Genomic DNA, 56859 nt, shown 5'->3' on the forward strand with positions numbered 1-56859 from the left:
CAAGCTCTTTGATTCTCTGCTCGGGAGTTAAGGGCAAAGTGGGCTCGTCCATCGGTCGGTTCCTTTGGGAACGAATGGAGGCGCCTTGGCTCCAGTCTTGCCGACCATGCTTGCGTAACCAAACCAACACCGTCGACCGACCCTGAATTCCGTAGCGCCGTTGAGCCTCTTTATAACTCAACTCGCCTTTTTCGACTTGGTCGACAACCGACAATTTAAAAGTCAGCGTGTAATCGCGTTGACTGCGTTTTGCGCCCGAATCCATTGCACCCTCCTGATAAGAAGCCAGAAGGTGTAAACCTTATTCAGGACGAGACAACTACTACAAAAAAGCCCTGTCTTTGTGACAGGGCTTTTTTGTTTCACTGTTCACCGGGAAGTCATCACTTTCTTCCCGGCAAAGCTTGGACATTCCAGTAGTTTTGTACGATGCATTTGGAGAATGATTGCATCATCCAAACCACAATCGACATCCACTCACATTAACGAATGGCATACTTAAGGATATAAGAATAAAGACCATTCACCGCAGGCTCTGCAAACTTATGATCAACTTCCAGAGCACCCGACAGGATTGAGTGACATTCAAACACCATCTTCTCCCGACCAAATCGATAAAATATCGCACCGTCTGCAATGTCGGCAAACGCTTTGTAAACACTGGCTACCGCAGCACCGCCCTTATATTCGATACTCACTTTGTTCGACGCAGCGGGTAATGAAACACCACCAATGACGACTGCTTGAGGCACCAGTTCCCCGGTATCTACACAAAGACTACGGCATATCATCTTGCTATTTTTGTCAGTACCGAAACTACGTTCGTACAAGGCTATCTCCGACCCCTTCACCTTGGAGCAGGCTTCCTCGAACGCCGTCAAAACAGCTTTGGCATTCGCCATTCCCGCGTCCAGGTCTCGTAGAGAAACGAAACGCTCCAGTTTGTTGTTCTTTGCGCTGTCCAGCGCTCGTGAAATGGTCGACACATGCGCAAAATCCTTTTTACAAGCGATGACATGAACCTCATATTCATAGCGGCTGGCGTGTTCCCCCTTTTGAAATTCTGCAAACTCGTAAGTTTCAAGGCCAACCTCCATTATGATGCTGTACTTCTCTCGCAGCGCTTTCTCAAAAATCATGCCCCCCAAATCCCTGACAAACTGATCGGTCTTATTGTAGGCAAAGCCCACGCCATGTTTCACGATCTCTTGGTATTGCGGATGAAGGGTCCGGAAATGTGGCTCGTACAGCGGGACATAATTTGAATAGCGACAAGTGTCGAGCAACTCATTGAGCAGATGTGTTTTGCCGGCACCCTCTATGCCGGCAACCACAAGCATTTTTGGCGAAGATCCCTCATCTGAAACTGCCATTCTTTCGTCGAATAACTTCTTTTGCAGTCCAAGAAAAGCGTTTTTTACGTCCTGTTGCGTATAAGAAAATTTGCCAGTCATATTATTAAGTTCCTTCTCAATTGAAATAAGTCCTTTTAAAAATCCGCGCTGAAAATCGACAACTACTATTGACAATCGCCAAGCCAATTCAAAAGACAACCAAAGCTAAAACCATTAAATAAAATGAATCAATCCAGAAAACACAACAATATATTTCAGAAAAAAATCGATAAACGTTCAGGGCGACATCCTACAAAACAAGCAGTGATGGACTACTGGGCGGACACTAATACGCTACTTATATAACAAGAAATATCCGCGCTTATTCAACGAACCGCCCTATGCTTGATTTAAGGTTTCATTTCTATAAACACCCTGTTTCCTATAAACCAGTCATGCTGCCCCTACTGAAAGAACTACCCGGCTCAAGTATGCAGGGTGTCAGTAGTCGGCCTGTTCCTTCGGATTCCCACGACACCAACCTGTTCAGCGTGATGTACGATCATTGAAGATGAATAGTTAGCCTGCTTTCTTTTATCTCGGCGCCACGCCATGATGCGGACTCTCCCACCGCCGCCCGCGAACGAGTCCTCATGTCTGCGCAGCAACAGCCACCGCAAAGCTCCCTAGCGATCACCCTGCAGATCGTCTCCATCGTTTTCTATACCTTTATTGCCTTCCTCTGCATCGGCCTGCCGATAGCGGTACTGCCCGGCTACGTGCATGAACAGCTGGGTTTCAGCGCCGTGATCGCAGGGCTTGTGATCGGCTCGCAATACTTGGCCACCCTGCTCAGCCGGCCGATGGCCGGGCGCATGTCGGACACCGTCGGCACCAAGCGGGCGATTGTGTATGGCTTGTCGGGGATCGTGCTCAGCGGTGTGCTGACGCTGGTTTCGACGCTGTTACAGAGCTTGCCGCTGTTGAGCCTGTCGATCCTGATTGTCGGTCGCCTGTTGCTGGGGATTGCCCAGGGCTTGATCGGCGTCGGCACCATCAGTTGGTGCATGGGCCAGGTCGGTGCCGAACACACCGCGCGCTCGATTTCGTGGAACGGCATCGCGTCCTACGGTGCGATTGCCATCGGCGCGCCGTTGGGCGTGGTAATGGTCGCCGATTATGGTTTCGAGAGCCTTGGCATTGCGTTGTCGCTACTCGCGGCCGGCGCCTTGCTGCTGATCCGCAATAAGCCTTCAGTGCCTGTGGTGCGCGGTGAACGCCTGCCGTTCTGGGCGGTGTTCGGACGGATTGCGCCGTTCGGCGCCAGTCTGAGCCTGGCGTCGATTGGCTATGGCACGCTGACCACCTTCATCACCCTGTATTACCTCAATCGCGGCTGGAGCGGCGCTGCGTATTGCCTGACGGTGTTCGGTGTGTGTTTCATCCTTTCGCGGCTGCTCTTCATTTCCGCCATCGGCCGTTTTGGCGGATTCACCTCGGCGATTGCCTGCATGACCATCGAAACTGTTGGCCTGGTCATGCTGTGGCTGGCGCCCTCGACCGCGTATGCCTTGGTCGGCGCCGGTCTGGCCGGGTTCGGCCTGTCGCTGGTATACCCCGCGCTGGGCGTCGAAGCGATCAAGCAGGTGCCCAACTCCAGTCGCGGCGCCGGGTTGAGTGCTTACGCGGTGTTTTTCGATCTGGCGCTGGCGATTGCCGGCCCGTTGATGGGTGCGGTGGCGTTGAACCTGGGCTATTCGTGGATTTTCTTCAGTGCGGCCGTGCTTTCCGTGACCGGACTGGCGTTGACCTTGCTGCTCAAGCGCCGGGCCATGGCGTAAACGCTCACTGATCCGCCGTCTGCATCCCCGCGCGGGTCGGCCGGCCCAAGGCATGGGAGAAGAACCGCCCGGCCTCGGAAATCAGGTTGCGGTGGATGTCTTCGCGATCCACGCCATCGGCATCGGTGCACAAGGCGGGCATCGCACGAATCTGCTCTTCATTGCATGGCGCCATGAACACGAAGTGCCCTGCCCCGGCCAGCAATTTGAAGTCGGGTGCGGTCGGCAGCTTGCGCGCCAGGGCGGCAGCGTTTTTATCGAAGGCCACCAGCTTGTCACCGTCACCGCTGTAGAGCAGCACCGGCACGTGCACACCGGCCAGGGTGTGACGACCAAACTTGAGACTCAGCGGCGCCATCAGCAGCAACGCGTGCACGCGCGGATCGGCCACCGGTTGCAGATCGTCGCGGTCGACAATCAACTCACCCTGAGTGTTGCAGGCGTCGCGGTCGTCCGGGCGCTCCTGGCAGTAACGGCGCAGGCGATCCAGATCCGGCTGCGCGCCGGACAGAATCAACGCCGTTTCGCCGCCCGCCGAATAGCCGATCACGCCAACCTGCTCGGCGTTCACGTACGGCGCGAGCATGCGGTCGCCCAGCGTGGCGGTAATGGCTTCGGAAATCTGGATCGGCCGGCCGTAGAGATTGCTCATCGTGCCGAGGCGGCTGTGATCCCTGGAGTTGTCGCCAGGGTGAATCACCGCCACCACCACGAACCCCTTGCGTGCCAGTGACGTAGCCAGGTCGTGCAGCGCCAGCGGCGTGCCGGTGTTGCCGTGAGAGAGCATCAGCATGGGGAAACGGCCAATGGCAACTTTGGTGTCTTCGCCGGCCTCGACCGAATAGCCTTCGAGCAGGCTCAGGTGTTCGCGGTCGCTGGAGGGATAGAACGCGATGGCGCGCATCGGTTGCAGGTCGAGCGGGTCGAGGAACGTCATCTCGTGATAACCGACGCTCCAGCGCGGGTGCTGCCCGGGCGCAGCGTGCACTGAATTCAGGCTGCCAAGCAGGCAAATCAGTAACGCTGCACAAAGACGCATCATGGGATGCCCCACCCTGTTGTTACTCAATCGAAAGATCCGTTGTGTTCGACGCCCGAAATTCGGTACTCCGGCGCGGCGTTGCACTCAGACGTTGATCATCAGACTGCATAACCCGGGCCAGATTATGTAACAGTCAGAAACAAAAAACTCCATATCTGGCCCTTGCGGAACCAGAATACAGAGTTTTTGGGGATTTGCCTGAACAGGAGCTGTTCTTTACGCAAGCCTTACGCGGCGGCGAACAGTTGCTCGCTGATCTTCGCCTGAGCAGCGCTCATGGCGTTGTTGCGCACTTCTTCGCCGTAGGCCAGGCCTTCAGCACGCACAACTTCGATGTCGGTGATGCCAAGGAAGCCAAAGACCAGTTTCAGGTAGTCTTCGTGCGCCACGCCCGAAGCTTGACCGGCGTGGATGCCGCCAGCGGTGGAGACGATCACGACTTTCTTGCCACCGCACAGGCCTTCAGGGCCGGCTTCGGTGTAACGGAAGGTCTGGCCGGCGACGGCGATGCGGTCGATCCAGGCTTTGAGCTGGGTCGGCACGGTGAAGTTGTACATCGGGGCAGCGACGACGATGGCGTCAGCGGCGATGAATTCGGCCAGGGTGGTGGCGCTCAGTTCGGCTTCGTGCTGTTGTGCGGCGTTGCGCAGTTCAGCGGTGGTGCCGGCGGCAACCAGGGTGGTCGACGAGAAGTGGCTGATGGCGTCAGCGGCCAGATCGCGGTAGGTCACGACAGCGCTTGGCTCGGCGACTTGCCAGGCTTTAGTGACTTGACTGCTCAGCTGACGGGAAGCGGAGTTGTCGCCCAGAATGCTCGAATCGATGTGCAGCAGTTTCATGTGGAATCTCCTGGAATGAATCGCCGGTGGCGACGGAATGGAGACAATCCTACCGACGAAACCAATAGCTGATTAGACGGCAACAATGCGATAGTTTGTCCCACTGATAGAACAGTCGGGTTTCTCCATGCAAGACCTCAACGATCTCTACTATTTCGCCAAAGTGGTCGAGGCAGGCGGTTTCGCCGCCGCCGGCCGCTTGCTCGGCATTCCCAAGTCACGGCTCTCGCGGCGCATCGCCGAGCTGGAAGAACGCCTCGGTGCACGTTTGCTGCAGCGCACCACTCGCCAACTGAAGCTGACGGCGGTCGGCGAACGCTATTTGCGTCACTGTCAGGCCATGCTGCTGGAAGCGGAAATGGCCGACGAAACAGTGGCCAGCATGTCCAGCGAGCCTCGCGGACGCTTGCGGGTTTCCAGTCCCACGGGGCTGGCCCATGAAATGCTCCCGGTGGTGATCAGCAATTTCCTTGGCAAATACCCTCAGGTGCAGCTGGAAGTCACCCTGATCAATCGACGGGTCGACCTGATCACCGAAGGCATCGACGTGGCCCTGCGCGTGCGCGAACACGGCGATGAAGAACCGATGCTGGTGACCCGCCGCCTGCGTCAGGCGCAGATGGTGGTGGTCGCAAGCCCTTCCTTTATGCAGGGCGTGGAAATCAATCATCCGCAGGACCTGAAGAACCTGCCGGTGCTGGGCGCCCTGGAGGCCGATCGCATGGTGCATGTGCGCCTGCTCGATCAGCACGGCAAGAGTTGCGATCTGGCGCTGGAAGCCCGGCTTGGCATCGACGATTTCATCGTGCGCAAGGCCTGTGTGCTGGCCGGCCAGGGTTTCACCCTGCTGCCGATGATGTATTGCGAAACGGAACTGAACAACGGCACGCTGGTGCAGTTGTTGCCGGATTGGTCACTGCCCGGCGGCTGGTTGCAAGCGGTGTATCCGCATCGGCGCGGGGTGATGCCGGCGGTGCGCGCGTGGATCGATCATCTGGTCGAATCGTTCAATGCCTGTGGAGAACGGCTGTTATGAAACAAGGAAAGATGAGCGAACAGGATGTCGCGGACTTCTGCCTGGCCCTGCCCGATGCCAGGGAAGACTACAAATGGGGTGGCGTGCGAGTGTTTTCGATTGCCGGCAACAAGATGTTCGCCTTGCAGGGGCTGCGCGGTGATTCGCTGGCGTTCAAGGTCGACAAGGACCTGTTTCTCGGTCATTGCGACCGCCCAGGCATTCATCCGGCGCCGTATCTGGCCCGGGCGCAATGGATCATCATGCACCCGCCCTACCCGCTGGGCGCCGAGGAACTGCAAGGCTTGCTGCAGCGTTCCCACCAACTGGTGGTCAGCAAGCTGCCCAAGCGCGTGCAGGTCGGACTGCTGCTTTAGAACAACGCCAGGAGGTTCGAACCGAGAAACAACTGATCGATCCAGAACACCTGATGCAAAGCCACAATCATCCAGAACAACACCTGAAACGACACCTTGCGCGTCTTGTGCCGGAAGACCTGCTGGGCGATCAACGCGCCCGGCCAGCCACCGGCCAGTTCCACCGCGTGCAGGATGTTCTCCGGCGTACGCCAGGCGTCGGCGCGGGCCTTGCGCTTGTCCGCCCAGTACAGGAAAAACGCCAGCACGCTGACCAGCCCGTAGGCCGTCAGCGGCACCAGGGAAATCCCGCGCAGCCACATCGACAATGAGCCGAACAGTGGCAACGCGCAGACGATCAGCAGCACCACCAGTTTCAATTTCAAGTGCTGGATATTGCCACCGGAAGGACCGCGATCCGGGCGGCGTGCGCGGGAGTCGCTCATGGCTTGGCTGCCGTCCAGTCGACCCAGCCGAACTGCCACGTTGCCAGAATCACCAGACCGAAGACGATCCGGTACCAGGCAAACGCCGCGTAGCTATGGCTGCCGATGAACTTGAGCAGGCCGCGCACCGCGATCATGGCGAAGATAAACGCGGTGACGAAACCGATGGCGAATACCGGGAAGTCCGCCGGTACGAACAGGTCGCGATACTTGTAGCCCGAATACACCGCCGCACCGACCATGGTCGGCATCGCCAGGAAGAACGAGAACTCGGTGGCGGTCTTGCGCGACAGGCCGAACAACAGGCCGCCGATGATGGTCGAGCCGGAGCGCGAAGTGCCGGGGATCATCGCCAGGCACTGGGCGAAGCCGATCTTCAGCGCATCCGTCCAGCGAATCTCGTCGACCGTTTCGGCGTGCACTTCATGCTGACGCTGCTCGGCCCACAACATCACGATGCCGCCCACCACCAGCGCGGCGGCCACGGTGATCGGATTGAACAGGTAGTGGTGAATCAAGTCGGCGAAGACCACTCCCAGCACCACGGCGGGCAGGAAGGCGATCAGCAGGTTGGCGGTGAAACGCCGCGCACTTGGCTGGGTCGGCAGGCCAATGACCACGTCGAGAATCTTGCGTCGGAATTCCCAGACCACCGCGAGAATCGCACCAAGCTGGATGATGATGTTGAACGCCATGGCCCGCTCGCCTCCGAAATCGAGCAAGTCGGCAACAATGATCTGGTGTCCGGTACTGGAAATGGGCAAAAACTCCGTCAGCCCTTCTACAACTCCTAGAATCAGTGCCTGCAAGGCCGTCCAAAGATCCATCAATCCCCCAGAGAGCGATGCACAGAGGCATGCCCCGATAGTATTTTTTACGTTCACTGCGTTCAGCGTAGCTGGTTAAAGCTGTACCGATTCCGCGCGCACAGGATCCACACGAAACAGTCAAAATTCCGTGAAAAATCAATTTCGATTCAGGTTTTCACGCGCGGGGCCGAAATCCTAACAGACAAGCCGTAATAGCGCTGCCGCGTTCTACGACTTGGGTCGCGTATGCCCGGTCACCGAAACGTGGTTGGATGCTGGCGGTGGTTTATTACAAGAAAAAGAATCCGGAGTGACAGCGTTATGAACAGCTTGCGCAGTGTGTCGATCAGCCGACGCTTGTGGCTCATCTTGATTGTGGCCGTGGTCATGCTGTTGACGTTGGGCGTGTTGATGCTCAAGCAGATCCATGATGACCTCTACCACGCCAAGGCCCAGAAAACCCAGCATGTGGTGCAGACCGCCAGCGGTTTGCTGACGTACTACCAGGGCCTCGAAACCGCAGGAACCCTGACCCGCGATGTGGCACAGAAACAGGCGCTGACCGCGATCCGTGGCCTGCGCTATGACCAGAATGACTATTTCTGGATCAACGACCTCACGCCCGTGATGGTCATGCACCCGACCAATCCCAAGCTCGAAGGCCAGAACCTCTCGGCGATCCGCGACCCGGACGGCTTTGCGGTGTTCAATGAAATGGTCGCCATCGCCAAGGCCAAGGGCGCCGGCATGGTCAACTATCGCTGGCCCAAGCCCGGTGCCAGTGAACCGGTGGCCAAGACCTCTTACGTGAAACTGTTCGAGCCATGGGGCTGGGTCATCGGTTCGGGCGTGTACGTCGACGACGTGCAGGCGGAGTTCCAGGACCAGGTGATCAAGGCATCCGTGGTCGGACTGGTCATCGCGGTGATCATGGCGCTGCTGGTGATTCTGATTGCCCGCAGCATCGTTCGTCCGTTGCAGGAAACCGTGAACGCCATGGCCAACATCGCCAGCGGCGAAAGCGATCTGACCCGCAGCCTCGACACCCACGGCCAGGACGAAGTCACTCAGTTGGCCCAGCACTTCAACGCCTTTACCGCCAAGCTGCGTCGGGTGATCGGTGAATTGCAGCTGTCCGCCAGTGCATTGGGCCAATCGTCCAGCGAGCTGGGCAACGATGCTGCGCAGGCCCAGCAACGCAGCCAGCAGCAGTCGCAGCAGATGGAGCTGGTTGCCACTGCCGTCAACGAAGTGACCTACGGCGTACAGGACGTAGCGAAGAACGCCGAACACGCCGCCAGCGAAATGCGTGACGCCGAAGCCCAGGCCCAGCAGGGCCAGATCAACATCGACGGCAGCCTGCAACAGATCGACAAGCTCTCCGGCACCATCGATCAAGCGGTGGAAGTCATCCGCACGCTGGCGACTGAAAGCACGCAGATCGGCAGCGTGCTGGAGGTGATCCGCTCGATCGCCGAGCAGACCAACCTGCTGGCCCTCAACGCCGCCATTGAAGCGGCTCGGGCCGGCGAACAGGGTCGCGGGTTTGCAGTGGTGGCCGACGAAGTGCGTTTGCTGGCGCAGCGCACGCAGAAGTCCACGGCGGAAATCCAGACGATGATCGAACGCCTGCAAAACCACTCCGAAGCCGCGGTGAAGGTGATCGGCGACAGCAGCAAGGCTTCGCAACTGACCATCGAACAGGCCGGCCTGGCCAGTGCGAGTCTGAATGCCATCGGCCAGGCCCTGCGCAACCTCAATGGTCTGAACGCCTCGATTGCCAGCGCAACGCTGCAACAGGCACACGTGGTCGAAGACATCAACCAGAACGTTACCCAGGCGGCGGGTTTGTCTCACAGCACGGCACTGGCGGCCGAGCAGTCGAGCGTGGCGAGTGTGAAACTCGGCCAGCTCAGCGAACAACTGAACGGGCTGCTGCGCCAGTTCCGCGTCTGATCCCTGCAACAGGTGGGAACTCGTTTCCCACCTGTTTTTCGGTACAATCCGCTCCCTCTTTTATTCCCCCAAGGATCCTGCATGTCCGGGCTTGAACTGTTTGCGGCCGCCCTCGGCGTGATCGCCGTGTGGCTCACGGTCAAACAGAATCCGTGGTGCTGGCCGATCGGACTGGTCATGGTGTCGCTCTACACCTGGGTGTTCTTCGAGGTGAAGCTGTATTCGGACATGCTGCTGCAGGTGGTTTATGCCGGGCTGCAAATCTATGGCTGGTGGCAATGGACGCGGGCCGGGACGATGCATGACGGGCGCGAAGTCAGCCGGCTGGACAGCCGCTCGCTGGTGCAGGGGCTGGTCATCGGTGCGTTGGGCAGTCTGTTGCTGGGCGCGGCCATGGCCCACTGGACCGACGCTGCACAACCGTGGCTCGACGCCGCGCTGACCGGCTTCAGCCTGGTCGCGCAGTTCTGGATGGCCCACAAACGCCTGCAATGCTGGGCACTGTGGTTCGTGCTGGATGTGATCTTCGTTGGCCTCTTCCTCTATAAAGGGCTGTACCTCACGGCGGCGCTGTATGCCCTGTTCACCCTGATCGCGGTGCAAGGCTGGCGCGAATGGCGTGCCGACCCGGCGTTGCAACGATGAAAGTGATTGTCCTGACCGGTCCCGAGTCCACGGGCAAGAGCTGGCTGGCGGCCGGAATTCAACAGCAGTTCGGCGGTTTGCGGGTGGACGAGTATGTGCGCTGGTTCATCGAGCAGAAAGCTCGGGATACCTGCCTGGCCGACGTCCCCGAGATCGCGCGCGGCCAGTTGCAATGGGAAGACGCAGCACGCGCGCAGCAGCCGCGCCTGTTGATTCTCGACACGCATTTGCTGAGCAACATGCTGTGGAGCCGGACGTTATTCGGCGAGTGCCCGCCCTGGCTGGAAACCGAGTTGCTGGCCCGTCATTACGACCTGCACCTGCTCCTGTCCCCGGAGCAGATCGAATGGACGGACGACGGTCAGCGCTGCCAGCCCGACTTGAGCGAACGACTCGCGTTCTATCAGGCGACGCGGACGTGGCTGGAAAGCCATCGCCAACCCTTGCAGATCATCAAGGGCAACTGGGCCCAACGCCAGCAGAGGGCCTTCGATGCGGTGCACAGCCTGCTCGCGGACTGACCCGATTTGCGGGGCGTTTGACCCGCTGTATCCCCCTGCTTTGGGGGAAAAGTGTCCATTCCTGAAACACTCCTTCAGGTGCAAAGTGCCCGTCTCAAGGCCCTTCATCCCTTTGTCATCCGACTTGTTACGCCACTGAAACACCTGCGCGCAAACCCTTGGTCCAGAGCTTTGCGATGACTTTTGCAGGTTACGCGGCCAGTGATCTGTTTCATCGATGAAACAGCTGTTGTGTCAGGCATGGGCTCAATTCGCTCAATACATTGAAATTCAAAGACATTTCAAAAGCGGCACAGCTTTCGCTCTCTCCTTCACAACGCTGAACAGGCTCAGCCCACTGAAGAAGGAATTGCCGCCGTGGGAAATATCAAAAAAGCCTTTACCTGCCTTCTGCTGATCGGATCAGCCGCCAGCCCCTTTCTCAGTTTCAACGTTCAGGCCGAAGGCAATGGCGTGATCGTGCTCAATCGTGATGTCCAGCCGATCCCGATCGGTCGCAGCGGTGGCAAAGACCCCTATCCCACCACCGTCAATGCCAACCCGTCTGCCCGCATCAATTCGACACTCAGCAATACCGAACTCAGTGATGGTGACTTTGCCCGTGTAGCCAGCGGCTCTTCCATCCGCGGCAACATCAACACCCCCAGCTCGAACCTGCCCGGCATGAACAACCTGACCAACCAGAACGGCCTGCCCGGCATGAGAGGCGGTCATGGCGGCGGTGCCGGCAGCTCGATTTCCAATACCGTAAACCGCGCGATGAGTTCCGGTCTCGCTCCGTTGACCCGCATGGCTGGAGGCCAGTGACATGAATCGTTCCCTGCTCCTGCTTGCCCTGCTCGGCTGCTCCAGCGTGATGGCCGATCCCAGCGCTGTGAACAACGCGAACATTCAAGACTCCGGTGCTCAGTACCGCGGCAACTTCAACGTCAACCAAGCCGCTGGCGATCAGATGCAGCAGGCCAACGTCAAGGCAATTGCCATTGGCACCGAGTCCCACGCCAGGACCAGCGTGCAGCAGAAAATCGACACCCCCGCCGACCGCTCGATCAACGCGAGCGCCAACATCGGCGGCACCTCTTTCAGTAACGGCAACGGGATCCTTGGCGTGAACCAAGGCGCCGGGGCCAACAACCAGATGGCCAACGTCACGCGCGTCAGCATCAGTGCTGGCCCGCAGGCCGTTGACGATAGCGCCCTTTCCCAACAGAACGTGGCGTTGTTACCGAGCTCAGGAGCAACTGGCACCTCACCCGGCAGTCGCCAGGTCACGACAAGTGATCAGGCCTTCACCGGCAGCCGAGGGGTAATCCAGGTGAACCAGAGTGCCGGGGTGGGGAACCGAATGGCTAACACCCTGAGCATCCGGGTCGCTGACTGACCCAAACAACAAAAGCAGTGCAATTAGAAAGTACCAACACTTAACCAACTAATAAGCACGGAGAAACACCATGAAACCTACAATGGCCCTCAAACCACTGGTTTTCGCACTTGCAGCAGTGATGGCAATCGCAGCACAGGCAGGCGGTCGCGACGATGATCGCGGTCATGGTAACGGGCACGGCAACGGTCATGGCAACCATGGTCCGAAAGGCCCAACCCTGGAACAACTGCTGCAAATCACCGCCGGCGCCGGCGCTGCAGTGCTCGATGCACAAAACAGCGATGGCAACGTGGTGAAAAACCAGGGCACCGTCAACAATGCCAACGCCAGTGACTCGCTCAATGGCTCCAACGGCAACATGGGCGCCAACGTTGCAGCCGGTGACGGCAACCAACAAGACAACGCCGCCGCCCTGGCCACCGCCGACGAAAGCTTCATCTTCGGCACCGCTGTTGCTGCCTCGAGTGCCACTCAAGTCAACAACAACAACTATGTGAAAAACTCGTCCACCTTCAATAACGCCACGCTTAACAATGCAGGCAACAATGGTTCCGGCAACATCGGTATTAACGTGACTGCCGGCAACTTCAACCAACAGAAAAACAACCTGGCAATCGCCGTATCGGGTGGTCGTGTAGCCACTGCCGCTGCTGCTGCCAACCAGTCCTCCACTGGCCTGGTCGTCGACAACAAAGGCGTGCAGACCTACAAAAAAGACACCCTTACCGGTACCTTCGCAGCCGCTGGCGTGTTCAAGGCCAAAGGCACTGCGACCATCGAAGACGATGACCACCACGGTGGTTATGGCAATCGTGGCGGCGGCCACGGCGGCAACGATGACCAGAAAGCCAAGTTCGAAGCCGTGGGTACCTTTGGCCTCGCTGGCGTCACCACTCAGCAAGTGCTGACCAAAGATGGCTGGAAAGCACCTGTTGTGAACAATGCCAACATGACCAACTCGATGAACAACTTCTCCGGCAACGGCGGAGCCAACGTCTCGGCGGGTGTGGGCAACCAACAAAGCAACTCGCTGTCCATCGCCGCAGGTTGCAAAGCCTGCATGTAATCGCGATCGAAACGAAAGCCCCGGAAACGGGGCTTTTCCTCAGTCCGCAAAGGCGTATCGATCATGCGTAAAACTGCTCTCTTCGCTCTGCTTTGTGTCTGTGGCCTGACTCAGGCCGGTCAGATGCCCGTCGCTGCCCTGCCTGGCGGCACGCTCGTCTACAAGAACGTGCAAAGCATTCGTGAGCGCAAGTTTGCCGACATCGTCGAACAGAAAACCGACTTCAGCTGCGGCGCCGCCGCACTGGCAACGGTATTGCGCCAGGCTTATTGGCTCGACGTCGATGAGGAGCACATCATCAAAGGCATGCTGGTCAACGCTGACCAGGACCTTGTTCGTACTCAAGGTTTCTCCATGCTCGACATGAAGCGCTACATAGAAAGCATCGGCATGCGCGCCAGGGGCTACAAGATCCCACCGGAAAAACTCGACGCAGTGACGATCCCGGTGGTGGTACTGATGGAAATTCGCGGCTACAAGCATTTCGTGGTGATGCAGCGGGCGGACAAGGATTGGGTTTACATCGGAGACCCGGTTTTAGGACACAAACGCTACTCCCATGATGACTTTGTCAAAGGTTGGAACGGCATTGTCTTTGCCATCGTCGGCCCCGGATACGACAAGACCAATGCATTGCGCAGTCCTCCGGTACCGCTGACAGCCAAAAACACGCTGGATGCTTTCAACCCGGTCAAAGATGCTGAATTGATGGACTTCGGGTTCATACAGAGCGACTTCTTTTAATCGCCGATTACAAGAGTGGGGCTGGATGTCCCGGGAGCAGCAGATGAAAACCTCATACTGGCTGGCCGCCGCCTGCCTGGCAGCGAGCGTGTCAGGCTATGCCAATGCAGGATTCAAACCCATTGAAATCAAGGACCAGGAGCTCGCGGAGCTACGCGGTCGCTATGTCATGCCGGGCCGGATCATCAGCTTCGGCGTCGTCATGAGCAGTACCTGGCGCAATGCCAGTGGAGATCTGATCGGGGCCTCGGCCACCATGCAATTGCAGGCCGCTTCGGTTAAACCTGAATTCTACGTCTCGACCATCAAGGAACACGGCAATGGCAGTACCCCGGAACTGGGGACTGGCTCGGTCGTGGGTGGCGCGGGACTCAACTCCAGCCAGGGCGTGACGCAGAGTGTGCGCGCCGCTGGCGACGGCAACTCCGCCTACAACAACGTTGCGATCAACGTCAAAGAAGCCAGCCAGGCACCTGCACTGATGCCTGCACAAGGCCAGGCCTTGATGGCCGGCCAGACCATTTCCGGCAGCAACGGTGCCGGCAGTGTCGCGGTTTCGGCTACAGGGGGCGGTGTTCAAATGGCCATTCAGGCCTCCGGCAATCAGGGGACAGCCTTGCAACAGGTCGCCCAGGGCGGACTGCTGCAAAACACCCGTTTGCTCGGTAACGCAAACGTAGTCAACAACCTGACACAACTCAACGTTGTCCTGAACAATAACGGCATGACTGCCGGCGCACTGGACTGCAACCTGACTCAACTCAGGGCACTACGCAACATCGGATATTGAACTACGCTGAGTCTCGATCATTGGGCTTAAAGGGACGGCTTATTCATGTATCGATCAGTATCACTGCGTGCTGCTGTATGTTTGAGTACTCTTCTACCCGCGGCAATGTTGCAAGCTGCACCCGACGCCGATGTAGAAGCCCTGAAACAGGAACTTCTGGAGCTTAAGCAACGATACGAAGTACAACAAAAAGCCCTGGCGGTGCTCGAACAACGGGTCCGCCAGGTCGAAGAGCAACCCGCCTCCCCGCCCCCAAAACGCCTGGCCAAATCGCCTTCGGACATGAAAGGCAACCGGGTAGCCACTGGCACCGGGGCTGCAGCAGCGTCGGGGGGCGCCGCCGGGGGCAGCGGTGCATCCTATGGCCAGTCGCTGGCCGACGATTCGCAACCGGCACAGAGCGTGTCCAACCTGTACGACGAAGCCAGCGGTTTCTTCGGCGGCGGCAAGTTCAGCTTTGAAACCGGCGTGACCTATTCGCGCTACGACACCCGCCAGCTGATTCTCAACGGTTTCCTCGCCCTGGACTCGATTTTCCTCGGCAACATCAACCTCGACCGGATCAAGGCCGACACCTGGACACTAGACCTGACGGGGCGCTACAACTTCGACAACCGCTGGCAGTTCGACCTGAACGTGCCGGTGGTCTACCGAGAGTCGACCTATCAGTCCGGTGGCGGCAACGGCGGCGCCTCCAACGTCACCACCGAACAGGACGTCAGCCGCGACCCGACTCTCGGCGACGTTAACTTCGGCATTGCGTACAAGTTCCTGGACGAGTCGGTCAACACCCCGGACGCCGTGGTTTCCTTACGGGTCAAGGCGCCTACGGGCAAGGACCCGTTCGGGATCAAGCTGCGCCAGACCGATGCCAACTCTAACCTGTTCGTGCCTGACACCTTGCCTACCGGCAACGGCGTCTGGTCGATCACCCCGGGCATCTCGCTGGTCAAGACGTTTGACCCGGCCGTGCTGTTCGGCAGCCTGTCCTACACCCATAACTTCGAGGAATCGTTCGACGACATCAGTTCGACCGTCAACCAGAAAAACCCGGGCAAGGTCCGCATCGGCGACAGCTTCCAGATTGGCGCGGGTGTTGCCTTCGCACTGAACGAGAAGATGAGTATGTCGTTCTCCGTCTCGGATCTTGTGCAACGCAAGAGCAAGCTGAAACAGGATGGCGGAGATTGGGAATCGGTGGTGTCCAGCGACGCCAACGCCGGTTACTTCAACGTCGGCATGACCATTGCGGCCACCGACAACCTGACCATCGTGCCCAACCTGTCCATCGGCATGACGGACGATGCCCCGGACTTCTCCTTCAGCCTGAAATTCCCGTACTACTTCTAACCGCAATACCATAAAAAGACCCGCTGCGATGAAAGTCGCAGCGGGTCTTTTCAGCTTCCCTGGACAGGAAGCACCGCGCCCTAGCGGATCTGGTGCTTGTGCAGCAAACGGTAGAAGGTCGGCCGAGAGACTCCCAGCACCTTGGCGGCGACACTGAGGTTGTCACTGTGGCGGTTCAATACATCGCACAGGGCCTGGCGTTCGGCGCGGGTCTTGTAGTCTTCAAGGGTGCCCATCGGCGCTGCGATCGACTGTTGGCTGATCAGCCCCAGGTCACGGGCCTCGATCTGCCGTCCTTCGGCCAGCACCAGCCCCCGACGCACGCGGTTGGCCAGTTCGCGGACATTGCCCGGCCAGTCGTGCTTGCCCATGGCAATCAGCGCATCTTCACTGAAGCTGCGCGGACGACGGCCGGTTTCGTGACTGTAGAAATGGGAAAAATGGTTGGCCAGCATCGACAGGTCGCCGTGGCGCTCGCGTAACGGCGCGGTCACCACTTGCAGCACATTGAGCCGGTAGTACAAATCCTCACGAAAGCGCTTCTTCTCGATGGCGGCTTCGAGATCGACGTGTGTCGCCGCCAACACCCGCACATCAACCGGGATCGGTTGACTGCCGCCGACCCGTTCAATGTGTTTTTCCTGAAGAAAGCGCAACAGATTGGCTTGCAGTTCCAGCGGCAGATCGCCGATTTCATCGAGAAACAAGGTGCCGCCGTTGGCTGCTTCGATACGTCCGACCTTGCGCTGATGGGCGCCGGTAAACGCGCCTTTCTCGTGGCCGAACAGCTCGGACTGGATCAAATGTTCGGGAATTGCCCCGCAGTTGATCGCCACAAACGGTTTGCTGTGACGTTGCGACTGCCGGTGCAGGGTCCGGGCGACGAGTTCTTTACCGGTCCCGCTTTCTCCGCGAATAAGCACTGGCGACTCGGTGGGGGCCAGTTTACTCAGCAGTTTGCGCAGCTCGCGGATCGGTTTGCTGTCGCCCAACAGCTCGTGCTCCGGCTGATCGACGTGAATCGTGCCCTGGCCACGCAGGCGCGCCATGCCGAACGCACGACCGAGGGTGACCTGCACCCGGGAGACGTCGAACGGCAAGGTATGGAAATCGAAAAACCATTCGCAGACGAAGTCGCCGACGTTCTGCAAGCGCAGCACTTCCTGATTCAACACGGCGATCCATTCGGTGCCGCTGCGGCTGATCAGTTCTTTGACGGCTTCGGGACGTTCCAGGTGGAAAGGCTGTAAACGCAGCAAGCCGACATCGCAACTTCGGTCGGCGGCATTTTCCAGGCTGCAACTGTCGACGTCCCAACCCACGGCACGCAAACCCGGCAACAATCGGTGACAGTCGTCGCACGGGTCGACGACCAGTAAACGTCGTAATGCAGGCGCTTCGTTCATGACTGTTCCTTGGCGCCAAATTTTAGGAAATGATCGTAAAAACAGTCATTTGGCAAACCTGACTGTTACATTAGCAAGAATTTGACGGGGCCTTGTATCGATTGCTTATAGGTGTACAAGTGAAGCAGTTATAAGAAACCGCTTTATTAGTTAGCTATCGACTTGATTCTTTCGCCAGGCTTTCAAAAAACAGGTCGGAATATTGGGGGTATGAAAGAAATTCGAAATTTCTTCAAATCCGGTGTGACCTGCCAACGGGTTGCGTGCATCAGTACAAGTAACTCGCCGAACGGTAAGCCCAACCGACGGCACATCACTTGATTGGGCACTTAAAGAGAGAAGACCCCATGACCGCCCCGCTCCGTATCAACGAAGCTCTTTTGATTGCCAACCGCGCATTTGAACCGTTTCAATGCGTCGCCTGGGCCCCACAAGATGGCAATGGCGAACTTTGCCTCACCGTGATCGACCGCACCAACTCCCACATCGGTCGTACCCAGATCCCAAGCAGTGCCTACTCTGATCCGGCGCAACTTGAACACCTGCTGCAGCAGGCCCGCGCCGAACTGAGCGAAGAAGGCTATGCATTGCAGTCCTGGTCGATGCCACACTGATAGTTGCGGGTAATGCGGATGACGCTCAAGTCATCCGCCCTCTTCTGTTAGTTGCGAATCTTTTTCCAACTTCAGTCTTTTTGTACAACTTTCCTCAATACTTTCGCGCCTGAATACTTGGCAGGCTTGCGACTGGTTCAAAAAGACACTGTTCTGGCACAGTGCGACTCTCCACCTGTTAGTTCTGTCAGTTGTACTTGCGCGTATTCAAGGATTGAATGTCTCGCTCATGCAGTTACCCGTTCCGCCTCCCGGAAATCGGTCGACTCGCAAGGAGAAGCATGCATGTCAACCCAGACCGCCATCGCGTTGCCGACGCTTGCGAATAACGCCGGACAACTCGACAAAACCTTTTCCAGTAACGGTGTGGCGCAGGTTTACTTCGCCGGCAGTACGTCCAGCCTGACCCAGAGCGTGGCACTTGATGCGCAAGGTCGGATTCTGGTCGCCGCCAAAGTCGGCACGGCTCAGGGCAACTGCTTCGGTCTGGCCCGCTTGCTCGGGGACGGATCGGCGGACCTTGGCTTCGGCAATCAAGGCAGCGTGATCGGACGGTTCGCCAGCGGATTCGAAGCGACGGGCAGCAAAGTTCAGGTCTTGCCCGACGGGCGGATTCTGCTGGCAGGCCTGCACTATGAATCGGAACACTGCACCCTTCCCGCCCTGGCTCTGTTCGACGCCCAAGGCCGGCCTGACCCGGACTTCGGCGACAACGGCCGACAAATCGTTCGCTTGCCCGGCGACCTGTCCATGGGCACCCGCGACGCTTGGTTGCCGCCGGGCGTTCCGGGCGCCGAAGCCTGTGATTTTGCGGTGCAACCGGACGGGCATATTCTGCTGATCGCCAACCATCACTTCGAGCTGGCCGATCACGTCGGCATGCTGATCCGCCTCACACCCGATGGCAGCCTCGACCCCTCCTTCAACGGTCGCGGTTTCGTCATGGTTCGCCACTTGCTGCTCAATACCTGGCTCGGCAGCGTGCTGCTGCAAGGAGACGGAAGAATCGTGGTGGCCGGCTCCATCGACTTTCCTCAAGAAGGTCTGCTCGCCCGCTACCTGCCGGACGGCAGGCTCGATGAACGTTTTGCGGTAGACGGCTTCATGGCCTTCAAAGTCCAGGGGCACAGTGCACTGGTCAATCAGGTCATCGAATCGGCGGAGCATTTGCATTGTTTTGGCAGCAGCCGCGATCCGATCCGATGCATGGCGCAATCTGTCCATGGCAACGGCAGACCCGATCTGCACTGCAACAGAGGTCAACCGCATCTGCTGGAGATCGGGCCCAGCGGCTGCCAGTGGAGCGCAGCGCAGGCGATGCCGGACGGTCGCATCATCGCGGTCGGCGCAACCATCGGCGGCGTTGAAGCCGACTTTATTGTCGCCCGCTATCTGGCCAACGGCTGCCTTGACCGAAGCTTCGGTTCCGGTAATGGCTGGTTGCGCACGCGACTGGGGCGCAGCCTCGATACCGCCACTTCAGTGGCGATACAGCCTGACGGAGGAATTCTGGTGGGCGGCTATTCGCTGGATGGCAACTACCGTGCAATGGTGGCGCGGTATCTGAATCACTGATGCGAATCCAACTGCACTTGATCTTGCCCATCGCTTACGGCAACTTGCGCGCTTCTTAATACAAGGAGCAACCAATGTCCGGTTCGATGGCCCAGGCGTTCGCGCACAACTTTCTCGGGCATTCACCCCGCTGGTACAAGGCGTGCATCGTCGGGTTTCTGCTGCTCAATGCGCTGGTGCTGTGGGCCGCAGGTCCCGTCGCCGCCGGCTGGTTGCTGGTGATCGAGTTCATTTTCACCCTGGCCATGGCGCTCAAGTGCTACCCGCTGATGCCCGGCGGCTTGCTGTTGATCGAAGCGCTGCTGCTGAAGATGACCACGCCCCAGGCGCTGTACGAAGAGCTGCAGCACAATTTCCCGGTGATTCTGCTGCTGATGTTCATGGTCGCCGGCATCTACTTCATGAAAGACCTGCTGCTGTTCCTGTTCTCACGTCTTTTGCTGGGCGTGCGTTCGAAGGCGCTGCTGGCCTTGATGTTCTGCTTTCTGTCGGCGTTTCTCTCGGCGTTTCTCGACGCACTGACCGTGACCGCAGTGATCATCAGCGCCGCCGTGGGCTTCTATTCGGTTTATCACCGGGTGGCCTCTGGCAACGACCCGCGCCAGGACAGCGAATTCAGCGATGACCAGCATCTGCACCAGTTGCATCATGAGGATCTGGAACAGTTTCGCGCTTTCCTGCGCAGCCTGTTGATGCACGGTGCTGTCGGCACCGCACTGGGCGGCGTCTGCACGTTGGTCGGTGAACCGCAGAATCTGTTGATCGGCCACGAAATGGGTTGGCACTTCGCCGAGTTTTTCCAGAAGGTCGCGCCGGTGTCGCTGCCGGTGCTGGTCGCAGGACTGGTGACCTGCCTGTTGCTGGAGAAACTGCGCTGGTTCGGCTACGGCACGTTGCTGCCGGACAACGTACGCGCCGTGCTCGCCAACTACGCCGCCGAAGACAACGCCGAACGTACGCCACGCCAATGCGCCGCCCTGCTGGTGCAAGGCTGCGCTGCGCTGATCCTGATTGCCGGGCTGGCGTTCCATATTGCGGAAGTCGGCTTGATCGGCCTGATGGTGATCGTGCTGATTACCGCCTTCACCGGCATCACCGACGAGCACCGTCTGGGCAGCGCATTCAAGGACGCCATGCCGTTCACCGCGCTGCTGGTGGTGTTCTTCGCCGTGGTGGCGGTGATTCACGACCAGCAACTGTTCGCGCCGCTGATCCAGTGGGTGCTGGCACTGCCGGCCGAGCAGCAACCGGGGATGCTGTTCATCGCCAACGGATTGCTGTCGGCGATCAGTGACAACGTGTTCGTCGCCACGATCTACATCACCGAAGTGAAGCAGGCGTTCCTGTCCGGACACATGAGCCGCGAACATTTCGAGACGCTGGCGATTGCGATCAACACCGGCACCAACCTGCCGAGCGTGGCGACACCCAATGGTCAGGCGGCATTTCTGTTCCTGCTGACGTCGGCGATTGCGCCGCTGGTGCGGTTGTCGTACGGGCGGATGGTGTGGATGGCGTTGCCTTACACCGTGGTGATGGGATTGCTGGGCTGGTACGCCGTGAGTTACTGGCTGTAGAAACAACAACGGGAGCCCTGGGGCTCCCGTTTTTTTTTACGTAAATCAGCGCGGCAAGATGTACTTCTCGATGGCTTGCGCCACGCCATCCTCGGTGTTCGGCCCGGTCACCACATCGGCCTGACGCTTCACCGCGTCCTCGGCCTGGCCCATGGCGATCGACAGACCGGCAACATGGAACATTGCCGGATCATTGCCGCCATCGCCAATCGCAGCCGTCTGCGCCAGCGGCACACCGAGGTGTTCAGCCAGCGTGACCAGCGCCGAGCCCTTGTTCGCCTCGACTGCCGTCACGTCCAGGTACACCGGTTGCGAGCGCGACACCTGCGCGAGGCCCTCGACCTTCGGCAGCAAACGCGCCTCCAGCTCGATCAGCAGTTCGGTGTTGTTGCTGGTGGCCACGATCTTGTCGATGCGCTCCAGATACGGCTCGAAACTCTCCACCACCACCGGCGGATAACCCAGCCCGTGCTGCTCGCGCGGCACCATCGGCCCGTGCGGATCCTTGAGCAGCCAGTCGCCACCGCTGAACACCCAGATTTCGACATCCGGCTGATCGGCAAACAGCGCCAGCGCCGTCAGCGCGGCCGTGGCCGGCAGGTAATGCGCGACCAGAATGCTGCCATCCGGGTTGACGATCGTGCCGCCGTTGAACGCAGCGGTCGGCAGATCGACGCCCAGGGCTTCGATTTGATGCAGCATGGCTTTGGGCGGCCGCCCCGTGGCGAGACTGAACAGCACGCCCGCTTCGCGCAGCGAACGAACCGCGTCAATCGTGCGCTGACTCAGGCTGTGATCGGGCAGCAACAGCGTGCCGTCCATGTCACTCAACAGAAAACGGATCGGCTCGCTCATCCGAGACCATGCCAGACGCGACCATCGCGAGTCAGCAGGTCATCGGCGGCTTTCGGCCCGTCTTCGCCGGCGGCATAGGTTTGTACACTGGCGTCCTGTTGCCAGGCATCAAGGAACGGCTGTACCGCGCGCCAGCCGTTCTCGATGTTGTCGGCGCGCTGGAACAGCGTCTGGTCACCGGTCAGGCAGTCGTAGATCAGGGTTTCATAGCCGGTGGACGGCTGCATTTCGAAGAAGTCCTTGTAGGCGAAGCCCAGCTCGATGTTGGCCATGTTCAGCGCCGGCCCCGGACGTTTGGCCAGCAGGTCGAACCACATGCCTTCGTTGGGCTGGATCTGGATACGCAAGTAGGTCGGTTGCAATTCGTCGACCTCGGTATCGCGGAACTGCGCATACGGCGCCGGTTTGAAGCAGATGACGATCTCGGTGTCGCGCACGCTCATGCGCTTGCCGGTACGCAGGTAGAACGGCACGCCGACCCAGCGCCAGTTGTCGATCATCACTTTCAGCGCCACGTAGGTTTCCGTGGTGCTGTCGGGGGAGACGTTGTTTTCATCGCGATAACCGGACACCGGTTTGCCAGCGACTTCACCGGCGCTGTATTGGCCGCGTACCGAGTTTTCTCGCGCCTCTTCGGTGGTCCAGGGGCGGATTGCGCCGACTACCTTGGCTTTTTCGCCCCGCACCGCATCGGCGCCGAACGCGGCCGGCGGCTCCATCGCGACCATGGCCAGCAACTGGAACAGGTGGTTGGGCACCATGTCCCGAAGGGCGCCGGTGTGTTCATAAAAACTGCCACGGGTTTCGACGCCGACGGTTTCGGCGGCGGTGATTTGCACGTGGTCGATGTAGTGGTTGTTCCAGAACGCTTCGAACAGGCTGTTGGAGAACCGGCTGACCAGAATGTTCTGCACGGTTTCCTTGCCCAGATAGTGATCGATCCGGTAGATCTGCTTTTCCGACATGACCTTGAGCAGGCAGGCGTTCAACGCCTCGGCGGTTTGCAGGTCGGAGCCGAACGGTTTTTCGATCACCACCCTTCTGAAGGCTTCCGGGGTTTCTTCGAGCAATCCGGCGCTGCCGAGACGGCGCACCACTTCGCTGAAGAAACGTGGCGCGGTGGCCAGGTAGAACACCGCATTGCCAGTGCCGCTGTCGGCGATTTTCGCCGCCAGGGCTGAATAAGTGCTGTCGTCCAGGAAATCGCCCTGGACGTAGCTGATACCTTTGGCGAGTTTGGCCCACAAGGCCGGATCAAGCATCTGATCGCCCTTGCCGACCTTGGCTGCCACCTCGGTGCGGATGAAGTCTTCAAGCTTTTGCGCGAAGGCTTCATCGGTAATGGCGTTATGGTCAACGCCAACGATCCGCAGGCCATCATCCAGCAGGCCGTCGCGACTCAGGTTGTACAGCGCCGGCATGAGCAGGCGCTTGACCAGATCACCGTGGGCGCCGAACAGAAACAGCGTGGTCGGTGGCGCGGGTTCTGCCTTGGATTTCCTGCGGATCGTATGGGTCATTTCTTCGCAGTCTCCACATGGCCGCCGAAGCCGAAGCGCTGGGCCGAAAGAATCTTGTCGCCGAAAGTGCCCTGGCCGCGCGAGCGGTAGCGCGAGAACAGCGAGTTGGACAGCACCGGTACCGGCACCTTCTGTTCCATGGCCGCTTCGATGGTCCACTGACCTTCGCCGCTGTCAGCCACGGAGCCGGAGAAACCGTCGAGTTTCGGGTCGACCGCCAGGGCATCGGCGGTCAGGTCGAGCAGCCAGGACGACACCACGCTGCCACGACGCCAGACTTCGGCGATGTCGGCCACGTTCAGGTCGAAACGCTGGTCCTCCGGCAAAAACTCGCTGGACTTGGTCTTGAGGATGTCGAAGCCTTCGGCGAAGGCCGCCATCATCCCGTACTCGATCCCGTTGTGGATCATCTTCACGAAGTGACCGGCACCGGCGGGACCGGCGTGGATGTAGCCGTGCTCGGCACGGTGGTCATCGGACTTGCGGTCCCTGGTGCGCGGGATGTCGCCCATGCCCGGCGCCAGCGCGGCGAACAGCGGATCCAGACGCTTAACGGTCTCGGCATCGCCGCCGATCATCATGCAGTAGCCGCGCTCCAGGCCCCAGACGCCGCCGGAGGTGCCGACGTCGATGTAGTGCAGGCCCTTCTCGGCCAGGGTTTTGGCCCGGCGGATGTCATCCTTATAGTTGGTGTTGCCGCCATCGATGATGGTGTCGCCCGCCTCGAGCAGATTGCTCAGGGTTTCGATGGTGTCTTCAGTCGGTGCGCCGGCCGGCAGCATGACCCACACTGCACGCGGCTTGGCCAGGCCTGCGACCAGTGCAGGCAGATCGGCGACGCCGGTAGAGCCCTCGGCGGCCAGGGTGTCGACAAAGGCGGTATTGCGGTCGTAAACAACGGTGGTGTGACCGTTGAGCATCAGACGTCGCGCAATATTGCCGCCCATGCGGCCCAGTCCAATAATCCCGAGTTGCATGTGCTGATGCTCCTTACTACAAATAAAAGTGTGTCAAAGGTTATAGCCCAACGTGAATCATGGAGCTTAGTCCAGAGCGTCGGTGTGAAGTTTCCGGGCATTGTGCCCGATCCAGACTGATAACGTCGGGAAACGTGCCGAAGACACAACGACCATGAAAAATAAAAAAGTTCCATTCACGAGCAAAAGAAATCAAAATCGGCGCCGATAGTATGTCAGCAACCGAATTCGGGGCTGAACTACAGTTGAGACACGCCATTTGCGAGGTGAGCAATGGGCACAGTACACACAGCAATGCCGCCACAAACCCTGTACGTCACCATCCGTCGTGATGAATTGCGTCAGTTGAAAGATGAACGCGACCAGCTCAAGCAGGAACTCGCGCAATTGCGCCTGCTGACCCAAGGCGCCGAGCCGCAGCCCTTGCCACGCGTACAGCGCTCGCCCCACGCCTGATCCCCGCCCGCTTCGGGAGCAGCCATTGCTGTTCCCGACATGCTGCACCTCCTGCCCTTTTCGGCAACTAACAAAGTTTTCACATTCGCTTGTTGATACTCCCGCGCATTCTGGCCGTGCGTCTGTGCGCATGGCCTCCGTTCGTCGGGCTCATGCGTCCTTTGCATGAAACGCCCGGTGGTGGATGTAACGACTGAGCTGGAGTGCTGAATGGCGGTGTTCAAACGCAGCAATACGACTGCGACAGGTTTCGACTGGGCCGGTTTTATCTGGCTGTTCGTGTTCTTCTGGTACTTCTCCGGTATCACCCAACTGCTGATCCAGTTGACGGGCACCTCAGGGTTCACCGGGTTCCGCCAGGCCTTCGTGATGAGCGCCGTGTGGCTGGCGCCGATGCTGCTGTTCCCAAAACGCACCCGCCTGCTCGCCGCGCTGATCGGCGTGGTGTTGTGGGCCTGCTCGATGGCCAGCCTGGGTTATTTCTTCATCTACCAGCAGGAATTCTCCCAGAGCGTGATCTTCATCATGTTCGAGTCGAACGTGTCCGAAGCTGGCGAGTACATGACCCAGTACTTTGCCTGGTGGATGGTCCCGGCGTTCCTCGCGCACACCGCGTTCGCGTATTTCCTGTGGACCCGCTTGCGTCCGGTGTACCTGCCCCGTGGCCGGGCATTCGTCGCCGCCATGGCAATCCTGGTGGCCGTGATCGGTTATCCGCTGGTCAAGCAGACAATGCGTACCGGCAGCTTCGAGCAAGGCTTCGAGAAATTCGAAACCCGTATCGAGCCGGCCGTGCCGTGGCAGATGGCCGTGGCTTATCACCGTTATCAGGAAACCCTGGCCGACATGCAGGGCATGCTGCACAGCGCGAGCAAGATCCCGCCGCTGAAAAACCTCAAGGACCCGGGCGCCAATCAGCCGGCGACCCTGGTGCTGGTGATCGGCGAGTCCACCAATCGCCAGCGCATGAGCCTCTACGGTTACCCGCGCAAAACCACGCCGGAACTGGACAAGCTCAAGGATCAGCTGACGGTTTTCGACAACGTCATCACCCCGCGCCCGTACACCATCGAGGCGCTGCAACAGGTGCTGACCTTCGCCGACGAAGAAAACCCGGACCTGTACCTGTCCACGCCGTCGCTGGTCAGCATGATGAAACAGGCCGGCTACAAGACGTTCTGGATCACCAACCAGCAGACCATGACCAAACGCAACACCATGCTCACGACCTTCTCCGAACAGGCCGACGAGCAGGTGTACCTGAACAACAACCGCAACCAGAACGCCGCGCAGTACGACGGCGACGTGATCGAGCCGTTCAACAAGGCTCTGGCCGACGCGGCGCCGCGCAAGTTGATCGTCGTGCACCTGCTCGGTACGCACATGAGCTACCAGTACCGTTATCCGCCGAGCTTCGACAAGTTCCAGGATCGCAACGGCGTTCCGCCCGGTGTGCGTGACGATCAGGTGCCGACCTACAACAGCTACGACAATGCCGTGCTGTACAACGATTTCGTGGTCTCGAGCCTGATCAAGGATTACGCCAAATCCGATCCGAACGGCTTCCTGCTCTACCTCTCCGATCACGGTGAAGACGTGTTCGACTCGGTGGGCCACAGCACGCTGGGTCGCAACGAAAACAAGCCGACGGCGCCGATGTACACCATTCCGTTCATGGCCTGGGCGTCGCCAAAATGGCGTGAAACCCACGACTGGAGCTTCGCCGGGGACCTGAGCCGGCCGTACAGCAGCTCGCACTTGATCCACACCTGGGCGGATCTGGCCGGTTTGAGTTTCGATGAGCTGGATCGCACCAAAAGTCTGGTCAGCGACAGCTTCAAGCCGCGTCCGCTGTTGATCGGCAACCCTTACGAACGCGAACAGCGGGCCCTGATCGACTTCAGCCTGATGAAGCCGAAAAAACCCGCGGCCACCACTACGGAAGTGGTGCTGCAGGAGTAACAGAAAGGGTCGGAACCGGCCCTTTTCAACATTTACAATCGTACTGCCCCTTCCCTTGCAACCTGCACGCGTCATTCACGCGTGCAGCGTTCGTCCGATACGCCGTGGAAATACCCTGTAAAACCTAGACTGAACGAGCGTTAACCTCTTGTTAATGCCCTCGACGGACACTGCCCCTCGAGGCTTTGATTCATGGATGAACGGCTCCGACATTTTTCGTAGGAGGCACCATGAAAACCACGACTGCAATCCTTGCCGGTCTACTCACCCTGGCATCCGCCAGCGCATTCGCCGAAGGCGGCGCCGAGCGCATGAGACATTACTGGGCCAACTTCCCGGTCCATTCCGCACAAAGTCAGCAGGCTGACGCGAAGACCAATGAACTCAAGGTCCCGGAAGACCAGACCGCCCAGGTCACCGAGTCCTATCGCCCTTGAGCGAACGCTTTACCGATGGACCTGCGATGGCTCGCTCTGGCTTCGCAGATGACAGTTGGGCGCCCTTTCCGGGCGCCTTTTTTTTACGCCTGCAAATCCTTGATCCAGAACAGCATGCGCCCGTGATTCGGGTCGAACATGCCTGGCGCGAAGCCGAATTTGGCATAGGAATTTTGCGCTATGGCGTTACCTTCGAGTACCTCCAGAGTGATCTTGCAGCAACCACGCTGACGGGCGATGTCCTCGACCTTGCGCAGCATTTTCTGACTCAGCCCCAGACCGCGAAACTTGGTCACCACGGACACGTCGTGCACATTGACCAGCGGCTTGCAGGCAAACGTGGAAAACCCTTCAAAGCAGTTCACCAGCCCTGCCGGCTCGCCACCGACAAACGCCAGGACGCTGAACGCGTGGGGCCGTTTGGCCAGTTCGGCGGGCAGTTGCTGCAACAGTTCAGGGGCAATCGGATGACCGCCGCCCATCGGGTCCTCGGCGTAATGATTGAGTACGACACCGATGGCTTCGGCATGCACCGGATTGGTGTAACTGGCTTGAAGCACAAGAATTTCTGCGGAATCCATTTCCTTCCTCGATCGCACGGGGCCCCGGCGCGTTTGATACGCGCTGATAGGCTCGGCGACCTTAGCGCGAGGCAGGTCCCGGCGACAACCCGACGTTTTCAGTGCCCCCAGATAAGCTCTTCGGTCCAACCCAGCTCGGCAAAATCCTCGGCTCGCAAACCGGACTCGCCGGCACAGAAAAACTCGTCCAGTTGCGGCGGCTTCACCGAAGTGCCGCTAAGCATGGCGTGAACCTGGCCGCGATGGTGGATCTGATGTTCGAACAGGTGCGAGATCATCCGCAGACGGCTGTCGTGCTGTGGCGTGTCGCGGGCGATGGTGACAATGCGCCCCAGATCGGCATCGCGCAGTTGCTCGCAGTAGGCGATCAGCCTGCGGTCGACATGGGCCTGTTCCCGGCGCAAGGCCTGTGACTCGGTGAAGGGTTCGTCAGCGTTGAAGAACACGTAGCAATCGGGATGCGGTTCGTCACCGCGCAACTCCCGCTCCAGCGCGTCGACGTAGAACCAGTCGCAGGTGAGGATATGGTTGAGGGTCAGGCGGATGCTCGGGAAGAAACTGACCCGTGGCGCCGCCAGCTCCGTGTCGTCGAGCTGGCTCCAGGCCTTGGCCAGTCGATGGTTGGCCCAGGCATTCTGATAAGCCATGGTCAGCAAATGGTGGGACAGGGGCTGAGTCATGTGGCGCCTCCGTGTTTCAGGTCTCGGCGAAGCGTTGCAGCTGCATCTCCTGCAAGCGGCTGAGGGTCCGGCGGAACGGGAATTCCAGATAGCCCTCGGTATAAAGCGCGTCCATCGGCACTTCGGCCTCGATGTACAGCGGCACCTTGCGGTCGTAGCACTCGTCGACCAGCGCGATGAAGCGGCGCACGCCGTCGTCGTGCACCGACAACTGCGGCAATTCACGATCGCCGGCCACCACCCGCTCCGCGCCATCCTCGGTGCCACGGGCGATCCGCCCCTCGCGTTTTTTCGCGCTGAGGTTCGGCACCTCGCTCAACAGGATAGCCCGGTAGGTGTCACACAGCGCGATGAAATCCATGGCGGCGAACGGTTGGTCGCACAGATCGGCGTAACGGCACCACAGCACCGAATCGCTGGCCTGCACCACGTTCAAGGCACGGTAACCGACCGGCACCGGTTCGCCACTGACGGTTTGCCCGGCCGCCAAGGCGTCGAACACCTGGCTTAGCGCGCTAGCCTGCTCCGGCTGAGTGACCCAGTAACGCTGCTCGATGGCACCGGGATGCAATCGATGATCTTCGGCGCCATTCACCGCGACCACTTGCATGTGCTGCTTGATCGCGGTGATCGCCGGCAAAAAGCGGTCGCGGTTGAAGCCGTCGGCATACAGCTGATCCGGTGGCAGGTTGGAAGTGCAGACCACCACCACGCCCTCATCGAACATCACTTGAAACAAGCGCCCGAGAATGATCGCGTCGCCGATGTCATTGACGAACAGCTCGTCGAAACACAGCACTCGCACTTCAGCCGCCAGCTCACGGGCCAGGGCCCGCAACGGATCGGCGATCCCGGTCAACTGAAAGGAGCGCTGGTGCACCCAGCCCATGAAGTGGTGAAAGTGCTGCCGCCGCGCCGGCACCCGCAGGCTCTGATGAAACTGGTCCATCAGCCAGGTCTTGCCGCGCCCGACCGGGCCCCACAGGTAAACGCCGGTAACCGAACGGGCACCGGCGTGCAGGGCTTCATGGCATTTTTGCAAGGCCCAGACCGCGTGTTCCTGGGCTTCATCCTGGATGAAGCCCTTGTGGTCGACGGCGTATTGCCAAGCGCTCAGAGGGGAGTCGAAAGTCATGCGCGGCAGTATGCCACGACGGCTACAGGGAAATATCCAGCCGAGCGATTTTGCCCTGTTCGTTAAGGCGGAACGTGTAGCGCAGCTCCAGCGGGCTGCCGGGAAACGTTCCGGAGATCAGCCCTTGCACCAGCACTTTGCCGGTGCGCTGCTGGACGCCGAGCACTTCGACCCGCGGCTGATAGCGCTGGGCGGTGTCCTGCATCCAATTGGCGATGGCCTGCGGGCCGACCTGATGATGGCCTTCATCGAACACGTGGGCATCCTCGGCAAAAAAACTGCCGACCCGGGAGGTATCGCGAGCATTGGCAGCATTGATGTACTCAACGATGGCCGGGGCGAGTATCGAGGTGGGATGGAACATGAGTGCAGCTCCTTTTTTCGGGTTCTGTCGCCATCCTAGAACAGCCCTGCGTCAATTCCTGTCAGGAGTGAAGCGGCCGTTTTCGTCCAGTTGCATCAGCCGCTGCCAAGTGCGCAACAGCTCGCTGCGCCGCCCCGGATAGCGCTCGCCCTGCAGGCTGGCGGCGGCAATCCGGTCGGTGCGAAACGTACGATAGGCGCCGCGCAATTCGCACCACGCGACGATGATCCGCACCTCGTTGAGAAAACCCAGCGCCAGCGGCCAGATCAACCGCTGGCTCTGCACCTGCTGCGCATCGGCGTAATCGATGTGCAGCTTGGCCTGATCGCGGATGGCGTGGCGGAACACGTTCAACGGCACGGCGTTTTGCGGAAAACCGTAACCCGGCGGCCCGGGCATGACAGTCGGATTGCGCAGCGCTTCCTGGGCCTGCGGGTCCAGCACCGCAGCGATTTTCGCCAGTGCATCCGCAGCCGCTTTGCTCAGCACCTCGTCGCCGCGCTGATCGACATAACGCAGGCCCAGCACGATGGCTTCGGTCTCGTCGGCGTTGAGCATCAGCGGCGGCAGAAACAGACCGCTGCGCAGCACATACCCGATGCCCGCCTCGCCATGGATCGGCGCGCCGAGGGCGGTCAGTTCGGCGATATCGCGATAGAGGGTGCGTTCGGAGATTTCCAGCTCGGAGGCCAGCGTCGCGGCGGTCACCGGGCGCTTCTTGCCACGCAGCACTTGCAACAGGGTCAACAGTCGAGTGGTTCGCGACACGGTGTGAGGCTCTGGGCAGAAATTTGCCGGAGCTTAGCAGAGCCTGGTGTCAGAAATTGTCAGGAGCTTTCACCAGGCTCGGAGGGGATCACGCGTCGACTTTATGCCTGGCCGCGTACAGGCAAAGCATCTCCATGGCCAGGGTTGCCGCCGCCAGCGACGTCACGTCCGCGTGGTCATAAGCCGGGGCGACTTCCACAACATCCATTCCGACCAGATTGATCCCGCGCAGACCGCCAAGGATTTCCAGAGCCTGTACCGTGCTCAACCCGCCGCATACCGGCGTACCAGTGCCCGGGGCAAAGGCAGGATCCAGACAATCGATGTCGAACGTCAGGTACACCGGGTTATCGCCGACCCGCGCGCGAATCGCTTCGACAATGGCTTCGCAACCACGGCGATGCACTTGCCGCGCATCGAGCACCTGAAAACCCTGATGATCGTCATTGGTGGTGCGCAAGCCGATCTGCACCGAACGCGCCGGATCCACCAGCCCTTCTCGCGCCGCGTGCCAGAACATGGTGCCGTGATCGACCCGCTTGCCCGCCTCATCCGGCCAGGTGTCGCTGTGCGCATCGAAGTGGATCAGCGACAACGTGCCGTGCTTGCGCGCATGGGCCTTGAGCAGCGGATAGCTGATGAAGTGATCGCCGCCGAAGGTGAGCATCGCGCTGCCGGAGCTGAGAATGTGCTCGGCGTGGGCCTCGATACTTTCCGGGATGGTGTGCGGCGAGCCGTAATCGAAGTCGCAATCGCCGTAATCGATCACCGCCAGATGATCGAACGGGTCGACCGCCCACGGCCAGTGCCGTTCCCAGGCAATCCCGGTGGACGCCGCGCGAATCCCGCGCGGCCCGAAACGTGCGCCGGGACGGTTGCTGGTGGCGGTGTCGAACGGCACACCGCTGACCGCCACGTCCACGCCGCGCAGGTCGCGGCTGTAGCGCCGGCGCATGAAACTGGTAATCCCGGCGTAGGTACTTTCGGCAGCGGTGCCGTAGAGGCTGTCACGGGTCAGGGCCTGATCGTTTTGCACTGGCACGTCCATCGGTGTGCTCCTGTTGTTATGAAAGGCTATTGGCGGCTACGGAAAGTGGTCCACAGGCGTGTGCGCTGGCGCATGTCCTTGAGGCTCATGCTGTGGTCGGCGTACAGCCGCTCGCGCACTTCGGATTTCGGGTAAATGTCCGGATCGTTGCGCACCGCCTCATCCACCAGCGGCGTGGCGGCCTGGTTGGCGGTGGCAAAGAACAGCGTATTGGTCAGCGCCGCCACGGATTCGGGGCGCAACATGAACTCGATGAAGGTGCGAGCAGCTTCCGGGTGCGGCGCGTCTTTGGGGATGGCGAGGTTGTCCTGCCACACCAGCGTGCCTTCCTTGGGGATCCGGTAAGCCACTTCAAACGGCTTGTTGGCCTTGCGCGCCTGATCGGCGGCCATGCTCGCGTCACCGTTGTAGGTCAGCGCCAGGCAGACGCTGCCGTTGGCCAGATCATTGATCTGCCGCCCGGTGGCGACGTACAGCACCGAGGGCTGCAACTGCTGCAACAAGGCTTCGGCGGCGACCAGATCTTTCTTGTCGGTGCTGTAGGGATCTTTCCCGAGATAGTGCAGCGCCAGACCGATCACTTCCTGCGGCGAATCGAGAATCGCGATCCCGCAATCCTTGAGTTTGCTGGCGTATGCGGGCTTGAACAGCAGATCGAGGCTGTTGAGCGGCACGTCGGGCAGCCGCTGCTTCACGGCTTCGACGTTCATGCCCAGCCCGAGCGTGCCCCAGGTGTAAGGCACGCCGTAACGGTTACCGGGATCGACCGCCGCCAGTTTTTCCAGCAGATCCGGATCGAGATTGGCGTAACCCTTGAGCCCTTCGTGAGGGATTTCCTTCAACGCGCCGGCGGCCAACCCACGGGCCAGCACGCTGGACGACGGCACCACCACGTCATAACCGCTGCCGCCGGTGAGCAGTTTGGTTTCCAGCACCTCGGACGTATCGAAGGTGTCGTAGCGCACGTGGATGCCGGTTTCCTTTTCGAAGCGCTGCAAGGTTTCCGGCGCCACGTAATCGGCCCAGCTGTAGAGGTTGAGCGTTTTCTCTTCGGCCTGGGAGGCGATGGAGACGGTAAGCAACAACGCGGGCAAACACAGCTTGACGACGGGAGCCATGACGAACACCTGACCGAAGAAAGTGGTGGCAGGATGCGCCGTCGGATACATTCGAGAAATATCAAGTTTGTTAACCTGACTTTATCCAGGAGTAATGTGATGCTCGGTCAGCTCCACGATGTCGATCTTCAGCTTCTGCGGCTGTTTCTCGGCGTGGTCGAATCCAATGGTTTCAGCGCAGCCCAGGGTGAACTGGGGCTGAGCCAGTCGAGCATCAGCCAGCAAATGGCCAAGCTTGAGACGCGTCTCGGCTATCGGGTGTGCAACCGGGGCAAGGGCGGTTTCAGCCTGACGCCCAAGGGCGAGCAACTGTTGATTGCCGCGCGGGCGCTGTTCGATTCGATCGAAACCTTCCGCCATCAATCCAACGGCGTCGCCGGGCGCTTGATCGGTGAAGTGCGCTTGGGTCTGTCGGAAGCGGTCGATCAGTCGGTGCTGCAACGGGTGGCGGATGCGATCCGGCGCTTTCGCGAGCGGGACGAATCGGTGCGCATCGAGCTGATCAGCGCCATGCCCGGCGAAATGGAGCGTCTGCTGCTGCAACAGCGGCTGGACCTGGCCATCGGTTACTTCTCCCAGGTGCAGAGCGCGTTCGACTACCGCGAGCTGTTCAGCGAAACCCAGCATCTGTATTGCGCGCCCGGCCACCCGCTGTTTTCCGACGATGCGCCCGATGATGCGGCGTTGCAGGCCTGTGACCGGGTCGATCACCCGTACAGGTTTCTGCGCAGTGACGAGCCGTTCCAGGGCAAGGTCTGCTCGGCACGCTCGGAGCAGGTCGAAGGCACCCTCGCCTTTATTCTGTCCGGCAAGCACGTCGGTTATCTGCCCAACCATTACGCGCGCCAATGGCAGGACAAGGGCCTGCTGCGACCGGTGCGCGAAGGCGAATTGAGCTTTGACGTGGCGTTCCATCTGGCCCGCCATCGGGCGCAGGTGCCTGGCGATGCACAGAAGGCTTTTGAAGAAGATCTGCTGTCAGCCTTTGGTCGAACCTGAGCATTTTTTGGAACGCGGAGCGTCCCCGGCTGCATTCCCGAGCAGAGCGTGGGAACGATCATGCGTTGCCCTCGCCCCTCGCTTACGGCATCCTGCGCACCCATTTTCCGACCCGGCCCCGCATTGCGGCACGCAAACCACCATGACCGTCTCTGAAAAAGCCCCGCGCAACAACGATCTGATCTACGGCCTCAACGACCGTCCGCACTTCACCGCAACGGTGTTTGCCGCCCTGCAACACGTACTGGCCAGCTTCGTCGGCATCATCACCCCGACCCTGATCATGGGCGGCGCCCTCGGCCTGCAAAGTGAAATCCCGTACCTGATCAGCATGGCGCTGTTCGTCTCGGGCCTCGGCACCTTCGTTCAGGCCAAGCGCTTCGGCCCGGTCGGTTCGGGGCTGCTGTGCCTGCAAGGCACCAGTTTTTCCTTTATCAGCGTGATTCTCAGCGCCGGCTTCATGGTCAAGGCCCGGGGCGGTGGCACCGATGAAATCCTGTCGACGATCTTCGGTGTGTGTTTCTTTGCCGCGTTTATCGAAGTGGTGCTGAGCCAGTTCATCGGCAAGTTGCGCATGCTGATCACCCCGGTGGTGACCGGCACCATCATCACCCTGATGGGCCTGTCGCTGATCAAAGTGGCGATGACCGACATTGCCGGTGGCTTCGGCGCGGCGGATCTGGGCGCGGCGAGCCATGTGTTTCTGGCGGCGCTGGTGCTGGGCACCATTGTGGTGTTGAACCGGGTTGACGTGCCGTTCCTGCGGTTGGGCGCGATCGTCATCGGCCTGACCCTCGGCTACGTGGTGGCGTGGCTGATGGGCACCGTGGATTTCGCCAACCTGCCGCAAGTGCCGGTGGTCAGCGTGCCGGTGCCGTTCAAGTACGGTTTCAACTTTGATTGGGTGGCGTTCGTGCCGGTGGCGGTGATTTTCCTGGTGTCGCCGCTGGAGGCTGCCGGTGACCTGACCGCCAACTCGATGATCTCGCGGCAACCGGTCAAAGGCCCGCTGTACATCCGCCGGATCAAGTCCGGCCTGCTCGCCGACGGCCTCAACTCGGCCATGGCGGCGGTGTTCAACAGCATGCCGATGGTGACCTTCGCCCAGAACAACGGGGTGATTCAGCTCACTGGCGTAGCCAGCCGCTACGTGGCGTTCTTCATTGCCGGGCTGTTGGTGCTGCTGGGGCTGTTCCCGATGATCGGCGCGGTGCTGCAACTGATGCCGAAGCCGGTGCTCGGCGGCGCAGAGCTGGTGATGTTCGGCACTGTGGCGGTGGCCGGGATCAAGATCCTCGCCGAGGCCGGCCTGCATCGGCGCAACATGCTGATCGTGGCGATTTCCGTCGGCATGGGCCTGGGCATCGCCGCCGTGCCGGAAGTGCTGCGCGAGCTGCCGCAGGCGCTGCGCAACATTTTCGAGTCGCCGATCACCGTTGGCGCGCTGTGTGCGATCGTGCTGAATATCTTCCTGCCGGAAGAATTCATCGAACTGGAAGAAGATGACTTCGATCCGGAAGCCTCTATCCTTCAGGTCATGGAAAACCCCGACCTGCCGGCCAAAGCTGAACCCGCCGCGCCGGCCGCTGTCGCACAGTTGAACCGCTGATCCTGTCCGCTCCATCAAAAAGGGCTGATACCGGCAACGGTTCAGCCCTTTTTCAATGAGAGAGCATCAATGCGCCGCCTCCAAGCCGTCATCCTGTCCCTGCTTCTGCTCTCCCTCAGCGCCTGCGCGCTGTTCCCCAACCGCGACCCGGTGAACATCAACGTGGTCGGCCTCGAACCGCTGCCGAGCCAGGATCTGGAAGTCCGTTTCGCGATCAAGCTGCGGGTGCAGAACCCCAACGAAACGCCCATCGACTACAACGGCATCGCGCTGGATCTGGAGGTCAACGGCCATTCGCTGGCGTCGGGTGTGAGCGATCAGACCGGCTCGATCCCACGGTTCTCCGAAACCATCGTCAGCGTCCCGGTGAGCATTTCCGCGTTCTCGGTGCTGCGCCAGACCCTCGGCCTGAGCCAGACCCAAACCCTCGACAACCTGCCCTATGTGCTACGCGGCAAACTGGCGGGCGGGCTGTTTGGCACGATGCGCTTTGTCGATACCGGCAAGCTCAGTCTGCCCAGGGCAAGTGCTGCCACCTGGTAGGTTTCATAACTTTCAAACTGTTCACAAATCCTTATGGGAGCTGGCTTGCCAGCGATAGCGGAGTGTCAGCCACGGTGACGGTGACTGATACGGCCCCATCGCTGGCAAGCCAGCTCCCACAGTTTTTGTATTGACAGTCAGATCATGCGGTGAAACGCACACCCGGTTTCGCCCGCTCATCGACGCTCAACTCGAACACATCCGGTCGCGCATAGTGGCCGACCACGTCGTAGTCATAGCGGGCACGCACCAGTTCGGCGGTGTCGATCTCGGCGGTAAGCAGTCCGGCCTCGCCGCGCAACGGTCCGGCCAGCACATCGCCCATCGGCCCGACGATCACGCTGCCGCCGGCGATCAGCGGTCTATCCCCCGGCCAGTTGGCAACTTCCACGCCCAACTCATTCGGCGAGGCCTGTACCTGACAGGCGCTGACCACAAAACAGCGCCCTTCGTGGGCGATGTGGCGCATGCTGACCTGCCACATCTCGCGCTCATCCACAGTCGGCGCACACCAGACCTCGATGCCCTTGGCGTACATCGCCGTGCGCATCAGCGGCATCATGTTTTCCCAGCAGATCACGGCGCCGAGTTTGCCGACCTGAGTGTCGAGCACCGGCAGCGTCGAACCGTCGCCCTTGCCCCAGATCAGCCGTTCGGTGCCGGTTGGCATCAGTTTGCGGTGTTTGGCCACCAGGCCGGCCTGCGGGTCGAAATACAGCGCGGTGCAATGCAAGGTGCTGCCGGCCCGTTCGATCACGCCGATTACCAGATTGGCGCCAGTGCGCGCCGACAGCCCGGCCAGCGCTTCGGTTTCCGCACCCGGCACGTCGATGGCGTTGGCAAAATAACGGGCGTAGGCCTCACGGCCTTCCGGCAAGCGATAACCCAACTGCGTGCCGAAGCCCTCGCCTTTCGGGTAGCCGCCGAGCAACGCTTCGGGCATCACCACCAGCGCGGCGCCGGATTCGATGATCGCGGTTTCCCAGCTCAGGATCTGTTCCAGGGTTTCAGCCTTGCCACCGGGCAAGGCGCCGATCTGCAGGGCGGCAACGATTGATTTGGGCATGACGGTCACTCCGTGAAGTTCAGGTGTTGCTCATTCTCCGGCGCCACGGGATCATGAATAAAGACCGATCCACTGCTGAATGATATGAACCAGATGAATATCGCAACCGTCGACCTCAACCTGCTGAAAGTCTTTGAAGCCCTGCATGAAGAATCCAGTGCCAGCCGCGCGGCGTTGCGTCTGGGCGTAACCCAATCGGCGGTCAGCGCGGCCTTGCGCCGGTTGCGCGAAGTGTATGGCGATCAATTGTTCGTGCGCACCGGCCGCGGCCTGGCGCCGACGCTCAAGGCCAACCAATTGAAACCGGTAGTCAGCGATGCGCTGAACAAGTGTCGGCAAAGCCTGGCCATGGTCGACCCGACTGCCAATCATTACGAAGGACGCTCGGTCACTGTGGGCCTTTCGGACGATTTCGAGATCGCTTACGGCCGTCGCCTGATCGAGGAAATCGCCCGTCGCGCACCGAAACTGCGCCTGATTTTCCGCCAGACCCACAGCCAGATCGTCGCCCGGGCGCTGATGGAGCGCAGCATCGATCTGGCGATCACCGCCGGCGGATTTGCCGAGCGGCTGCTCAGCCGTCAGGTGTTGGGTGAAGGGGGTTACGCGTGTCTGGTGGATCCGGCGAGTCTGGCGCCGGGCCAGCAGCAGATCGATCTGGAAGAATTCGTCACCCGCGAGCACCTTCTGGTGTCGTCGGGCGGTTTTATCGGGATCACCGATGAAGGGCTGGCGGCGCTGGGCCGGACTCGCCGGGTCTGCGCCTCGACCACGCATTTCGCGGCGTTGCCGCATCTGCTCAAGGGCAGCGAGGCGGTGGCGACCATTCCGACCCACGCCGCGCAGGCCATTGCCTCACTGAGCGGGCTGGTGCTGCTGCCCTGCCCGCTGGCGCTGCCGCGCTACCCGATCGAACTGGGCTGGCGCACCAGCACCCAGATCGATCCGGTGGTGCTGACGGTGCGCGAAGCGATAGGCGCCAGTTTCAGGGCCGAGTGATTACTTGTTGGCCGCCATCAGGCGATTGACTTCACTGCGCACCATGTTGGCGAATTCCGGCGGCGACATGCCGTCCAGTTCGGCGCGCACGAACTCGGCCCATTTGCCCTTGCGCTTGGAGCGCTCGCCGAACAACCGCGCGGCTTCGCCCTTGGCTTTGCCCAGATTGTTCTGCCAGAGTTCGAACAGTCGGGATTTCTCATCTTCCAGCGCGGCGCGCTCTGCGAGGGATTTGTCGGCCAGATTGAAACTCATCGGGAATTACCTGCTGCATGAAATGGCGACATCTTACACGCTGGACGGAAACCTCTGACGCTGGTTTTTGTTCCGGATGGAAAATCCCTGCAACTTTTCAAGGCGCGCCACACTCCATTGTTCACTGTCCATTCACCTGCAAGGAGTCACCCAATGGCCCGGAAAACCGCCGTTCAAGCCGCCGAAGACCAAATCAAGGACCAGGCCTTCAGCGAACTTCAGGCGCTGATCGAAGAGTCGGAAAAACTGCTCAAGAGCAGTGCATCCCTGGTCGGCGAGGAAGCGGAGACCCTGCGCGGGCAAATCGCCCAGAAATTGCAGCAGGCGCTGGATTCGGTCACCAGCGTGCGTGACCGCACCAAACCGGCGGTGGACGCCACCGAGAGCTACATCGGCGGGCACCCGTGGCAGACCGTGGCGATTTCCGCCGGGTTCGGCCTGGTAGTCGGATTGTTGCTCGGTCGCCGCTGAGCGCGAACAAAAAAGGCGAGCCCCTCGGGCTCGCCTTTTTCATGCCAGGCACAAACTCATTCGCCGGCCAGTTCACGCAGCTGCGACAGGGTCTGTTGATCCAGTTCGATCCCTTTGGCCAGTGACTTAGCCCGCTGCAAATGCCGCCGATCCCCCGGCAAACGCTTGAGCCCTACCCCGTGCATCTGCCGCACCAGTTCCTGACTGCGTTCGGCAAAGCTTTGCCCAGCGGTCTTGCTTGGATCTATCACGATCAGCAACTGACCGGTCCACGGGGTCTTGGCGCCGGGATGGTTCTTCCAGTCGAACTCGAACGAGAAATTGCCACCGGTCAGCGCGGCGGCCAGCAGCTCGACCATCATCGACAGCGCCGAGCCTTTGTGTCCGCCAAACGGCAGCAATGCACCGCCTTCCAGAATCGCCTTTGGGTCGCAGGTCGGCTGGCCTAGGCTGTCGACCCCCATGCCCGCCGGCAGTTTCTCGCCTTTGCGCGCTGCGATCTGCACGTCGCCATGGGCGATGGCGCTGGTGGCCAGGTCGAACACGATCGGTGCACCGTCAGCCCGGGGTGCGGCGAAGGCGATCGGGTTGGTGCCGAACAATGGCCGGTCGGCACCGTGGGGTACCACGCAGGTCATGCTGTTGACCACGCTCAACGCCACCAGACCTTCATCGGCGAAAGGCTCGACGTCCGGCCACAGCGCGGCGAAGTGATGGGAATTACGGATCGCCAACACCGCGATCCCGGCACTGCGGGCCTTTTCCACCAGCAGCGCACGTGCCGCCGACAGCGCAGGCTGGGCAAAACCGTTGCCGGCATCGACGCTGACGAACCCTGAAGCCACGTCCTCGACTTTCGGTACAGCCTGGCCGTTGACCCAGCCGCTGTTGAGCGTCGAGACATAACCGGGGATCCGGAATACGCCGTGACTGTGCGCACCGTCCCGCTCGGCGTTGGCGCAATTGGCGGCCAGCGTTCTGGCGACTTCGGCCGAGGTGCCGTGACGGGTGAAAATCTTTTCCAGCAGTTGAGTCAGCTCGTCCAGGGACACCGTGGACGAGAGCGAATGATCGTGTGGCGCAGACATCTGAAGCTCCAGAGTAATTATTGGAGGGAACAACAGCGAACGGACAACCCGCAACGGCGATTAACCACATGCAGCCGACAACCTGTCAACCCTGGCATGCGCATCGACCCGGGCGCGATATGTATTTACCACCGGCACCAGACACGATTTTTTTAGCCTCGGGTTTCGATCAATCCACGCGTGCAAACGCCCTTATCGAGACTCGAGATGTCAGCCCCCACTCCACCGTTGTTATTCCCCGAAACCTTTGACTCACCGGGTCTGTGGCCCAAACTGGGCAAGGCCCATGGCTTGAGTGAAAAGGATTTCCGATGGCTCGCCCATGCCAGGCTGACGTCCGACGCCCTGCGCCGCCAGCAAGACCCGCCGATGGTGATAGAGCGTCTTCTGCTTCACGCTGCCGAAGTGCAGCCGTTGCCGTTGGCTGGCGCGTTTGTCATCGGTGAAACGCCGGACGACAAGGGGCTGATCCTCTATACCCCACAGGCGGGCATCCAGAAGTTCCCCAACCGTACCGATTTGAAAGAGCGGCTCGAACAACGGCTCAACGACGTCGATGAGCAAGACAGACTGCTGCCATTTCTGGCCCTGCCACTGCGCCAGCGGTTGCAGGATGCGAAGCGTATTTCAATAACGTTCACCAACCTCAAAGGCGATGCCTTCGCCGAGCAATCGGCGGACTTTCAACAGTGCCTGCTGCTGAACGCCGAAATGATGTGCGAAGAGCTGAAAAAACTTCCGACACTCAGACAGCTTCTGGATGCGGTGCTGGATGAGCTGCTCAAGCCTCATTTCAGGTCACTGTCGCAAAGCCGCACCCAGGTCAGCTTCGATCGAACCGCTGGAGACCGTGACGAAAGACAACGCATGAGCGACGGTCATTGGTTCGACTTCATGAGTCTGAGTGATGCGGTACTGACCTATTACCGCCACCAGAACTGGCCAACCGCGCAACCACCGCGCTTTTCCAATCCGGGCAGGACCCCGGCGACCGGTGATCAGGCACAGTGGGAAAACGCTGTGAAACAGGCCGCAAACAAACTGCCTGCGCTGTTGTTCCGGCACCTGGAGCGTTATTGGGATGCGCCATCCGCTCTCGGAATGTCGCGACGTACCCTCTTTGGCCAGGCGCTGGGAGATCAGGCACATAACGAATGGATGTCCAGGCGCGAAAGCGGTGTCATCGATGCCGGTCAATTCAACACGCTGCAGCAATTGATTCGACCGGTCACTCAGGCCGTTCACTTTCCAGTCGTGGAAAACGTACGTTTCTGGGAGCGCGAAGCCAATTTTGTAGAACTGGCGGGCTCACTGATGATCAGTGAGCCTCATGCCTTCCTCTACACGCCCGCTCAAGGGTTGCAATTGCTCAAGGATTACAGGGACCTCAAGGATACGCTGAAGGCAAAATTCCTCGCCAAGGGCCACGAAGACGAACTCTATGGGCTGCTGAGCCTGGAAGAACGCAATCGTTTTCTCGGCTTCGGACAACCGCAGGTGTCCGGCGAGCGGCTTGTCGGTGACATTTTCAGAATTCTGTTCGAGTCAATCATCACCAAACAACGGCAGAACATCGAATATGCGCTGCAAGTCTTTCGCCACAGCGACGGGGCCGTGAACCTGCATGCGCTGTTCGACAAGAGCCTGGACATCCGCTCGATGATCCACGCTCAGTTGCAGAAAATCGATACAGGGGGACGGTGGAGCACGCACCCGGTGATCTCCGGCAACCAGCAACCTTCCATGGTGCTGGCGGACAAGGCGCTTGCAGCGATCAAGACATTCGATTCGGTGGCTGCGCCCATCCTCAAGCAACTGAGGGCTCAACCGATGGCGAATCTGGCGATCCAGCGCTACTGGCTCGAGCGCCTGAAACCGGATCTGGCACAGGCATGGTTTCTGGGGGTCAACGGCGAGGCCCGACTCAGATTGCTCAATGGGTCCCTGAATGCCTCGATGCAGGCCATAGTCAGCAATGTCATCAATGCCGATCAGCCGAGTCGTGCACAGCGCTCCGCCCTCAATGGCTTCCGCCCGGATGCCTACACGTTGACGCTCGAGTGTTCCGCCCATCCGACGCCGGTGCCCTTGGCCCATTGCGTCTTCATCACCGAGCGGGGCGGGCTCGATGAACAGCACTCGGGCCGCGCCGTGTTGTGGACGCCCGCCCTCGGGCTGGAAGTTTTCGATACCGTAGCCATTGCCCGGCAGGTATTGAAACGGCGCCTGAACGACGGCGACCAACGCCTCTTACTGCTGGAAAACATCGTGCCTTCGCAATACCTGCCTCATCAACGGTACAGCCTTGGCCCATTTCAATATATCCATGGCAATGTGTTGCAGGAGTGCATGCAGTCCACCATCGGCCACTATCTGGATCGCTGCCAACAAGTGCGTGAACGGGTCAAGGACACCAAACGCCGTGACAAGGCGCTGGAAAAACTGCGTGATGTTTGCCTGGCCGACAATCTGTCCTTGGCCAGCGCGCACGCCCGGGCGATTGCCACTCAGCAGACACTTCCCGCCTGGCTGGGGATGGCCCCGGTCCAGGAGCAAAAACGGCATGTGGAGATACTGGAACAGTGGTATCGAAGCGTCACTGACGACGAGGATTACCTGTCCGGCATACCCTCACTGGTCAGTCATGTCGAGCAGACACTGAAATCGATGCTCGACAGCCGGTTTCCAGACAGTCGTCTGGACCCGCATGAGATTGAAATCACCCCCAGCCTGGCATTGGCCGGCCCCGCGCGATCACTGGTCGAATTTGCCCTGAATCACATCAACGTCGCCCAAGGCACCCGTTTCAGTATCACCTCGAAAAACGCCACCACCTTGCCCACCACACTGGACCACAGCGCCGTGACGCAAATGCTGCTGTCACTGGAGATACCCACCACCTATGCCCGCAAAGTGGTCAGCGCGTTGTCGGCGAGCGACCCCGGAAGCCATAAACGCAAGCAACGTTTTTTCCGTCAGTTGCCTTGGCAGCTGCTGCAACACGCCCACGCAGCAAAACTGCAGCAACATCTGTCAGGCAGTGCCTTTGGTCTGATTCAGCAGGTACTGGACATGCCCGATGCCCTTGCCCGAGCAGCGGTGCAAGACGCACATGCCATCGCTTGCCCGCTGGCGCTGATCAAGACTGCCGGAGCCACCGCCGTATCCGTGCAGGGGATATACGTTTTTACTCCAGGCGGCGGGCACAAGGGTCCCCTGGTGCTCTATGCGCCGTATGCCGAGCAGATCTTCCAGGAGTTCGAAGACGAAAAAAAACTGATTGCAGCCCTCAACATGCCGGGGCTGCTACAAAACCTGCTGCTGCGGCGACTGCCTGACAGCGAGCGCGCGATATTTCGCAACCTGCTGGCGTCTTCCATGGGTCAAACCAGCGAGATGAAGCTCGCCATCAAGGCAATTGAAGGGAATCTGCTGGAACACTTCTACAACGACAACCTCATGCTTCTGGAACAGCATTTGAACGCCCAGAAAAAAACGGACTCGGCGTTCGATTGGGAGACGGCGAAGACCCTGTTCAGCCAGCAGATCAGACGGCTCAGCGGTGTATTGCCGGGCAAACTTGGCTTCATTCCCATTCTCTGGAAAGCCTATGACGCGTTCAAGGATTCCGCCGAGGCCCTGCAGAATCACCGTTGGAAACGGGCACTCAAATCATTTGTCCAGGGCGCAGCACAAATGGTGCAAGTGGGTCTGCTTCCGCAAATATCGGGCGAAACCACAACGGTAGCAGGACAGGTAAAAGAAACCGTCGTATCAGGCCTGGCCGACATCGATCTGACTTCGCCCGGACGCACATCGTTGCAATCGTTCGAGGTGACAGACATCGCACTCAAGGATCTGAAGCTCAGCCCGAACCAGGGCACTTACCTGCAGGTATCGCGCAACCGCGATTTTGCTGCGGTTGATGGCAAGGTTTATCAGGTCGTCAAAAACGGTAACGCCTGGCGTTTGGCAAACGCTGGGGCCAAGGGGCCGCTGTTCCAGAAGACCGGCCCTCGCATGGTGCGAATCGCTGATGACCAGATCGTCCACTACGGCCAGGCGTTCGGCAGAATGATCGAACGCAATAGCCTCGCGAACCTGCGCCGCATCATGCTGAATATCGAGGCGCAGGGAATGGATGAAATCCGAGTCAGGTTTCCTCTGAAAGCCCGGGCGCTGGTGAATGCAATCGACCTGGCCCGACGCTACGCCTTCTATTGTCTGCATAACCTGGTCCCGCTCGCCAACGGCGCCATCCATTCGCGGGTGAACAGCTTCCTGAAGGACTTCTTCAATGTGCCAAAGATCACACCCGCAATTCTCACAAGGATCAGCGAGGCGATTGTGCCCATCTGCAATGCGCTGGTGGACCCAGCCGATGAGTTACTCAATACCGACCGGTTCGTTGTCGGCTCGAACAAATTGCTGCATGACGTCATCGCATTTGTACTGGAAGGCGATACAGAAAAACGCGTGCATTTCACCGAGCACTTTTTCCAACAGCAGCTGGATCATTACAAACTCTTCATGCTTGAGCAGTTCGATGTAGATGGCCATGCGCAGGCGTCGACGTTGATACACGAGTTTTCCCATCAATTCAGCAAGGCGCTGGATATCGCTACCCTCAGGGCGCGGGAACCGTTCATAGAGTTGATATCAACGATTACGACCGAGGGTAAGAAGCTGTACAACGAACTTGACTCCGAGCAGCGTTCAGCCTTGTCGCTCAGCACGCCCCGCTCACAATTGTTCGCGCAATGGAACACCGTTCTAAAGACTTGGGTCGATGTCGACAAAGTGCCCGGCATGGAACTGATCAACACGGAAATCCTGCGGTTGACCGGTACGCAGAATCTTCGGCAGGCGCGTGATGCATTTCTCGACCAGCAGTCTCCGGACGCCCGTATCGCTGTCATCCTGCGTAACGCCGATTCGATAGCCCGCCTGATTTGTGAAGTCGGGCGTCAGCTGGATCCCGTGCCGGCCCCGTAGAATCTGGAAAAATGCGCAGGTTCAACACCTGCGCAACTGCGTTCGGGATCAGTCCTTCTGATCGCGCAGGACGTTGCCCGATGCGCCATCGATACGGAATTCGTACACCGCGCCATCAGCCTTGCGCCCTTCCCCTTTCCAATAGCCGTCGTTGTCGGCCTCGATTTCGTAGACCTCGACATATCCGGCCTTGGTTTTTACGGTTTCGATGGCCTTTTCGATGGTGATCCATCCTGCGCCCGGGCGGTCGGCCAGCGCCGCGCCGGCACTCAGGAGACTGGCGGTAGCGACGAAAGCAGCCAAGGTTCTTTTGATCATTTTTTCACTCCATTTGTGGATAGTGTTAATGGGATGTCCTGGTTTTTGGGGGATCCTGGCGTTAAAAAGTTCCACGTTTGATGGGTAAATGACATGACGCTTGTTCTCGGCACCTTCCCCTCAAGGTTAGAATGCGGGAAATCAGGACGAGTCAATGACCCAGAACACTCTCTCGGAAGCCGATTACGATGCGATCACCGATGCCGCCGCGCATTGGTGCATGCGCCTGCACGCCGTCGATTGCACCAACGAAGAGCGCCAGGCGTTCGAGCAATGGCGCAATGCACACCCGCTTCACGCGTTCGAGTATGAGGCGATGCTGGAGATATGGGACGTCGCCGAGCACCTGCCGCGTCCGGAAACTGCACCGGTCTTGCCGATTCGCCAACCGGTCAGATCGTGGCGCCAGTACGCCGTGGCGGCTTCTGTCTGTGCACTGGCTTTGCCGCTGGCGGCCTGGACCGGATGGAACCTCGGCTGGCTGCCTGACAGCTATCAGCATTTCGCGGCCACCGACAATGTCCGCCATGTCACCCTGGAGGACGGCAGCCAGGTCGAGCTGAACCTCAACACCGAGCTGACCTTCAGCAATTACAAGGACGAGCGTCACGTTACCCTGAAGAAAGGCGAGGCGTTTTTCGAAGTCAGCCACGACCTGAACCACCCGTTCATCGTCAGGGCCGCCGAAGGCAGGATTCGCGTCACCGGCACCCGCTTCAATGTCTGGATGTATGAGGATCAGGTGAAAGTCAACCTGATCGAGGGCTCTGTGCTGGTCACCGGCAATTCCCGTCTGGGCGGTGACGGCTTGCGTCTGGGCCCCTCGATGCAGGCACGCTACAGACACGGCGACGACATCCCGCAAATCAGCCAGACCTATGCCAATGACAACTCGCTGGCCTGGCGCAGCGGCAAACTGGTGCTCGACAACCTGTCGCTGAACGAAGCGTTACCGCAAATCAACCGGTATCTGGACAAACCCTTGATGCTGGCCGACAACGCCACCGGTTCGATCCGCGTCGGCGGCATTTACAACATCAAGGAGCTGAACAGCTTCGCCAGTTCTTTGCCGAAAGTGTTGCCGGTGTTCCTGACCCGCAACAAGGACGGCAACCCGGTGATCAACCCGATCCCCCAGCAACCGCCAAAAAACTGAAGGCCGTTCCCGTGAGGGAGCGGCCTTCTGCCTTTGCGACTGTCGACGGATTAAACCGCTGATTACTGCGCTGCGACTTTCCCCGCCTTTTCCAGATCATCGCGCACGGTCTGCACCTGATACTGCGGATCGGCCTTGATCTGCTGTTCGGTGAAAGGCAACACGCTCCACTGCTTCTTCGAGAAAGCCTCGGTCTGATCCCGGGAATACTTCGACGCCGGATCGCTGGACAACGAAAACGCCAGCAAGCCCTGGGCATGCGGACCTTTATCGTCGAACGTTACGACTTGCAGATAACTGGTCCCGCTGACCACTTCCAGCTTGCCGTCTTCACGAGGCACGCTCTGGATGGCGTTGTAGATGCCCAGCGTGCCGGGACCACCGTGAATCGGCGTTTGCTGGCCACCACTGCTGACCACCTGCACATCGCCCCAACGGGTTTTCTCGGTCAGGCCCATTTTGGCGGCAGTTTCGGCCGACGCCAGCATCGCCTCGCGCAATGCTTTGGCCACTTCGGGCTTTTCAACGGCCAATCCACGCGGGGTGCGCTGCGCATCCTTCGGATCGAACGCCACGCGCCAGGCCTGCGGCGACTCCTGCATCGCTTGCATGATGCTCTGGAAATGCACCAGCCCGACGCCCGACTCCAGATTCGCCCGGCCGTCCCACGCTTTCAGGCTGCTGCACACCGATTTCAGCGCCGCTTCAGACTGAGAAGCGCAGAATTTCAACAGATCCGGTACGACCTGAGTCGCCAGAAACACCTGATCGTCCATCACCATGTGTTGCAGATCCTGCACCGACACCGGGCCTTTCTTGCTCAGGGTCGCCAGTCGATCAAGCGCAAAACGCGAACGCAGGCCCAGTGGCTGGCCGTCCTGACTGATCAACGGCGAAAAACCGGTCAGCGGTTGTGCCGGGTTGGCAAGCCAGGCCGAATCGTTGGAGTGCTGAACGAAGTCCTTGCGCAACAGCTGCGGCAATTGGCTGGAAGCGTAAATGCCCTTCTGCACGGCTTGCGGGTCGATGTCCCAGGTGCAGGCGCTGTTGGAACCGTCGAGCACGATCATTTTCAGACCAGCGCGCGGGTCGCTGCACCTGGCCAGTTTGTCGGCACTGACGTTCGGCACCACCGACAGGTTCATGTACAGCGTCTGGCCCTTGTCGTCCACGGCCAGGGTGTTGACCCACGGGATGCCCTGAATGGTGTGCACCGAATCCTGCAGATCCTTGAGATTGCCGGCGCGGTTCATGGCATACCACTGTTTCAGCACCCGATCATTGTCGAGGTTCGCATCGCGCAGGCTATAGGCGTACTGGTTGTCCCAGTCGAGCTTGCCGGGCCACTGCACGATCGGGCCGAACTGTGAGCTGTAGACGTCACGAGAAACCGGCACCACCTGGCCGTCAGCCTGTTTGACCTGCACGGTGACCGTCTGCTTGTTCATCGGCAGGGACTGGCCGTCGAGCAGGTAACGGGTCGGATCCTTCGGATCGAGTTGCAGGCGATACAGGGTGAAGTGCTTGGACGAGTCGACAGTGTGGGTCCAGGCCAGATGCTGGTTGAAACCGATATTGATCATTGGCAGACCCGGCAGCGCCGCGCCCATCACATCCAGTTTGCCCGGAATGGTCAGGTGCATCTGATAGAAGCGCATGCCGCCGACCCACGGGAAATGCGGGTTGGCCAGCAGCATGCCGCGGCCATTGAACGAACGCTCGCTGCCCACCGCCACCGCGTTGCTGCCACGGTCCAGTGCGAAGCGTTGCAGGCGCGTGTCCGCCAGTTGATAGGCCCGCGCATCGTTTTCAATCTTCGCAGTGGCCTGCGGCGGAGTAGCACCCGCCAGGGCTTCGGCAAACTGACCGACACCGCCCTCGACCAGCAGGCGACGGGTCAGCTTCACCAGATCTTCGGCGGCGATATCGCGCACCCATTCGCCCTGGCACTGTTGCGGCAGGCCCTGCTGACGGCGCTCGGCCAGATATCGGTTGTAACCGGCGGCGTAACCTTCCACCAGATCACGCACTTCGACCGGCTGCGCCTGCCAGAAGGCACTGACTGCCTGCGGCGTATTGAGCCATTGGAAAAAGACGTCGCTGACACGGTTCTCGCGCTCTTCGACCGTCAATTGTTCCGGCCCGAAGTAGCGCGAACGCTCGCCGTTGACCGTGACGATCTCGTTGGCCAGCAGGCACAGATTGTCCTGCGCATAGGCGTAACCGATACCGAACCCGAGACCGCGTTCGTTTTCCGCACGGATGTGCGGTACGCCAAAACCGGTGCGACGGATATCCGCGCCGGTCTGGCCGGAAGGACTGAACGCCTGTGCCGGCAGACTCAGCCCGAGAAAGAGGCCGGCAAGGGTCAGTCCGGTGAAATGCCTGGAAATAGTCACGCTCGCTCCTGATCGAAATGCCGAAGAGCGAACCGCCCGCCCCCGTGAACACGTCGGGCCCGGCTCGCTCTGAAATCACTCACGCGTCACGCGCAATGAGCCTGTCCAGAAAACGAAGCCGCGGGAAAAAAATTTAGTCGGTCACACACCCGTTTCGTGCCGCAATCACGGGGAAAAGACAAAACCACGACAAATTTTCTACATTTTCCGCTTCATGATTTGTCGAGCTGAAACGTCTTGTTTAGAGAGAGCACGAAAAACCTTTCCTGATCAGGCTCTGAAAGGAGTAATCGCATGTACAACCCACCCCTACCATCGGAAGGTAGCCAGACCCCACAAGGAGCGCACATGGGTTCACACGCCGACGTATTCGGGCAACGGGTCGAGCGTCACGGCAATGAACGCATCCGTATGCTGCTTAAAAGCTTCGGCCTGCGCACCAGCCTGATTCGCCTCAAAGTCATCGACACCCTGCTGGTCGCCGCCGAGGACGACCGTCGTCTTGGTGTGCGTGGTGTTCACAGCCAGTTGCTGGATCTGGACATTCCCTTGTCCTTTCTCAGCGTACGTGAAGTGCTCAAGCGCCTGTGCGCCGAAGGCGTGATCACGTTCAACGACGACAAGAGCTACAGCCTCCACCCCCAGGCTGCCGCCGTGCTCAACCACGATTGAAGCACGCGGCAGACGCTGTCAGGGCTTGACCTTGCGGCGCATCACGCCGTTGATTACCACAACCACCACCGCCACACCGATGGCGATGTACTGAAATGTTTGCTCGCTGAGCTTGCCGGCGTTTTGCAGCCAGGACAGGCCGAGCATGATCAGCAGTACGACAAGGGCAATCAGAATCGAATATTTCAAGCGTTGCTTCTGGGTCATTACAGGTTCCTGAACCGTTGGAATGTATCGGGTTTGTATCGGGGTTGATGCCATGCGCATACCGTTTGACGGGGATGCGCCGCTGTAAACGGGGTCTCATGTTACAGCCGATGAAGAGCTTTGGCTTCAAACGGCATTAACCATGAGGATCCTTGAAATGCTGCGTCGAATCACCTGGCTGATTCCTATCCTTGCACTGCTTACCCTGAGCGGCTGCATCATCTTTCCCCACGGCGGCTGGCATGGCGATCATCGCCACTATGCGCCGCAAGGTCCGGGCTACTATTACCATCGTTGATTCAACTCGCGGGAAGGATGCCAGCGTCCCTTCACTCAAATGCAACAACTGATTTAGTGTCAGCCGAAATGCCCACAGGAATGTGGGCATTTTTCTTAAGACTCTATTCATTATCTTGTCAGGCAATTCGCCCTTGCGAGTAGGCATCCCGACTTGTGCAACATCACGCAACCCCCCGTCATAGAGCGTCACAGCATTCATGTAGGAACAGTCTGACCCCGCCTCTACCCTTTGCGCTCTCTCTCGAATCTCGTGGAAGCGTATGCAAAGGACTCTCATCAATCTCTCGCCCCGACAAGCGCTCGGGTTCTGCCTCGCCATCATGCTGTTCGAATGGCTGACCTACATGGCCAGCGACATGGTCATGCCGGCGATGCTGACCGTCACTCGGGATCTTGAAGCCGATGCCCGTCATATCCCCAACGCGTTCAATCTTTACCTGATCGGCGGTGCATGCCTGCAGTGGCTGATCGGGCCTCTGTCCGACCGGTTCGGTCGACGCCGGTTGTTGCTGGCAGGTTGCGCACTGTTCAGCGCAATGTGCGCAGCGACAGTGCTCGCGCCCGGCATTGAAACGTTCAACGCGTTACGGCTGCTGCAAGGCATGGGACTGGGCTTTGTGGTGGCTGTCAGCTATCCCGCGCTTTCAGAAGTATTCTGCGAAGCTGATGCCGTACGCCTGATGGCGCTGCTCGGCAATGTGGCGCTGCTTTCGCCGCTGATCGGTCCCCTGCTGGGCAGCCTGTTGCTGGAATGGCTCAGCTGGCGCGAACTGTTTATCGGCCTGGCCACGGTTGCGGTACTTGCATGGACCGGACTGTACGTCTGCATGCCCGAAACCATCGGCGTGGTCCGTCGTGATGGTACTCAGCAAGCGCCTGTAGCCTTTTCTCTTGGTCAGATCGGTGCTCGATACCTTGCGTTGTCGCGCAACAAAAACTTTCTCGGGACCTGCGTTGCACTTGGCCTGATGAGCCTGCCGCTGATCGCCTGGATCGGTCTTGCACCGCTGTTGCTGATCCAGTCACTGGGGCTGACAACGCGGGAATATGCCCTGTGGCAGATACCGGTCTTTTCAGCCGTCATTCTCGGCAATCTGATTCTCGACCGGTTGCTGCCCACGCGCGAATTGCCGCAGTTGATTCGTCTGGCACTGTGGCCGTATTGCCTGGGGCTGCTGACCCTGGTGGCAGTCGCCATGACCAGCCTCCCTCTGATCGCGCTGATTGCCGGCCTCGCGCTGTACGCCGTAGGCCTGGGCATGAGCAACGCGGCTCTGTATCGGTTGGCGCTGTTTTGCAGCGATGACAGCAAAGGACTGGTTTCGGCCGCGATCGGCATGATTTCGATTGCCGTGATGGGTGCCGGTGGATCGTTGATTGCCGCCGTCGGCGGCGGCCATCGCCTCGAATTCTTCGCGCTGTGGGCCGCACTCGGCGGCCTGCTGTCCCTGCCCTTGCTCAATCGGTTTCTGCCTGCTGCGCCAAGGCCGACCGTTCAACATAACGATAAGGACGTCTGATGTTCCATTTCCCCAACAGCGACGCGCTCTGCGCGTTGACGCAACCCTATTGCCCGGATTCCGTGCCAGACGGGCTGTTCGACCAGGCCATGACCGAGATCAGCCGTTTCCACAGCCAGCACACCCCGGGCTACGAGCACTGGCTGAAAGCCAACGGGCTGACCGTGGACGATCTGGACAGACTCGACGACTGGTCGCGTCTACCGCCGATTTTCGCCAGCTTTTTCAAGCAGCACCCATTGCTCAGCCCCACCGGTACCCACGCGCTGGAGCTGACCTCCTCAGGCACCAGCGGTCAGAAAAGCCGCATGCGTTACGACGAACGCAGCCTGGGCGCCGCCCAGTACATGGTCGAACGCATCTTTCACCATTATGGCTGGAACAATCCGCAAACCCCGTGCAACTACTTGCTCTTGAGCTACGAGCCCGAGGGCACGATCAGCCTGGGAACCTCCTTTACAGACCAGTTCCTGTGCCGGTTCGCGCCCGTCAACCGGGTGACCTACGCCCTGCGCCATACCGGCAGCGGCCATGAGTTCGACAGTTTCGGCGTTATTGCAGCGCTGCAATCATTCGCCGAAGAAGGACTGCCGGTGCGGATTCTCGGCTTTCCCGCCTTTCTCTGGCAGACCCTTGAACGCATGCGAGCCACCGGCGTTCGCGAACTGCAACTGGCACCGGACTCGTTGGCGCTCTTCGGGGGTGGCTGGAAAACCCATGCCGCGCAGGAAATTCCCCGTCAACAACTGTACGAGCGCATGCACCGACAACTGGGGCTCCAAGTCACCCGCTGCCGCGACGGTTACGGCGCGGTCGAGCATCCGGTGCCTTACCTTGAATGTGCTCATCATCATTTCCATGTTCCCGTCTATTCGAAGGTCTTCGTGCGCAATCCATCCGATTTCACGGTTCTGCCGTATGGCCGTCAGGGCTTGCTGAGTTTCGTTTCGCCTTACATTTCATCGAGTCCGGCCCATGCGGTAGTCATGAGCGATCTCGCCACCCTGCATCCGGGCGCCAATTGTGGCTGTGGTCTGTCTGCAGACTGGTTCGAATTGCACGGCCGCGCCGCGACCACGGCCGGCAGAAGCTGCGCCATGGCCGCTTCCGAATTGCTGGGGAGGCACTGACATGTACCTGATCAACGGACAGCTGCATGCCGACTGCCGGCTCGCCGATGCACTGGATCAACTGAACCTGGACCTGCCACAGCGCCTCGGTACGGCACTCCGGCGTGCGACAGTCATCGATGCGGTGGCCGCTTTCGCCACACGATTGCAAGATCCGGATTTCAATCGGCACCTCGATCCCGACCACCGGCAGTCACTGATCCAGTTCTGCCAGCCTGAGGCGTTGAACCGCAAGCTGACACGCGAGCTGGGTGAGCAACCGGATACCTTGCGCCGCATCGACTACCGCCAATCACACTTCGAACGCTGGAGCCCGCTGGGCCTGGTGGTTCACATCACGCCAGGCAATGCGCCCCTGCTGGCGTTCTGCGCCGTGATCGAAAGCCTGCTGGCCGGCAACGTCAATTGGCTACGTCCCAGCAGCAGTGACGAAGGACTGACAGCCCGATTGCTGCATGCATTGGCGCAGTGCGACGCTACCGGTCAAATAGCCGGCCACGTCGCGGTCATCCCGGCAACGACTGCGCAAATCGGCCAACTGTGCCAATGGGCCAACGGCGTCTCCGCCTGGGGCGGGGAAGCGGCCCTGCAAGCCATCCGTCAACAACTCCCGGCAGGATGCCGCTGGATCGACTGGGGTCATCGGATCAGCTTTGTTTACCTGACGCCTCAGAGCGCGTCGCCAGAGGCGCTGGATGCGCTGGCAGACGAAGTCTGTCGTCTCGATCAACAGGCCTGCTCCAGCCCGCAATGGCTGCTGGTGGACAGCGATGACGAGGCTGATCTGCGCAGTATCGGCGATGCTCTGGCAGAGGCGTTCGACCGTCGGGCACACCAATGGCCGACCCTCACGCCTTCAATTCAGGAGGCTTCGCAAATCACCACAGTGAAGGCGATGGCGCAACTGGCTCACAGCTTTGTCGGCACCACCGGCCACGTCTGGGAAGCACCAGGCTGGCGGGTGATCTGGACGCATGACCGCCAACTCGGTCCCTCGCCGCTGTTTCGCACTGTGCTGCTCAAACCGCTGCCCCGCGCGCAAATCACCCGTACGCTGTTGCCCTGGCGAAACGCGCTGCAAAGCTGCGCCCTGATCTGCACCGAACACGAGACGGCAGAATTGACGCAAACGTTGATCTCGGCGGGCGTCACGCGAATCGCCCCCGCGGTATCGATTCACGAAGGTTACGAAGGCGAACCCCACGACGGCGTCTATGCCTTGCAGCGCCTGAGTCGACGGGTGTCGGTCAGCCTGCCGGTTGCGACGCTGTCTACCTGTGCCACGCTTGATCCGCTACCGGCACCGCCGTGCATCGCAGGTCGCCCGATCATGAACAAGGAAACGTTTGTCACCCGCCCGATCAATCCGGCGGCCCGCCTGTACTTCCGCTCCGGGGGCAGCAGCGGCGTTCCGGTGTTGTCGGGTTTCAGTTACCGCGATTTTGATCGGCAAATGCGTGCCGCCGCCGACGGGCTGTTTGCCGCAGGCCTCGACCCGGCCCACGACCGCGTGATGAACCTGTTCTTCAGTGGCGGGCTGTATGGCGGCTTCTTCAGCTTTTCCAAAGTGCTGGAGCTACTGGGTGTCACTCATCTGCCGATGGGCGCGCCCGCCGATGATGATTACCGCGAAATCGCCCGGATGATCATCGATCAACGTGTCACCACGCTGGTCGGCATGCCTAGCACCCTCCACCGTCTGTTTATCAACGAACAAGCCCGATTGCGTGCCTACGGCGGCATCGAAAAGGTCTTTCTCGGCGGTGAACATCCCGGTGAACAGAGCCGTGCATTAATGCACAGCTGCGGTGTCAGGCTTATCCGTTCGGCCATTTACGGCAGCGTCGACGCCGGGCCGCTCGGCCATGCCTGCCCGGCAACGTCTGATGGCGTATTCCATCTGATGAGCGATATTCAACACCTGGAAATCGTCGCATTTGAAGCCGATCAGCCGGTGAATGGCGATGAAATCGGCCGTCTGGTGTTCACCTCGATAGAACGACAAGGCCAGGACGTTCAGCGATACGACCTTGGCGACAGCGGCCGCTGGATACCCGGCCGGTGTCCATGCGGGCTGCTGGCTCCACGCTTCGAGCTGCTGCAACGTCACGGCCGGCTGCTGCGCATCGGCACGGACTTCATCTGTCTGGAAACACTGGCTCGGCATCTGCAGGTCGAGTTCCAGCTGGTCCTGGAGCACGCACCCGACGGGCTGGAGCGGATGCGGTTTCGCAGTTCGCTGCCCGCCCGCGAAGTTCATGACCGCCTGCTGGATTACCCGACGCTGGCGACCCTCATCCGCACGGGACTGCTGACGGTGGACGCAGAACGCTGTGCGATCGATCAGTTCGCCCGAAACAAACACAGCGGAAAGACGCCGCAGGTGATCGACAACCGCAGCGTGGTCCCGCCCACTGACTTGCAAGGAATGCAACATGAACACAAGGATTGAGTTGAACGAGCTCGTGGCGTTTGCCCGTCGCCATTCAAGCTTTTACGCAGGCCACTTCGCTGATGTGCCCGAGCACGTCACTTCGCTGGCTGAATTGCCGGTGATCGATCCCGCTGCCTACTGGGAGGGCAGCGAGGATCTCGACCACTGGCCTGCACTGACCGGTTCTCTGGAAAACGCACTGGTATTCAAGACGGGGGGAACCACCAGCGCCGGCAAATTCTCGATTTTCCGGCGCCAGGAATGGCAAACACTGGTGACGGATTTCGGTCGCAGTCTCAGCGGCCAGTTGAACGCGGGCGACCGCATCGCCAACCTGTTTTTCGCTGGCGACCTCTACGCCAGTTTCATCTTCACCCACGATGCGCTGGCGCATGTGGAAACGGATATCGTCGAATTTCCGTTCACCGGTCATGTCGACTCGGCCATCCTCGCCGATGCCGTCGTTCGGCACCGAATCAATGTGCTGGCCGGACTGCCCGCCCATTTGCTGACCTTTGCGGCCTGGCTTGAGCAGCACGGGCGGGTACTCGAGGGCGTGACCACCCTGCTCTACGCCGGGGAAAGCCTGTTCCCGGCACAACTGCGACGATTGGGCCGTGTCTTTCCCGGTGCGCGCATTGCGTCTCTGGGCTATGCCAGTGTCGACGCCGGTTTCATCGGCGCCAGTCAACGTGACTGCGCGTTGGGCGAACATCATGCGGCTGACAACCATAGCGTGCTGGAGATTCTCGACGAAGAAACCGGAGAGGTGATTGACGGGTGCAACCGGGTGGGACGACTGGTGGTGACCAACATGACCCGTCGCTTGATGCCCTTGATTCGATATCCGGTCGGCGATCGTGCCTGTTGGCGAGAGCCCGGTAATGTTCCCCGGCGCAAATTCGCGTTGATGGGACGCTGTGCCGACAGTCAGCGGGTTCGTGTCGGCGTACTGACCCTCCTGCCTCAGGCCATCGGCCAAACCGTACAGCGGATTACCGGCAGTGAAGACTGGCAACTGGTGATCGAACAGGAAGGCACAAGGGATATTCTGCGCCTGAGCTGGGTACCGGATGCCCTGTCTGCGACGGGTGAGCAGGCAGACCGGTTACTGCACCGTGCGTTGATCGAAGCCTATCCATTGATCGAAGAATTGAGCACCGGGCATTTGCTCGAATTGCAGATCCGGCGCTGCACGATTCAGTCACTGTCACGCCATCCACGGTCAGGTAAACAGCAGCGTGTAGTCGATCTGCGGGTATACGACAATCTGCACCGGGAGGACCGTTGATGGAAACCCTGATCCTGCGCAGTTACCGTAACAGCGACGCCCGTGCCGTCAGCCAACTTTTCAGAAAGGTCTACGCCAACCAATACGCTCAGCCCCATGTTTACCTGCCGCGCATGATCACGCAGAACCATGTCGGCGGTCGCTGGCATTCATTGGTTGCGGTGTCGGAGGGGAAAATTCTGGGGCACGCGGCATT

55 protein-coding genes (1 of these 55 only partly in view) are annotated in these 56859 nt (G+C 59.8%); 32 read left to right on the forward strand and 23 right to left on the reverse strand.

Translation table 11 applies throughout. From position 1 onward, the window contains the following. Together BMZ46_RS20155 and BMZ46_RS20160 are read right to left on the reverse strand one after the other, a co-directional pair. Positions 1–265: helix-turn-helix domain-containing protein (locus tag BMZ46_RS20155; protein WP_139217031.1), on the reverse strand; the 265-nt coding region annotated here is incomplete at its 3' end. A gap of 217 nt (positions 266–482) precedes the next feature. Continuing rightward, complete coding sequence (locus tag BMZ46_RS20160) at positions 483–1454, reverse strand: zeta toxin family protein (RefSeq protein ID WP_074690955.1); 972 nt, start codon at positions 1452–1454, stop codon at positions 483–485. 533 nt (positions 1455–1987) lie between these two features. Here BMZ46_RS20160 and BMZ46_RS20165 point away from each other — a divergent pair. Then, positions 1988–3175, forward strand: a complete 1188-nt coding sequence (locus BMZ46_RS20165; protein ID WP_039768208.1) for an MFS transporter — start codon at positions 1988–1990, stop codon at positions 3173–3175. Positions 3176–3179: 4 nt separating this feature from the next. On the opposite strand, the gene BMZ46_RS20170 is transcribed toward BMZ46_RS20165, so the two are convergent. Next, the gene (locus BMZ46_RS20170) at positions 3180–4217 is read right to left on the reverse strand and encodes an alpha/beta hydrolase family protein (protein ID WP_074690954.1); all 1038 of its coding nucleotides are present in this window, start codon (positions 4215–4217) and stop codon (positions 3180–3182) included. Positions 4218–4444: 227 nt separating this feature from the next. Then, complete coding sequence (locus tag BMZ46_RS20175; RefSeq protein ID WP_074690953.1) at positions 4445–5056, reverse strand: FMN-dependent NADH-azoreductase; 612 nt, start codon at positions 5054–5056, stop codon at positions 4445–4447. Positions 5057–5183: 127 nt separating this feature from the next. Here BMZ46_RS20175 and BMZ46_RS20180 point away from each other — a divergent pair, with 127 nt between their 5' ends. Beyond that, the gene (locus tag BMZ46_RS20180) at positions 5184–6092 is read left to right on the forward strand and encodes a LysR substrate-binding domain-containing protein (protein WP_064596388.1); all 909 of its coding nucleotides are present in this window, start codon (positions 5184–5186) and stop codon (positions 6090–6092) included. Continuing rightward, positions 6089–6448, forward strand: a complete 360-nt coding sequence (locus BMZ46_RS20185; RefSeq protein ID WP_074690952.1) for an MmcQ/YjbR family DNA-binding protein — start codon at positions 6089–6091, stop codon at positions 6446–6448. The genes BMZ46_RS20180 and BMZ46_RS20185 overlap by 4 nt, the downstream gene beginning before the upstream one ends. Here the strand turns inward: BMZ46_RS20185 and BMZ46_RS20190 are convergent. Both BMZ46_RS20190 and BMZ46_RS20195 read right to left on the reverse strand, forming a co-directional pair. Beyond that, complete coding sequence (locus tag BMZ46_RS20190; RefSeq protein ID WP_039768201.1) at positions 6445–6873, reverse strand: DUF1294 domain-containing protein; 429 nt, start codon at positions 6871–6873, stop codon at positions 6445–6447. The two genes, BMZ46_RS20185 and BMZ46_RS20190, sit on opposite strands and share 4 nt — an antisense overlap. Then, positions 6870–7700 carry an undecaprenyl-diphosphate phosphatase gene (locus tag BMZ46_RS20195; protein ID WP_039768199.1) on the reverse strand — a complete coding sequence of 277 codons (831 nt, stop codon included), beginning with the start codon at positions 7698–7700 and terminating at the stop codon, positions 6870–6872. Before BMZ46_RS20195 ends, BMZ46_RS20190 begins: the two co-directional genes overlap by 4 nt. Positions 7701–8003: 303 nt before the next feature. On the opposite strand from BMZ46_RS20195, the gene BMZ46_RS20200 reads away from it, so the two are divergent. The 9 genes from BMZ46_RS20200 (at position 8004) to BMZ46_RS20240 (ending at position 16138) form a co-directional block, all read left to right on the forward strand. Further along, complete coding sequence (locus BMZ46_RS20200; protein WP_074690951.1) at positions 8004–9638, forward strand: methyl-accepting chemotaxis protein; 1635 nt, start codon at positions 8004–8006, stop codon at positions 9636–9638. 81 nt (positions 9639–9719) lie between these two features. Next, complete coding sequence (gene pnuC / locus BMZ46_RS20205) at positions 9720–10283, forward strand: nicotinamide riboside transporter PnuC (RefSeq protein WP_039768197.1); 564 nt, start codon at positions 9720–9722, stop codon at positions 10281–10283. Then, positions 10280–10804: an AAA family ATPase gene (locus BMZ46_RS20210; RefSeq protein ID WP_074690950.1), complete on the forward strand. Its 525-nt coding sequence runs from the start codon at positions 10280–10282 to the stop codon at positions 10802–10804. Before pnuC ends, BMZ46_RS20210 begins: the two co-directional genes overlap by 4 nt. Before the next feature lie 357 nt (positions 10805–11161). Next, complete coding sequence (locus tag BMZ46_RS20215; RefSeq protein WP_039768195.1) at positions 11162–11611, forward strand: hypothetical protein; 450 nt, start codon at positions 11162–11164, stop codon at positions 11609–11611. A gap of 1 nt (position 11612) precedes the next feature. Then, positions 11613–12185 carry a hypothetical protein gene (locus BMZ46_RS20220; RefSeq protein ID WP_039768194.1) on the forward strand — a complete coding sequence of 191 codons (573 nt, stop codon included), beginning with the start codon at positions 11613–11615 and terminating at the stop codon, positions 12183–12185. A gap of 70 nt (positions 12186–12255) precedes the next feature. Continuing rightward, positions 12256–13254, forward strand: a complete 999-nt coding sequence (locus BMZ46_RS20225; RefSeq protein WP_039768193.1) for a hypothetical protein — start codon at positions 12256–12258, stop codon at positions 13252–13254. A 63-nt stretch (positions 13255–13317) separates the two neighbouring features. Further along, positions 13318–13998, forward strand: coding sequence for a C39 family peptidase (locus BMZ46_RS20230; protein WP_039768191.1), 681 nt, complete (start codon positions 13318–13320; stop codon positions 13996–13998). Between the two features lie 43 nt (positions 13999–14041). Then, the gene (locus BMZ46_RS20235; RefSeq protein WP_039768927.1) at positions 14042–14788 is read left to right on the forward strand and encodes a hypothetical protein; all 747 of its coding nucleotides are present in this window, start codon (positions 14042–14044) and stop codon (positions 14786–14788) included. Positions 14789–14833: 45 nt separating this feature from the next. Further along, positions 14834–16138, forward strand: a complete 1305-nt coding sequence (locus BMZ46_RS20240) for a transporter (RefSeq protein ID WP_039768189.1) — start codon at positions 14834–14836, stop codon at positions 16136–16138. 80 nt (positions 16139–16218) lie between these two features. On the opposite strand, the gene BMZ46_RS20245 is transcribed toward BMZ46_RS20240, so the two are convergent. Continuing rightward, complete coding sequence (locus BMZ46_RS20245; protein WP_039768186.1) at positions 16219–17544, reverse strand: sigma-54 dependent transcriptional regulator; 1326 nt, start codon at positions 17542–17544, stop codon at positions 16219–16221. A gap of 347 nt (positions 17545–17891) precedes the next feature. Here BMZ46_RS20245 and BMZ46_RS20250 point away from each other — a divergent pair, with 347 nt between their 5' ends. The 3 genes from BMZ46_RS20250 (at position 17892) to nhaB (ending at position 21310) form a co-directional block, all read left to right on the forward strand. After that, positions 17892–18158 carry a hypothetical protein gene (locus BMZ46_RS20250; RefSeq protein ID WP_039768183.1) on the forward strand — a complete coding sequence of 89 codons (267 nt, stop codon included), beginning with the start codon at positions 17892–17894 and terminating at the stop codon, positions 18156–18158. A gap of 285 nt (positions 18159–18443) precedes the next feature. Continuing rightward, the gene (locus BMZ46_RS20255; RefSeq protein WP_074690949.1) at positions 18444–19733 is read left to right on the forward strand and encodes an NHL repeat-containing protein; all 1290 of its coding nucleotides are present in this window, start codon (positions 18444–18446) and stop codon (positions 19731–19733) included. 74 nt (positions 19734–19807) lie between these two features. After that, a complete protein-coding gene (nhaB, locus tag BMZ46_RS20260) occupies positions 19808–21310 on the forward strand; it encodes a sodium/proton antiporter NhaB (RefSeq protein WP_074690948.1) in 1503 nt (500 codons plus the stop codon). Between the two features lie 45 nt (positions 21311–21355). Here the strand turns inward: nhaB and BMZ46_RS20265 are convergent, their stop codons facing one another. The 3 genes from BMZ46_RS20265 to gnd are packed head-to-tail and all read right to left on the reverse strand — an operon-like array spanning position 21356 to position 24662. Beyond that, the gene (locus BMZ46_RS20265; protein WP_074690947.1) at positions 21356–22165 is read right to left on the reverse strand and encodes a Cof-type HAD-IIB family hydrolase; all 810 of its coding nucleotides are present in this window, start codon (positions 22163–22165) and stop codon (positions 21356–21358) included. Continuing rightward, the gene (gene zwf, locus BMZ46_RS20270) at positions 22162–23685 is read right to left on the reverse strand and encodes a glucose-6-phosphate dehydrogenase (RefSeq protein WP_074690946.1); all 1524 of its coding nucleotides are present in this window, start codon (positions 23683–23685) and stop codon (positions 22162–22164) included. Before zwf ends, BMZ46_RS20265 begins: the two co-directional genes overlap by 4 nt. Next, the gene (gene gnd / locus BMZ46_RS20275) at positions 23682–24662 is read right to left on the reverse strand and encodes a phosphogluconate dehydrogenase (NAD(+)-dependent, decarboxylating) (protein WP_074690945.1); all 981 of its coding nucleotides are present in this window, start codon (positions 24660–24662) and stop codon (positions 23682–23684) included. The genes zwf and gnd overlap by 4 nt, the downstream gene beginning before the upstream one ends. Before the next feature lie 273 nt (positions 24663–24935). Here gnd and BMZ46_RS20280 point away from each other — a divergent pair, with 273 nt between their 5' ends. From BMZ46_RS20280 to BMZ46_RS20290, 3 genes are all read left to right on the forward strand, one after another. Further along, positions 24936–25118, forward strand: a complete 183-nt coding sequence (locus BMZ46_RS20280) for a DUF6026 family protein (RefSeq protein ID WP_007957508.1) — start codon at positions 24936–24938, stop codon at positions 25116–25118. 210 nt (positions 25119–25328) lie between these two features. Continuing rightward, positions 25329–27080 carry a phosphoethanolamine transferase CptA gene (locus BMZ46_RS20285; RefSeq protein WP_074690944.1) on the forward strand — a complete coding sequence of 584 codons (1752 nt, stop codon included), beginning with the start codon at positions 25329–25331 and terminating at the stop codon, positions 27078–27080. Between the two features lie 230 nt (positions 27081–27310). Beyond that, positions 27311–27517, forward strand: a complete 207-nt coding sequence (locus BMZ46_RS20290) for a hypothetical protein (RefSeq protein ID WP_074690943.1) — start codon at positions 27311–27313, stop codon at positions 27515–27517. Positions 27518–27600: 83 nt separating this feature from the next. Here BMZ46_RS20290 and BMZ46_RS20295 read toward each other — a convergent pair whose 3' ends face one another. The 7 genes from BMZ46_RS20295 to BMZ46_RS20325 form a co-directional block, all read right to left on the reverse strand. Next, positions 27601–28098 (reverse strand): GNAT family N-acetyltransferase, encoded by a 498-nt coding sequence (locus BMZ46_RS20295; protein ID WP_039768172.1) that lies wholly within the window; start codon positions 28096–28098, stop codon positions 27601–27603. 98 nt (positions 28099–28196) lie between these two features. After that, positions 28197–28778, reverse strand: coding sequence for a DinB family protein (locus BMZ46_RS20300; RefSeq protein ID WP_074690942.1), 582 nt, complete (start codon positions 28776–28778; stop codon positions 28197–28199). Between the two features lie 16 nt (positions 28779–28794). Next, positions 28795–29913 carry a cell division protein ZapE gene (gene zapE, locus BMZ46_RS20305; protein WP_074690941.1) on the reverse strand — a complete coding sequence of 373 codons (1119 nt, stop codon included), beginning with the start codon at positions 29911–29913 and terminating at the stop codon, positions 28795–28797. Between the two features lie 22 nt (positions 29914–29935). Then, positions 29936–30277: a nuclear transport factor 2 family protein gene (locus BMZ46_RS20310; RefSeq protein WP_007957516.1), complete on the reverse strand. Its 342-nt coding sequence runs from the start codon at positions 30275–30277 to the stop codon at positions 29936–29938. Between the two features lie 51 nt (positions 30278–30328). Beyond that, positions 30329–31045 carry a helix-turn-helix transcriptional regulator gene (locus BMZ46_RS20315; protein ID WP_039768169.1) on the reverse strand — a complete coding sequence of 239 codons (717 nt, stop codon included), beginning with the start codon at positions 31043–31045 and terminating at the stop codon, positions 30329–30331. An 88-nt stretch (positions 31046–31133) separates the two neighbouring features. Continuing rightward, positions 31134–32093 (reverse strand): agmatinase, encoded by a 960-nt coding sequence (speB, locus tag BMZ46_RS20320; RefSeq protein WP_074690940.1) that lies wholly within the window; start codon positions 32091–32093, stop codon positions 31134–31136. A gap of 26 nt (positions 32094–32119) precedes the next feature. Continuing rightward, positions 32120–33211, reverse strand: coding sequence for a polyamine ABC transporter substrate-binding protein (locus tag BMZ46_RS20325; RefSeq protein ID WP_074690972.1), 1092 nt, complete (start codon positions 33209–33211; stop codon positions 32120–32122). A gap of 99 nt (positions 33212–33310) precedes the next feature. Here BMZ46_RS20325 and BMZ46_RS20330 point away from each other — a divergent pair, with 99 nt between their 5' ends. The 3 genes from BMZ46_RS20330 (at position 33311) to BMZ46_RS20340 (ending at position 36362) form a co-directional block, all read left to right on the forward strand. Then, positions 33311–34210, forward strand: a complete 900-nt coding sequence (locus tag BMZ46_RS20330; RefSeq protein WP_074690939.1) for a LysR family transcriptional regulator — start codon at positions 33311–33313, stop codon at positions 34208–34210. Positions 34211–34352: 142 nt separating this feature from the next. Then, entirely contained in the window at positions 34353–35819 is a 1467-nt protein-coding gene (locus BMZ46_RS20335; RefSeq protein WP_074690938.1) for a nucleobase:cation symporter-2 family protein, read from the forward strand. A 69-nt stretch (positions 35820–35888) separates the two neighbouring features. After that, the gene (locus tag BMZ46_RS20340; protein ID WP_039768163.1) at positions 35889–36362 is read left to right on the forward strand and encodes an LEA/WHy family protein; all 474 of its coding nucleotides are present in this window, start codon (positions 35889–35891) and stop codon (positions 36360–36362) included. A 142-nt stretch (positions 36363–36504) separates the two neighbouring features. On the opposite strand, the gene BMZ46_RS20345 is transcribed toward BMZ46_RS20340, so the two are convergent. Further along, positions 36505–37428 (reverse strand): carbon-nitrogen hydrolase family protein, encoded by a 924-nt coding sequence (locus tag BMZ46_RS20345; RefSeq protein ID WP_074690937.1) that lies wholly within the window; start codon positions 37426–37428, stop codon positions 36505–36507. Positions 37429–37512: 84 nt separating this feature from the next. On the opposite strand from BMZ46_RS20345, the gene BMZ46_RS20350 reads away from it, so the two are divergent. After that, a complete protein-coding gene (locus BMZ46_RS20350) occupies positions 37513–38427 on the forward strand; it encodes a LysR family transcriptional regulator (protein WP_039768161.1) in 915 nt (304 codons plus the stop codon). Here BMZ46_RS20350 and BMZ46_RS20355 read toward each other — a convergent pair whose 3' ends face one another. After that, positions 38428–38682 (reverse strand): hypothetical protein, encoded by a 255-nt coding sequence (locus BMZ46_RS20355; protein WP_007957535.1) that lies wholly within the window; start codon positions 38680–38682, stop codon positions 38428–38430. A gap of 153 nt (positions 38683–38835) precedes the next feature. On the opposite strand from BMZ46_RS20355, the gene BMZ46_RS20360 reads away from it, so the two are divergent. Beyond that, the gene (locus BMZ46_RS20360) at positions 38836–39153 is read left to right on the forward strand and encodes an ElaB/YgaM/YqjD family protein (RefSeq protein ID WP_007957537.1); all 318 of its coding nucleotides are present in this window, start codon (positions 38836–38838) and stop codon (positions 39151–39153) included. A gap of 56 nt (positions 39154–39209) precedes the next feature. Here BMZ46_RS20360 and BMZ46_RS20365 read toward each other — a convergent pair whose 3' ends face one another. Further along, entirely contained in the window at positions 39210–40241 is a 1032-nt protein-coding gene (locus BMZ46_RS20365; protein WP_039768160.1) for an Ldh family oxidoreductase, read from the reverse strand. A gap of 207 nt (positions 40242–40448) precedes the next feature. On the opposite strand from BMZ46_RS20365, the gene BMZ46_RS20370 reads away from it, so the two are divergent. Beyond that, a complete protein-coding gene (locus BMZ46_RS20370) occupies positions 40449–45236 on the forward strand; it encodes a dermonecrotic toxin domain-containing protein (protein WP_074690936.1) in 4788 nt (1595 codons plus the stop codon). Between the two features lie 48 nt (positions 45237–45284). On the opposite strand, the gene BMZ46_RS20375 is transcribed toward BMZ46_RS20370, so the two are convergent. Beyond that, complete coding sequence (locus tag BMZ46_RS20375) at positions 45285–45554, reverse strand: PepSY domain-containing protein (RefSeq protein WP_039768157.1); 270 nt, start codon at positions 45552–45554, stop codon at positions 45285–45287. A gap of 154 nt (positions 45555–45708) precedes the next feature. Between BMZ46_RS20375 and BMZ46_RS20380 the strand changes: the two genes are divergently transcribed. Continuing rightward, the gene (locus BMZ46_RS20380; protein WP_039768155.1) at positions 45709–46710 is read left to right on the forward strand and encodes a FecR family protein; all 1002 of its coding nucleotides are present in this window, start codon (positions 45709–45711) and stop codon (positions 46708–46710) included. A 62-nt stretch (positions 46711–46772) separates the two neighbouring features. Here BMZ46_RS20380 and BMZ46_RS20385 read toward each other — a convergent pair whose 3' ends face one another. Then, a complete protein-coding gene (locus BMZ46_RS20385) occupies positions 46773–49109 on the reverse strand; it encodes a bifunctional acylase PvdQ (RefSeq protein WP_074690935.1) in 2337 nt (778 codons plus the stop codon). Between the two features lie 294 nt (positions 49110–49403). Here BMZ46_RS20385 and BMZ46_RS20390 point away from each other — a divergent pair, with 294 nt between their 5' ends. After that, positions 49404–49781, forward strand: coding sequence for a fe2+ zn2+ uptake regulation protein (locus tag BMZ46_RS20390; RefSeq protein ID WP_074690934.1), 378 nt, complete (start codon positions 49404–49406; stop codon positions 49779–49781). An 18-nt stretch (positions 49782–49799) separates the two neighbouring features. Here BMZ46_RS20390 and BMZ46_RS20395 read toward each other — a convergent pair whose 3' ends face one another. Further along, the gene (locus tag BMZ46_RS20395) at positions 49800–49988 is read right to left on the reverse strand and encodes a hypothetical protein (protein WP_074690933.1); all 189 of its coding nucleotides are present in this window, start codon (positions 49986–49988) and stop codon (positions 49800–49802) included. Positions 49989–50145: 157 nt separating this feature from the next. Between BMZ46_RS20395 and BMZ46_RS29375 the strand changes: the two genes are divergently transcribed. The 6 genes from BMZ46_RS29375 to BMZ46_RS20420 form a co-directional block, all read left to right on the forward strand. Continuing rightward, the gene (locus tag BMZ46_RS29375; RefSeq protein WP_166742317.1) at positions 50146–50286 is read left to right on the forward strand and encodes a hypothetical protein; all 141 of its coding nucleotides are present in this window, start codon (positions 50146–50148) and stop codon (positions 50284–50286) included. Between the two features lie 262 nt (positions 50287–50548). Further along, on the forward strand, positions 50549–51808 hold the full coding sequence (locus BMZ46_RS20400) for an MFS transporter (protein ID WP_074690932.1): 1260 nt from the start codon (positions 50549–50551) through the stop codon (positions 51806–51808). Continuing rightward, entirely contained in the window at positions 51808–52938 is a 1131-nt protein-coding gene (locus BMZ46_RS20405) for a LuxE/PaaK family acyltransferase (protein ID WP_074690931.1), read from the forward strand. The genes BMZ46_RS20400 and BMZ46_RS20405 overlap by 1 nt, the downstream gene beginning before the upstream one ends. A 1-nt stretch (position 52939) precedes the next feature. Then, positions 52940–55390: an aldehyde dehydrogenase family protein gene (locus BMZ46_RS20410; RefSeq protein ID WP_074690930.1), complete on the forward strand. Its 2451-nt coding sequence runs from the start codon at positions 52940–52942 to the stop codon at positions 55388–55390. Continuing rightward, positions 55374–56663, forward strand: a complete 1290-nt coding sequence (locus BMZ46_RS20415; RefSeq protein WP_039768144.1) for a phenylacetate--CoA ligase family protein — start codon at positions 55374–55376, stop codon at positions 56661–56663. Before BMZ46_RS20410 ends, BMZ46_RS20415 begins: the two co-directional genes overlap by 17 nt. Next, positions 56663–56859, forward strand: partial view of a GNAT family N-acetyltransferase gene (locus BMZ46_RS20420; protein ID WP_074690929.1) — the beginning only. It continues 721 nt past the right edge of the window; only the first 197 of its 918 coding nucleotides appear in the window; the start codon lies at positions 56663–56665; its stop codon lies beyond the right edge, outside the window. The genes BMZ46_RS20415 and BMZ46_RS20420 overlap by 1 nt, the downstream gene beginning before the upstream one ends.

Source organism: Pseudomonas sp. NFIX49 (assembly GCF_900115915.1).
GTDB classification, from domain to species: domain Bacteria; phylum Pseudomonadota; class Gammaproteobacteria; order Pseudomonadales; family Pseudomonadaceae; genus Aquipseudomonas; species Aquipseudomonas pharyngis.

Coding starts and splice junctions, on each gene's coding strand:
- BMZ46_RS20160 (WP_074690955.1), bottom strand. CDS start 1,454: ATGACTGGCAAATTTTCTTATACGCAACAGGACGTAAAAAACGCTTTT.
- BMZ46_RS20165 (WP_039768208.1), top strand. CDS start 1,988: ATGTCTGCGCAGCAACAGCCACCGCAAAGCTCCCTAGCGATCACCCTG.
- BMZ46_RS20170 (WP_074690954.1), bottom strand. CDS start 4,217: ATGATGCGTCTTTGTGCAGCGTTACTGATTTGCCTGCTTGGCAGCCTG.
- BMZ46_RS20175 (WP_074690953.1), bottom strand. CDS start 5,056: ATGAAACTGCTGCACATCGATTCGAGCATTCTGGGCGACAACTCCGCT.
- BMZ46_RS20180 (WP_064596388.1), top strand. CDS start 5,184: ATGCAAGACCTCAACGATCTCTACTATTTCGCCAAAGTGGTCGAGGCA.
- BMZ46_RS20185 (WP_074690952.1), top strand. CDS start 6,089: ATGAAACAAGGAAAGATGAGCGAACAGGATGTCGCGGACTTCTGCCTG.
- BMZ46_RS20190 (WP_039768201.1), bottom strand. CDS start 6,873: ATGAGCGACTCCCGCGCACGCCGCCCGGATCGCGGTCCTTCCGGTGGC.
- BMZ46_RS20195 (WP_039768199.1), bottom strand. CDS start 7,700: ATGGATCTTTGGACGGCCTTGCAGGCACTGATTCTAGGAGTTGTAGAA.
- BMZ46_RS20200 (WP_074690951.1), top strand. CDS start 8,004: ATGAACAGCTTGCGCAGTGTGTCGATCAGCCGACGCTTGTGGCTCATC.
- pnuC (WP_039768197.1), top strand. CDS start 9,720: ATGTCCGGGCTTGAACTGTTTGCGGCCGCCCTCGGCGTGATCGCCGTG.
- BMZ46_RS20210 (WP_074690950.1), top strand. CDS start 10,280: ATGAAAGTGATTGTCCTGACCGGTCCCGAGTCCACGGGCAAGAGCTGG.
- BMZ46_RS20220 (WP_039768194.1), top strand. CDS start 11,613: ATGAATCGTTCCCTGCTCCTGCTTGCCCTGCTCGGCTGCTCCAGCGTG.
- BMZ46_RS20225 (WP_039768193.1), top strand. CDS start 12,256: ATGAAACCTACAATGGCCCTCAAACCACTGGTTTTCGCACTTGCAGCA.
- BMZ46_RS20230 (WP_039768191.1), top strand. CDS start 13,318: ATGCGTAAAACTGCTCTCTTCGCTCTGCTTTGTGTCTGTGGCCTGACT.
- BMZ46_RS20235 (WP_039768927.1), top strand. CDS start 14,042: ATGAAAACCTCATACTGGCTGGCCGCCGCCTGCCTGGCAGCGAGCGTG.
- BMZ46_RS20240 (WP_039768189.1), top strand. CDS start 14,834: ATGTATCGATCAGTATCACTGCGTGCTGCTGTATGTTTGAGTACTCTT.
- BMZ46_RS20245 (WP_039768186.1), bottom strand. CDS start 17,544: ATGAACGAAGCGCCTGCATTACGACGTTTACTGGTCGTCGACCCGTGC.
- BMZ46_RS20250 (WP_039768183.1), top strand. CDS start 17,892: ATGACCGCCCCGCTCCGTATCAACGAAGCTCTTTTGATTGCCAACCGC.
- BMZ46_RS20255 (WP_074690949.1), top strand. CDS start 18,444: ATGTCAACCCAGACCGCCATCGCGTTGCCGACGCTTGCGAATAACGCC.
- nhaB (WP_074690948.1), top strand. CDS start 19,808: ATGTCCGGTTCGATGGCCCAGGCGTTCGCGCACAACTTTCTCGGGCAT.
- BMZ46_RS20265 (WP_074690947.1), bottom strand. CDS start 22,165: ATGAGCGAGCCGATCCGTTTTCTGTTGAGTGACATGGACGGCACGCTG.
- zwf (WP_074690946.1), bottom strand. CDS start 23,685: ATGACCCATACGATCCGCAGGAAATCCAAGGCAGAACCCGCGCCACCG.
- gnd (WP_074690945.1), bottom strand. CDS start 24,662: ATGCAACTCGGGATTATTGGACTGGGCCGCATGGGCGGCAATATTGCG.
- BMZ46_RS20280 (WP_007957508.1), top strand. CDS start 24,936: ATGGGCACAGTACACACAGCAATGCCGCCACAAACCCTGTACGTCACC.
- BMZ46_RS20285 (WP_074690944.1), top strand. CDS start 25,329: ATGGCGGTGTTCAAACGCAGCAATACGACTGCGACAGGTTTCGACTGG.
- BMZ46_RS20290 (WP_074690943.1), top strand. CDS start 27,311: ATGAAAACCACGACTGCAATCCTTGCCGGTCTACTCACCCTGGCATCC.
- BMZ46_RS20295 (WP_039768172.1), bottom strand. CDS start 28,098: ATGGATTCCGCAGAAATTCTTGTGCTTCAAGCCAGTTACACCAATCCG.
- BMZ46_RS20300 (WP_074690942.1), bottom strand. CDS start 28,778: ATGACTCAGCCCCTGTCCCACCATTTGCTGACCATGGCTTATCAGAAT.
- zapE (WP_074690941.1), bottom strand. CDS start 29,913: ATGACTTTCGACTCCCCTCTGAGCGCTTGGCAATACGCCGTCGACCAC.
- BMZ46_RS20310 (WP_007957516.1), bottom strand. CDS start 30,277: ATGTTCCATCCCACCTCGATACTCGCCCCGGCCATCGTTGAGTACATC.
- speB (WP_074690940.1), bottom strand. CDS start 32,093: ATGGACGTGCCAGTGCAAAACGATCAGGCCCTGACCCGTGACAGCCTC.
- BMZ46_RS20325 (WP_074690972.1), bottom strand. CDS start 33,211: ATGGCTCCCGTCGTCAAGCTGTGTTTGCCCGCGTTGTTGCTTACCGTC.
- BMZ46_RS20330 (WP_074690939.1), top strand. CDS start 33,311: ATGCTCGGTCAGCTCCACGATGTCGATCTTCAGCTTCTGCGGCTGTTT.
- BMZ46_RS20335 (WP_074690938.1), top strand. CDS start 34,353: ATGACCGTCTCTGAAAAAGCCCCGCGCAACAACGATCTGATCTACGGC.
- BMZ46_RS20340 (WP_039768163.1), top strand. CDS start 35,889: ATGCGCCGCCTCCAAGCCGTCATCCTGTCCCTGCTTCTGCTCTCCCTC.
- BMZ46_RS20345 (WP_074690937.1), bottom strand. CDS start 37,428: ATGCCCAAATCAATCGTTGCCGCCCTGCAGATCGGCGCCTTGCCCGGT.
- BMZ46_RS20350 (WP_039768161.1), top strand. CDS start 37,513: ATGAACCAGATGAATATCGCAACCGTCGACCTCAACCTGCTGAAAGTC.
- BMZ46_RS20355 (WP_007957535.1), bottom strand. CDS start 38,682: ATGAGTTTCAATCTGGCCGACAAATCCCTCGCAGAGCGCGCCGCGCTG.
- BMZ46_RS20360 (WP_007957537.1), top strand. CDS start 38,836: ATGGCCCGGAAAACCGCCGTTCAAGCCGCCGAAGACCAAATCAAGGAC.
- BMZ46_RS20365 (WP_039768160.1), bottom strand. CDS start 40,241: ATGTCTGCGCCACACGATCATTCGCTCTCGTCCACGGTGTCCCTGGAC.
- BMZ46_RS20370 (WP_074690936.1), top strand. CDS start 40,449: ATGTCAGCCCCCACTCCACCGTTGTTATTCCCCGAAACCTTTGACTCA.
- BMZ46_RS20375 (WP_039768157.1), bottom strand. CDS start 45,554: ATGATCAAAAGAACCTTGGCTGCTTTCGTCGCTACCGCCAGTCTCCTG.
- BMZ46_RS20380 (WP_039768155.1), top strand. CDS start 45,709: ATGACCCAGAACACTCTCTCGGAAGCCGATTACGATGCGATCACCGAT.
- BMZ46_RS20390 (WP_074690934.1), top strand. CDS start 49,404: ATGTACAACCCACCCCTACCATCGGAAGGTAGCCAGACCCCACAAGGA.
- BMZ46_RS20395 (WP_074690933.1), bottom strand. CDS start 49,988: ATGACCCAGAAGCAACGCTTGAAATATTCGATTCTGATTGCCCTTGTC.
- BMZ46_RS29375 (WP_166742317.1), top strand. CDS start 50,146: ATGCTGCGTCGAATCACCTGGCTGATTCCTATCCTTGCACTGCTTACC.
- BMZ46_RS20400 (WP_074690932.1), top strand. CDS start 50,549: ATGCAAAGGACTCTCATCAATCTCTCGCCCCGACAAGCGCTCGGGTTC.
- BMZ46_RS20405 (WP_074690931.1), top strand. CDS start 51,808: ATGTTCCATTTCCCCAACAGCGACGCGCTCTGCGCGTTGACGCAACCC.
- BMZ46_RS20410 (WP_074690930.1), top strand. CDS start 52,940: ATGTACCTGATCAACGGACAGCTGCATGCCGACTGCCGGCTCGCCGAT.
- BMZ46_RS20415 (WP_039768144.1), top strand. CDS start 55,374: ATGAACACAAGGATTGAGTTGAACGAGCTCGTGGCGTTTGCCCGTCGC.